The organism is Streptomyces sp. KMM 9044, from assembly GCF_024701375.2.
In the GTDB taxonomy this organism is placed as follows: domain Bacteria; phylum Actinomycetota; class Actinomycetes; order Streptomycetales; family Streptomycetaceae; genus Streptomyces.
Map to the genome: position 1 here is coordinate 4,420,069 of NZ_CP113910.1, position 57,671 is coordinate 4,477,739.

The 57,671-nt window shown below is 70.4% G+C and carries 44 protein-coding genes and 8 pseudogenes (2 of these 52 only partly in view); 29 read left to right on the plus strand and 23 right to left on the minus strand.

Annotated elements, in window-relative coordinates; genetic code table 11:
- Positions 1-79, minus strand: the 5' portion of a protein-coding gene (locus tag HUV60_RS19975) for a GNAT family N-acetyltransferase (RefSeq protein ID WP_257848622.1). Its footprint begins 374 nt before the window's first position; 79 of the gene's 453 nt are visible here — the first part of the coding sequence; it begins with the start codon at positions 77-79; its stop codon lies off the left edge, out of view.
- A gap of 248 nt (positions 80-327) precedes the next feature.
- Between HUV60_RS19975 and HUV60_RS19980 the strand changes: the two genes are divergently transcribed.
- Positions 328-1,095, plus strand: a complete 768-nt coding sequence (locus HUV60_RS19980; RefSeq protein ID WP_257848623.1) for a response regulator transcription factor — start codon at positions 328-330, stop codon at positions 1,093-1,095.
- Here the strand turns inward: HUV60_RS19980 and HUV60_RS19985 are convergent.
- Positions 1,054-1,551: a MarR family winged helix-turn-helix transcriptional regulator gene (locus tag HUV60_RS19985; protein WP_257848624.1), complete on the minus strand. Its 498-nt coding sequence runs from the start codon at positions 1,549-1,551 to the stop codon at positions 1,054-1,056. The two genes, HUV60_RS19980 and HUV60_RS19985, sit on opposite strands and share 42 nt — an antisense overlap.
- A 130-nt stretch (positions 1,552-1,681) precedes the next feature.
- On the opposite strand from HUV60_RS19985, the pseudogene HUV60_RS19990 reads away from it, so the two are divergent.
- A pseudogene (locus HUV60_RS19990) lies at positions 1,682-2,115 on the plus strand (methyltransferase domain-containing protein); the annotation flags it as partial.
- Between the two features lie 28 nt (positions 2,116-2,143).
- On the opposite strand, the gene HUV60_RS19995 reads toward HUV60_RS19990, so the two are convergent.
- Complete coding sequence (locus HUV60_RS19995; protein ID WP_257848625.1) at positions 2,144-2,821, minus strand: TetR/AcrR family transcriptional regulator; 678 nt, start codon at positions 2,819-2,821, stop codon at positions 2,144-2,146.
- Positions 2,818-3,855, minus strand: coding sequence for an acyl-CoA desaturase (locus tag HUV60_RS20000; RefSeq protein WP_257848626.1), 1,038 nt, complete (start codon positions 3,853-3,855; stop codon positions 2,818-2,820). Before HUV60_RS20000 ends, HUV60_RS19995 begins: the two co-directional genes overlap by 4 nt.
- 293 nt (positions 3,856-4,148) lie before the next feature.
- Here HUV60_RS20000 and ppc point away from each other — a divergent pair, with 293 nt between their 5' ends.
- Positions 4,149-6,890 (plus strand): phosphoenolpyruvate carboxylase, encoded by a 2,742-nt coding sequence (gene ppc, locus HUV60_RS20005; protein WP_257848627.1) that lies wholly within the window; start codon positions 4,149-4,151, stop codon positions 6,888-6,890.
- Between the two features lie 82 nt (positions 6,891-6,972).
- On the opposite strand, the gene HUV60_RS20010 is transcribed toward ppc, so the two are convergent.
- From HUV60_RS20010 to HUV60_RS20020, 3 genes are all read right to left on the minus strand, one after another.
- The gene (locus tag HUV60_RS20010) at positions 6,973-7,461 is read right to left on the minus strand and encodes a hypothetical protein (protein WP_257848628.1); all 489 of its coding nucleotides are present in this window, start codon (positions 7,459-7,461) and stop codon (positions 6,973-6,975) included.
- A 65-nt stretch (positions 7,462-7,526) separates the two neighbouring features.
- Positions 7,527-8,186: a DUF4276 family protein gene (locus HUV60_RS20015; protein ID WP_257848629.1), complete on the minus strand. Its 660-nt coding sequence runs from the start codon at positions 8,184-8,186 to the stop codon at positions 7,527-7,529.
- 2 nt (positions 8,187-8,188) lie between these two features.
- Complete coding sequence (locus HUV60_RS20020; RefSeq protein ID WP_256082546.1) at positions 8,189-9,289, minus strand: AAA family ATPase; 1,101 nt, start codon at positions 9,287-9,289, stop codon at positions 8,189-8,191.
- A 225-nt stretch (positions 9,290-9,514) separates the two neighbouring features.
- Here HUV60_RS20020 and HUV60_RS33975 point away from each other — a divergent pair.
- A pseudogene (locus tag HUV60_RS33975) lies at positions 9,515-9,856 on the plus strand (NERD domain-containing protein); the annotation flags it as partial.
- Between the two features lie 1,315 nt (positions 9,857-11,171).
- Positions 11,172-11,807, plus strand: a complete 636-nt coding sequence (locus HUV60_RS20030) for a protein kinase domain-containing protein (RefSeq protein ID WP_257850171.1) — start codon at positions 11,172-11,174, stop codon at positions 11,805-11,807.
- 9 nt (positions 11,808-11,816) lie between these two features.
- On the opposite strand, the gene HUV60_RS20035 is transcribed toward HUV60_RS20030, so the two are convergent.
- Both HUV60_RS20035 and HUV60_RS20040 read right to left on the minus strand, forming a co-directional pair.
- Positions 11,817-13,352, minus strand: a complete 1,536-nt coding sequence (locus HUV60_RS20035) for an ISKra4 family transposase (protein ID WP_257848170.1) — start codon at positions 13,350-13,352, stop codon at positions 11,817-11,819.
- 48 nt (positions 13,353-13,400) lie between these two features.
- Positions 13,401-13,832 (minus strand): hypothetical protein, encoded by a 432-nt coding sequence (locus HUV60_RS20040; protein WP_257848631.1) that lies wholly within the window; start codon positions 13,830-13,832, stop codon positions 13,401-13,403.
- A 10-nt stretch (positions 13,833-13,842) separates the two neighbouring features.
- Here HUV60_RS20040 and HUV60_RS20045 point away from each other — a divergent pair, with 10 nt between their 5' ends.
- Positions 13,843-14,331, plus strand: coding sequence for a hypothetical protein (locus HUV60_RS20045; RefSeq protein ID WP_257848632.1), 489 nt, complete (start codon positions 13,843-13,845; stop codon positions 14,329-14,331).
- A 50-nt stretch (positions 14,332-14,381) separates the two neighbouring features.
- On the opposite strand, the gene HUV60_RS20050 is transcribed toward HUV60_RS20045, so the two are convergent.
- Both HUV60_RS20050 and HUV60_RS33595 read right to left on the minus strand, forming a co-directional pair.
- Positions 14,382-14,594, minus strand: a complete 213-nt coding sequence (locus tag HUV60_RS20050; protein ID WP_370626676.1) for a hypothetical protein — start codon at positions 14,592-14,594, stop codon at positions 14,382-14,384.
- A gap of 68 nt (positions 14,595-14,662) precedes the next feature.
- Entirely contained in the window at positions 14,663-15,010 is a 348-nt protein-coding gene (locus HUV60_RS33595; protein WP_331462007.1) for a hypothetical protein, read from the minus strand.
- Between the two features lie 134 nt (positions 15,011-15,144).
- Between HUV60_RS33595 and HUV60_RS20060 the strand changes: the two are divergent.
- Positions 15,145-15,897: pseudogene (locus tag HUV60_RS20060) on the plus strand (helix-turn-helix domain-containing protein); the annotation flags it as partial.
- On the opposite strand, the pseudogene HUV60_RS33980 reads toward HUV60_RS20060, so the two are convergent.
- Positions 15,898-16,080, minus strand: a pseudogene (locus tag HUV60_RS33980) (hypothetical protein); the annotation flags it as partial. It abuts the pseudogene before it with no gap.
- Here HUV60_RS33980 and HUV60_RS20065 point away from each other — a divergent pair.
- From HUV60_RS20065 to HUV60_RS20080, 4 genes and pseudogenes are all read left to right on the plus strand, one after another.
- Positions 16,002-16,199 carry a DUF397 domain-containing protein gene (locus HUV60_RS20065; RefSeq protein WP_443047534.1) on the plus strand — a complete coding sequence of 66 codons (198 nt, stop codon included), beginning with the start codon at positions 16,002-16,004 and terminating at the stop codon, positions 16,197-16,199. The pseudogene HUV60_RS33980 and the gene HUV60_RS20065 overlap by 79 nt on opposite strands.
- Before the next feature lie 41 nt (positions 16,200-16,240).
- A pseudogene (locus tag HUV60_RS20070) lies at positions 16,241-22,091 on the plus strand (RHS repeat-associated core domain-containing protein); the annotation flags it as partial.
- A 550-nt stretch (positions 22,092-22,641) separates the two neighbouring features.
- Positions 22,642-22,869, plus strand: coding sequence for a hypothetical protein (locus tag HUV60_RS20075; RefSeq protein ID WP_257848635.1), 228 nt, complete (start codon positions 22,642-22,644; stop codon positions 22,867-22,869).
- A 54-nt stretch (positions 22,870-22,923) separates the two neighbouring features.
- Entirely contained in the window at positions 22,924-23,466 is a 543-nt protein-coding gene (locus HUV60_RS20080; RefSeq protein ID WP_257848636.1) for an HNH endonuclease family protein, read from the plus strand.
- Between the two features lie 140 nt (positions 23,467-23,606).
- On the opposite strand, the gene HUV60_RS20085 is transcribed toward HUV60_RS20080, so the two are convergent.
- Positions 23,607-23,771 carry a hypothetical protein gene (locus HUV60_RS20085; protein WP_257848637.1) on the minus strand — a complete coding sequence of 55 codons (165 nt, stop codon included), beginning with the start codon at positions 23,769-23,771 and terminating at the stop codon, positions 23,607-23,609.
- 221 nt (positions 23,772-23,992) lie between these two features.
- Between HUV60_RS20085 and HUV60_RS20090 the strand changes: the two genes are divergently transcribed.
- From HUV60_RS20090 to HUV60_RS20100, 3 genes and pseudogenes are all read left to right on the plus strand, one after another.
- Entirely contained in the window at positions 23,993-24,301 is a 309-nt protein-coding gene (locus tag HUV60_RS20090; RefSeq protein ID WP_257848638.1) for a transposase, read from the plus strand.
- 18 nt (positions 24,302-24,319) lie between these two features.
- Positions 24,320-24,625, plus strand: a complete 306-nt coding sequence (locus HUV60_RS20095) for a transposase (RefSeq protein ID WP_257847782.1) — start codon at positions 24,320-24,322, stop codon at positions 24,623-24,625.
- A 14-nt stretch (positions 24,626-24,639) separates the two neighbouring features.
- A pseudogene (locus tag HUV60_RS20100) lies at positions 24,640-25,515 on the plus strand (IS3 family transposase); the annotation flags it as partial.
- Positions 25,516-25,775: 260 nt separating this feature from the next.
- Here the strand turns inward: HUV60_RS20100 and HUV60_RS20105 are convergent.
- Entirely contained in the window at positions 25,776-26,072 is a 297-nt protein-coding gene (locus tag HUV60_RS20105; RefSeq protein ID WP_257848639.1) for a hypothetical protein, read from the minus strand.
- Between the two features lie 61 nt (positions 26,073-26,133).
- Here HUV60_RS20105 and HUV60_RS20110 point away from each other — a divergent pair, with 61 nt between their 5' ends.
- From HUV60_RS20110 to HUV60_RS20125, 4 genes are read left to right on the plus strand one after another with little or no spacing between them, the layout of a single operon-like run.
- A complete protein-coding gene (locus HUV60_RS20110) occupies positions 26,134-27,258 on the plus strand; it encodes a hypothetical protein (protein WP_257848640.1) in 1,125 nt (374 codons plus the stop codon).
- Positions 27,255-30,227: a BREX-2 system phosphatase PglZ gene (gene pglZ / locus HUV60_RS20115; protein WP_257848641.1), complete on the plus strand. Its 2,973-nt coding sequence runs from the start codon at positions 27,255-27,257 to the stop codon at positions 30,225-30,227. The genes HUV60_RS20110 and pglZ overlap by 4 nt, the downstream gene beginning before the upstream one ends.
- Positions 30,224-31,543 carry a BREX system ATP-binding protein BrxD gene (gene brxD / locus HUV60_RS20120; RefSeq protein ID WP_257848642.1) on the plus strand — a complete coding sequence of 440 codons (1,320 nt, stop codon included), beginning with the start codon at positions 30,224-30,226 and terminating at the stop codon, positions 31,541-31,543. The genes pglZ and brxD overlap by 4 nt, the downstream gene beginning before the upstream one ends.
- Before the next feature lie 7 nt (positions 31,544-31,550).
- Complete coding sequence (locus HUV60_RS20125; RefSeq protein WP_269441210.1) at positions 31,551-33,692, plus strand: DEAD/DEAH box helicase; 2,142 nt, start codon at positions 31,551-31,553, stop codon at positions 33,690-33,692.
- Positions 33,693-33,921: 229 nt separating this feature from the next.
- Here HUV60_RS20125 and pth read toward each other — a convergent pair whose 3' ends face one another.
- The 4 genes from pth to glmU all read right to left on the minus strand — a co-directional run bounded on the left by pth (position 33,922) and on the right by glmU (position 38,068).
- Positions 33,922-34,524, minus strand: a complete 603-nt coding sequence (gene pth, locus HUV60_RS20130) for an aminoacyl-tRNA hydrolase (RefSeq protein ID WP_257850173.1) — start codon at positions 34,522-34,524, stop codon at positions 33,922-33,924.
- 134 nt (positions 34,525-34,658) lie between these two features.
- Positions 34,659-35,246 carry a 50S ribosomal protein L25/general stress protein Ctc gene (locus tag HUV60_RS20135; RefSeq protein WP_257848644.1) on the minus strand — a complete coding sequence of 196 codons (588 nt, stop codon included), beginning with the start codon at positions 35,244-35,246 and terminating at the stop codon, positions 34,659-34,661.
- A gap of 239 nt (positions 35,247-35,485) precedes the next feature.
- Entirely contained in the window at positions 35,486-36,466 is a 981-nt protein-coding gene (locus HUV60_RS20140) for a ribose-phosphate diphosphokinase (protein WP_042171761.1), read from the minus strand.
- 153 nt (positions 36,467-36,619) lie between these two features.
- A complete protein-coding gene (gene glmU / locus HUV60_RS20145; protein WP_257848645.1) occupies positions 36,620-38,068 on the minus strand; it encodes a bifunctional UDP-N-acetylglucosamine diphosphorylase/glucosamine-1-phosphate N-acetyltransferase GlmU in 1,449 nt (482 codons plus the stop codon).
- 581 nt (positions 38,069-38,649) lie between these two features.
- On the opposite strand from glmU, the gene HUV60_RS20150 reads away from it, so the two are divergent.
- On the plus strand, positions 38,650-39,969 hold the full coding sequence (locus HUV60_RS20150) for a sensor histidine kinase (protein WP_257848647.1): 1,320 nt from the start codon (positions 38,650-38,652) through the stop codon (positions 39,967-39,969).
- Positions 39,970-40,063: 94 nt separating this feature from the next.
- On the opposite strand, the gene HUV60_RS20155 is transcribed toward HUV60_RS20150, so the two are convergent.
- Together HUV60_RS20155 and HUV60_RS20160 are read right to left on the minus strand one after the other, a co-directional pair.
- Positions 40,064-40,597 carry an SUKH-3 domain-containing protein gene (locus tag HUV60_RS20155; RefSeq protein WP_257848648.1) on the minus strand — a complete coding sequence of 178 codons (534 nt, stop codon included), beginning with the start codon at positions 40,595-40,597 and terminating at the stop codon, positions 40,064-40,066.
- A gap of 104 nt (positions 40,598-40,701) precedes the next feature.
- Positions 40,702-41,238, minus strand: a complete 537-nt coding sequence (locus HUV60_RS20160; RefSeq protein ID WP_257848649.1) for a YwqJ-related putative deaminase — start codon at positions 41,236-41,238, stop codon at positions 40,702-40,704.
- Between the two features lie 354 nt (positions 41,239-41,592).
- On the opposite strand from HUV60_RS20160, the gene HUV60_RS20165 reads away from it, so the two are divergent.
- The 4 genes from HUV60_RS20165 to HUV60_RS20180 all read left to right on the plus strand — a co-directional run bounded on the left by HUV60_RS20165 (position 41,593) and on the right by HUV60_RS20180 (position 48,999).
- Positions 41,593-42,579: an SMI1/KNR4 family protein gene (locus HUV60_RS20165; protein WP_257848650.1), complete on the plus strand. Its 987-nt coding sequence runs from the start codon at positions 41,593-41,595 to the stop codon at positions 42,577-42,579.
- 9 nt (positions 42,580-42,588) lie between these two features.
- Complete coding sequence (locus HUV60_RS20170) at positions 42,589-45,111, plus strand: SUKH-4 family immunity protein (protein WP_269441211.1); 2,523 nt, start codon at positions 42,589-42,591, stop codon at positions 45,109-45,111.
- A gap of 523 nt (positions 45,112-45,634) precedes the next feature.
- Entirely contained in the window at positions 45,635-46,423 is a 789-nt protein-coding gene (locus HUV60_RS20175) for an ABC transporter ATP-binding protein (protein WP_257848652.1), read from the plus strand.
- Positions 46,420-48,999, plus strand: coding sequence for an ABC transporter permease (locus HUV60_RS20180; protein WP_257848653.1), 2,580 nt, complete (start codon positions 46,420-46,422; stop codon positions 48,997-48,999). Before HUV60_RS20175 ends, HUV60_RS20180 begins: the two co-directional genes overlap by 4 nt.
- 153 nt (positions 49,000-49,152) lie before the next feature.
- On the opposite strand, the gene HUV60_RS20185 is transcribed toward HUV60_RS20180, so the two are convergent.
- Together HUV60_RS20185 and HUV60_RS20190 are read right to left on the minus strand one after the other, a co-directional pair.
- A complete protein-coding gene (locus tag HUV60_RS20185) occupies positions 49,153-49,662 on the minus strand; it encodes a hypothetical protein (RefSeq protein ID WP_257848654.1) in 510 nt (169 codons plus the stop codon).
- Between the two features lie 381 nt (positions 49,663-50,043).
- Positions 50,044-50,829: a class I SAM-dependent methyltransferase gene (locus HUV60_RS20190; protein WP_257850174.1), complete on the minus strand. Its 786-nt coding sequence runs from the start codon at positions 50,827-50,829 to the stop codon at positions 50,044-50,046.
- 210 nt (positions 50,830-51,039) lie between these two features.
- On the opposite strand from HUV60_RS20190, the gene mfd reads away from it, so the two are divergent.
- The gene (gene mfd, locus HUV60_RS20195) at positions 51,040-54,642 is read left to right on the plus strand and encodes a transcription-repair coupling factor (RefSeq protein ID WP_257848655.1); all 3,603 of its coding nucleotides are present in this window, start codon (positions 51,040-51,042) and stop codon (positions 54,640-54,642) included.
- A 167-nt stretch (positions 54,643-54,809) separates the two neighbouring features.
- On the opposite strand, the gene HUV60_RS20200 is transcribed toward mfd, so the two are convergent.
- Positions 54,810-55,001 (minus strand): antitoxin, encoded by a 192-nt coding sequence (locus tag HUV60_RS20200; protein ID WP_257848656.1) that lies wholly within the window; start codon positions 54,999-55,001, stop codon positions 54,810-54,812.
- Positions 55,002-55,247: 246 nt separating this feature from the next.
- Here HUV60_RS20200 and HUV60_RS20205 point away from each other — a divergent pair, with 246 nt between their 5' ends.
- The 5 genes and pseudogenes from HUV60_RS20205 to HUV60_RS20225 all read left to right on the plus strand — a co-directional run.
- Positions 55,248-55,976: an HNH endonuclease family protein gene (locus HUV60_RS20205; RefSeq protein WP_443047535.1), complete on the plus strand. Its 729-nt coding sequence runs from the start codon at positions 55,248-55,250 to the stop codon at positions 55,974-55,976.
- Between the two features lie 135 nt (positions 55,977-56,111).
- Positions 56,112-56,312: pseudogene (locus HUV60_RS20210) on the plus strand (DUF6183 family protein); the annotation flags it as partial.
- Positions 56,313-56,368: 56 nt separating this feature from the next.
- Positions 56,369-56,548 (plus strand): annotated as a pseudogene (locus HUV60_RS20215) (HNH endonuclease); the annotation flags it as partial.
- 227 nt (positions 56,549-56,775) lie between these two features.
- Positions 56,776-57,432, plus strand: coding sequence for a hypothetical protein (locus HUV60_RS20220; protein ID WP_257848657.1), 657 nt, complete (start codon positions 56,776-56,778; stop codon positions 57,430-57,432).
- A 38-nt stretch (positions 57,433-57,470) separates the two neighbouring features.
- On the plus strand, positions 57,471-57,671 hold the 5' portion of the coding sequence (locus HUV60_RS20225) for a serine/threonine-protein kinase (protein WP_257850176.1). 1,296 nt of this gene lie beyond the right edge of the window; 201 of the gene's 1,497 nt are visible here — the first part of the coding sequence; its start codon is at positions 57,471-57,473; its stop codon lies off the right edge, out of view.

Genomic DNA, 57,671 nt, shown 5'->3' on the forward strand with positions numbered 1-57,671 from the left:
TGTCCCGCAGTCGACTGCGGAGCAGATCACGTCGGGCCTTGTCGACTTCTGTCTCCAGACGAAACATGCGGCTCACCATAAACGCGCAGGGGCGCAAGTTCTGCAAAGAGCCTTCCGCTCCCGGCCCCCGTCCGTACTCTGATGGGCAACGCCGGTGGGGTCGGCGCCGTTCAGGGGCGGGACACCCGGGTACGCGATCCGGGGCGGGGCGGTGGGGACGTGCGGCGGCGGCCGGGCGGTTCCCGGCGGCCCGCCCCGGTGCTGGTGTCGTCCTCCGACGCCAGAGGTAGTCCCCTGCTCTGCGGAGAGCACGGGGGAGGGGGTTTCATGCAACGTGTCCGAGTCCTGGTCGTCGACGACCACCGCATCTTCGCCGAGTCGCTCGCCGCGGCCCTGGCCGCCGAGCCGGACGTCGAGGTGTCCGCGGCGGGCAGCGGCCCGGCCGCACTGCGCTGCCTGGAACGGGCCGCCGGCGAGGGGCGGCGGTTCGACGTCCTGCTCGTCGACGCCGACCTGGGGGGCAGGGTACCGGCCGGCCGGTCCGCCGTACCCGTCCAGGCGGGCGACGAGGACGGCCTGGTCGACGGGATGTCCCTGGTCACCGGGGTGCGTTCGGTCCACCCGCAGGTACGGATCGTCGTGCTCGCCGAGAAGGACGATCCGCGCCGCGCGGCGCTCGCCCTCCAGGCCGGCGCCGGCGGCTGGGTCGCCAAGGACTGCTCGCTGAGCCGGCTGCTCACCGTCGTCCGGGGCGTGCTGCGCGACGAGACGCATCTGCCGCCCGCCCTGCTCACCGGTGTGCTGCGTGAACTCACCGCAGCCCGCAAGCACCGCACCGAGAGCGAGCGGCTTGTGGAGTCCCTGACCCCGCGCGAGCGGGAGGTGCTGCGGTGCATGGTCGCGGGCCTGGGGCGCAAGGCCGTCGCCGAGCGCCTGTACCTGTCCCCGCACACCGTCCGGACGCACATGCAGAACGTGCTCGGCAAACTGGGCGTGCACTCCACCCTGGCCGCCGTCGCCCTCGCCCGGCGGGCGGGTGTCGGGCCCGCCGACCTAACCGGGGATGTTGTCGAACGGGGCGGTCAGCTGGCGTAGCAGGCCCGCCAGTTCGGCGCGTTGGGCGCTGGGGAGTTCGGCGAGGATCGCCCGCTCCTGCGCCAGCAGTCCGGCCAGTGCCTGGTCGCCGCGGTCGCGGCCCTCGTCCGTGAGGCGGACCAGGACCCCGCGCCGGTCGCTGGGGTCGGGCAGGCGCTCCACCAGACCCTTCGTGGTCAGGCGGTCGATACGGTTGGTCATCGTGCCCGAGGTGACCAGCGTCTGCGTGAGGAGCTGCCCCGGCGAGAGCTGGTAGGGGGCGCCCGCGCGGCGCAGCGCGGTCAGGACGTCGAACTCCCAGGGCTCCAGACCGTGCTCGGCGAAGGCCAGTCTGCGAGCCCGGTCCAGGTGCCGGGCGAGCCTGCTCACCCGGCTGAGCACCTCGAGCGGTTCCACGTCGAGGTCCGGGCGCTCCCGGCGCCATGCTGCGACCAGCCGATCGACCTCGTCCTCCATGGCGATCAGTGTAATGGTTGTGTCGATGTGAAGTCTCTTGATGTCAAACTTCTTGATGTCGAGTTAGGGTGTGGAGGGTGTGGGTACCTGTCCGCAGGCTGCCCCGAGTGCGAGGAGGCGCTCCGCGCCCGTGGCCACCGGCCCCCTCTGGGACCCCGCCCCGTACCTGCGGCGTACCGGTCACCGTGCCCGCCCCTTCCTCGACCTCCTCGACCTCCTCGCCCGTGTCCCCGCACTCCCCGGCGATCCGCCCCGCACCGCCGACCTCGGCTGCGGCACCGGCCACGTCACCGCGCTGCTCGCCGAGCGCCGGCCGCTCGCCCGCGTCGCCGGCTACGACCACTCGCCCGAGATGCTCGGTACGGCGGATGCCGGCCACGCGGGCCCCACCCCCGGCGGCGGCCGGATCGGCTTCGCCCGCGCCGACGTCCGCACCTGGGCGCCCGGGCCGGGCCGTACGACCTGATCGTCAGCAACGCAGCCCTGCACCGGATCCCCGGACACGCGGACCGGTTCGCGGACTGGATGGCGGGTCTCGCGCCCGGCGGCACCCTCGCCTTCCGTGATTCCCCGGAGCGGCTGCATGAATGTCCTAGTTCTTCCGGTGCCCGATCAGCCGGGGCTTCTGCTTCAGGCCGTCCAGGCCGTGCCAGGCCAGGTTGACCAGGTGCGCGGCCACCTCCGCCTTCTTCGGCTTGCGGACGTCCAGCCACCACTGGCCGGTCAGCGCCACCATCCCGACCAGCGCCTGTGCGTACAGCGGAGCCAGCTTCGAATCGAAGCCGCGGTTCTTGAACTCGCGGCCCAGGATGTCCTCCACCTGCGTGGCGATGTCCGAGATGAGGGAGGCGAAGGTGCCGGTCGACTGCGGGATCGGGGAGTCACGGACCAGGATGCGGAACCCGTCCGTGTACTCCTCGATGTAGTCCAGCAGGGCGAACGCCGCCTGCTCGCACAGCTCCCGCGGATGACCCGCGGTCAGCGAACCCGTCACCATGTCCAGCAGACGCCGCATCTCGCGGTCCACCACCACCGCGTACAGGCCCTCCTTGCCGCCGAAGTGCTCGTACACCACGGGCTTGGAGACCCCGGCCTTCGCCGCGATCTCCTCCACCGACGTGCCCTCGAAGCCCTTCTCGGCGAACAGGGTGCGGCCGATCTCCAGCAGTTGCTGACGGCGCTCCGCGCCGGTCATCCGGGTGCGGCGGGCACGCCGCGGCCTGTCATTGCTCGGGGTGCTGCTGGAGTCGGTCGCCACGGCGACCATCATGCCGCCTCGGCCGACTCCCGCCCGCGCCGGGAGCCGTCTTCCCCGGTGTCACGACGCGAATCGATACGCGAGCGTGACGGCCAGCGCACGTCGTACGCCCAGCCCAGCTTCTCGGACCAGCGGATCAGCCGGGCACTCGAATCGATCTGTCCCCGCTCCACACCGTGCCGCGCGGACGTCGGATCGGCGTGGTGCAGGTTGTGCCACGACTCGCCGCAGGACAGTACCGCCAGCCACCACACGTTGCCCGAACGGTCCCGCGACCTGAACGGCCGCTTGCCCACCGCATGGCAGATCGAGTTGATCGACCACGTCACATGGTGCAACAACGCCACCCGGACGAGTGACCCCCAGAAGAAGCCCGTGAACGCACCCCACCAGGACATCGTCACCAGACCGCCGATCAGCGCCGGCAGCGCCAGCGACACCCCCGCCCACAGCAGGAACTGGCGGGAGATCGCGCGCAGCGTCCGGTCCCTGATCAGATCCGGCGCGTACTTGTCCTGCGGAGTCTGCTCCTCGTCGAACATCCAGCCGAGATGAGCCCACCACAGGCCCTTCATCAGCGCCGGCAGCGACTCCCCGTACCGCCACGGCGAGTGCGGGTCGCCCTCCGCGTCCGAGAACTTGTGGTGCTTGCGGTGGTCCGCCACCCACCGCACCAGCGGTCCCTCCACCGCCATCGAACCCGCCACCGCCAGCGCGATCTTCAGCGGCCGCTTCGCCTTGAACGAACCATGCGTGAAATGACGGTGGAAACCGACGGTGATGCCGTGGCAGCCGAGGAAGTAGAAGAACACCAGCAGCCCGAGATCCAGCCAGCTCACCCCCCAGCCCCAGGCCAGCGGTACCGCCGCCAGCACCGCCAGGAACGGAACGATGATGAAGGCCAGCAGCGTGATCTGCTCGATCGAACGCTTGCGCTCCCCGCCCAGTGTGGCGGAAGGGACGGCTGCGGAACCGGCGCCGGCTCCGGGGCCGGAGGCGAGCGGCTCCTTCGAGGCTTCGTCAATGACGTCAGGACGTGAGGTCATACGTGTCCCCTGTGGGATATGAGGGCTGAGGGTGGTGCCGGGCCCCTGGAACCGAGCGGCACTTCCTACGGGACCGTAACCTACGGCATCGTAAGTATGGCAGTGCGCGGCCCGGCGGCAAGAGCCCACGAGCCTGCGCGTTCCGGCCGCCGCCTATCCTGGAAACCGGTCGGACAGCGCGGTCCGCTCTGAGTACCTACTTCCCGGATGTCCGGCCCGTATGCGGCGCCAGCCGCCCGGAGACGCCGTCCGGGCCCTCCAGACCAGCTTCAACACTGCAAGGAGCCGCACCTGTGAGCAGTGCCGACGACCAGGCCGTGTCCACGGCGACCACGAGCAGCGAACTGCGGGCCGACATCCGCCGACTGGGTGACCTCCTCGGAGAGACCCTCGTCCGCCAGGACGGCCCCGAACTCCTCGACCTCGTCGAGAAGGTCCGCCGACTGACCCGCGAGGACGGCGAGGCCGCAGCCGAACTGCTGCGCGGCACCGAACTCGACACCGCCGCCAAGCTGGTCCGCGCCTTCTCCACCTACTTCCACCTGGCGAACGTCACCGAGCAGGTGCACCGCGGCCGCGAACTGCGCGCCCGCCGCGCCACCGAAGGCGGACTGCTCGCCCGCACCGCCGACCGCCTCAAGGACGCCGATCCCGAGCATCTGAGCGAAACCGCGCGGCACCTCAACGTCCGCCCGGTCTTCACCGCCCACCCCACCGAGGCCGCACGCCGCTCCGTCCTCAACAAGCTGCGCCGCATCGCCGCCCTCCTCGACACCCCCGTCATCGAGAGCGACCGGCGCCGCCTCGACACCCGCCTGGCCGAGAACATCGACCTCGTCTGGCAGACCGACGAACTGCGCGTCGTCCGTCCCGAACCCGCCGACGAGGCCCGCAACGCCGTCTACTACCTCGACGAACTCCACGCCGGCGCCGTCGGCGACGTCCTCGAGGACCTCACCGCCGAACTCGCACGCGTCGGCGTCACCCTCCCCGACGACACCCGCCCCCTCACCTTCGGCACCTGGATCGGTGGCGACCGCGACGGCAACCCCAACGTCACCCCCCAGGTCACCTGGGACGTCCTCATCCTCCAGCACGAACACGGCATCAACGACGCCCTGGAGATGATCGACGAACTCCGCGGATTCCTCTCCAGCTCCATCCGCTACGCCGGTGCCACCGAGGAACTGCTGACCTCCCTGCAGGCCGACCTCGACAACCTCCCCGAGATCAGCCCCCGCTACAAGCGCCTCAACGCCGAGGAGCCCTACCGGCTCAAGGCCACCTGCATCCGCCAGAAGCTCGAGAACACCAAGCAGCGCCTCGCGCAGGACACCCCCCACCAGCCCGGCCGTGACTACCTCGGCACCGGCCAGCTCCTCGCCGACCTGCGGATCATCCAGGCCTCCCTGCGCGAACACCGCGGCGGCCTCTTCGCCGACGGCCGCCTCGCCCGCACCATCCGTACCCTCGCCGCCTTCGGCCTCCAGCTCGCCACCCTCGACCTGCGCGAACACGCCGACGCCCACCACCACGCCCTCGGCCAGCTGTTCGACCGGCTCGGCGAGGAATCCTGGCGCTACACCGACATGCCCCGCGAGTACCGCACCAAGCTCCTCGCCAGGGAACTCCGCTCGCGCAGGCCCCTCGCCCCCACCCCCGCACCCGTCGACGCGGCCGGCGAGAAGACCCTCGGTGTCTTCCAGACCGCCAAGCGCGCCCTCGAGATCTTCGGTCCCGAAGTCATCGAGTCCTACATCATCTCCATGTGCCAGGGCGCCGACGACGTCTTCGCCGCCGCCCTCCTCGCACGGGAGGCCGGACTGATCGACCTCCACGCCGGCTGGGCGAAGGTCGGCATCGTCCCCCTCCTGGAGACGACGGACGAACTCAAGGCCGCCGACACCATCCTCGAGGACATGCTCTCCGACCCGTCCTACCGGCGCCTCGTCGCGCTGCGGGACGACGTCCAGGAAGTGATGCTCGGCTACTCCGACTCCTCCAAGTTCGGCGGTATCACCACCAGCCAGTGGGAGATCCACCGCGCCCAGCGCCGGCTGCGCGACGTCGCCCACCGCTACGGCGTACGCCTGCGCCTCTTCCACGGCCGCGGCGGCACCGTCGGCCGCGGCGGCGGCCCCACCCACGACGCCATCCTCGCCCAGCCCTGGGGCACCCTCGAAGGCGAGATCAAGGTCACCGAACAGGGCGAGGTCATCTCCGACAAGTACCTCATCCCGGCACTCGCCCGGGAGAACCTGGAGCTGTCCGTCGCCGCCACCCTCCAGGCGTCCGCCCTGCACACCGCACCCCGCCAGTCCGACGAGGCACTCGCCCGCTGGGACGCCGCCATGGACGTCGTCTCCGACGCCGCCCACGACGCCTACCGCAAGCTCGTCGAGGACCCCGACCTGCCGACGTACTTCCTGGCCTCCACGCCGGTCGACCAGCTCGCCGACCTGCACCTGGGCTCACGGCCCTCCCGCCGCCCCGGCTCCGGCGTCTCGCTCGACGGACTGCGCGCCATCCCCTGGGTGTTCGGCTGGACCCAGTCCCGCCAGATCGTCCCCGGCTGGTACGGCGTCGGCTCCGGCCTCAAGGCCCTGCGCGAGGCCGGCCTCGACACCGTGCTCGACGAGATGCACGAGCAGTGGCACTTCTTCCGCAACTTCATCTCCAACGTCGAGATGACCCTCGCCAAGACCGACCTCAGGATCGCCCAGCACTACGTCGACACCCTCGTCCCCGACGAGCTGGGCCACGTCTTCGACGCGATCAGGGCCGAGCACGAGCTCACCGTCGCCGAAGTCCTCCGCGTCACCGGCGAGCCCGGACTCCTGGACGGCACACCGGCCCTCAAGCAGACCCTCACCATCCGCGACGCCTACCTCGACCCCATCTCCTACCTCCAGGTCGCCCTCCTCAAGCGCCAGCGCGACGCGGCCGCCGCCGGTGACCCGGCCGACCCGCTGCTCGCCCGCGCCCTGCTGCTGACCGTCAACGGTGTGGCGGCGGGCCTGCGCAACACCGGCTGACCCCGGCGACACGACACAGCCGACAAGGCGGCACGACGGAGGTGCCCCCGGGCCGTACGGCCCGGGGGCACCTCCGTGTTCCTCACACCACCAGGAACGCCGCCGTCACCAGTGACACCCCCGACAACCCCATCACCCACGCCACCCGCGTCCGCAGCAACCCGCCCGCCACCACCACCGACGCCAGCATCAGCGCCCCGCCCAGCGGCACCCACGCGTGGAGAACCCCCGCGGAACCGGAACGGACCACCTCGTTGCCGTCCGGCTTCACGACGACGGTGTACGTCCGCCCCTCCGCCACGGCCGCGTTGTTCTCCAGAACGACCTCGGCCCGCGGCTGCGACCCCGGCGACGACGGCGTGTACGCCCCCGTACAGGTCCGCCCACCGCAGGACGTCACCGCGACCGTGCCCTGCTCGCGCCCCTTCGTCAGCATCGCGTACTGCGCCGTACCCCACGACCCCCACACACCCGCGACCAGGATCAGCACGGCGACCGTGCCCATCACCGCGAACCGGCCGAAGCGCAGCGCGGCGGACGGACCCCGGGAGGACGAGACGGCAGAAGGCATGGCCGAGATCCTTGGCCATGCCCTTGCGGTCGGTCAACTCCGTGCGGGGTCCGCACACGCGCACATCAGCGCGGCGTGAGGGCCAGCAACTTCGCGATCCACTCGTCGAAATGGGGACAGGCGGCTCGCAGAGCGGCCAGACCCAGGTCCATCACCGCCACCGGGCCGTCCTGTGTTTTCACATACCTCGGGTACAGCTTGAGGATCCGCTTGGAGGGAGCTGTCTCGGGCTTGTCGTTCACCTTCTCGGGTCCCCCGGCCTTGTCGGCCTGGCGCTTGAGCTCATGGGCCAGAGCCGGGTCGTCGGCCCAGTCCCCGAGCTGTTCCGCCGCCGCGAAGACCCAGGTCTCCGTCTCGTGCAGGACGACATGGGGAAGAAAACGAGGATGGCCGACGTGTTCCGCGAGGCGCCGCTCGACATGCGTCACCTTGCCCACGGGCGAGCCGCCCGGCCGGTCCGACATCCCCGGACTGTCCTGAGGGAGGCCGTAGTAATCAAGAAGCGTGGTGACCGCTGCCCAATGAGTGCCGGCCAGTAACTTGCGCAGGTCTCTCTCGATCTTCGCCCACTTGCTGACCCCGCCCTTGCCCGCTGCACCGCCCGCCGGCATCCGGGTCATCAGGATGGTCGGCACCAGGCAGATGCCGTACTCCGCCAGTTCGGGCGCGAGGAAGTCGTTGACCATGTTCTCCTCGGTCTGACCCTCGCACAGCACCCCCACCATGATCATTCCGGGCGGCCCCGCAACGGCAGTTCCGGCGAGGGCCTGCCACCGAGTACGTTCTTCTCCCACAGCTCCCCGAGGGAGTAGTCCTCCAGCCATCCCTGGAGTTCCTCGGGATCCGGACGCCGTAGCTCCGTCGCTCCGTCCTCGCGCTCCACCACCACGATGTCGTCGAGTGAGAACTGGTTCAGCAGGGTCACGGACTGTGTGGCGATCACAATCTGACTGCGTACGGCGGCCGACCGGAGCATGTCCGCCAGCTGGACGATTGCGTAGGGGTGCAGCCCGAGTTCCGGCTCGTCGAGTGTGAAGAGGGCCGGCGGGTCGGGCTGGAGGAGCAGGACGCACAGGCAGATGTAGCGCAAGGTGCCGTCCGAGAGCGCCTCCGCGGGAAACACTGCGTCGACCCCCTCCTGCATCCAGCGCAGGCGGATCCTCCCGCCCGGCTCCTCCTTCAGCAGGAAGTCCCGGAAGAACGGCGCCACGGACTTGATGGCCCGCACAATGCGCCGATAGGACTTGGGTTCACCCTCGCGCAGCCGCAACAGGAAGGCCGCAAGGTTCGCCGCGTCCGGGCGCAGCGCCTCGTTGTCCGCCTCGTACCCGAACTGCTTGACCGGCGCCTCACGACTGGTGTCCTGGAAGTGGAAGACACGGCAGCCGGCGAGGATGTGCCGCACCGGGCCCGCCAGGCGGGAGAGCTGCTCCTCCTCCTTCTGCCGCAGCAGTGATTCGCGGTGTCCACGGCCGAAGCTCTCCTCCATCGGGAGACCGGGACCCGGCTCGTGGAAGTGCCCCTTCTCCTCGGCGAAGACGAAGTTGTCGTTCGCCGCAGGGACGAGGTGCGCCTCATACCGATACGGGGGAGCACAGACCTTGAGCCGGATGCCTTTCCCGGTGCCGCGTCCCGCGAACTGCAGGGCCTGGGCGCCACCGTGGATGCCCGCCTGGAGCGCCAGGTCGCCGTCCGCCATCCACCCCAGCAGTTCGAGTGCGCCGACGACGTTGCTCTTGCCCGCACCGTTGGCACCGACCAGTACGGTCACGCCCTCGCCCAGCTTCAGCGTGCTGGATCGGATGGAGGCGTATCCCTCTACGGTCACCTCTGAGAGCTTGTACGACGGCATGGCCCCAACCCTAGGTCAGGGCCCCGGGCGGATGAGGGGCAGAGCGCCAACAGATGATCTGTTGCGGTCGTTCGTCCACAGCCGACCGGGGCATACTTCTGGCCCGTCGGGCATGGTCGATAGGCTGGACCACCTGCTGTGATCCGGCCACCGGCAGGGAAACAGACGAGACAGCGAGATACGGAAAGGGGCGTCGCGGTCATGCGAGACGGCAGGTGGACCACTGTCACCGAGTCGCAGTTCCAGCACGAGCGCAGCGGACTGCTGTATCTCAAGGAGAGGCTCCCGGACACCGAGCCCTACCGCGCCTGGTCGAACTTCACCTTCACCGCCCACAGCGGCCACGTCCGCGAGGTCGACCTGCTGGTCGCCGCTCCGGCCGGTCTCTTCCTGGTGGAACTGAAGAACTGGCAGGGCACGGTCACCTCCTCGGGAGCGAGCTGGGTGCAGACCCTCCCCGGCGACCGCACCCGCCTCCACCGCAACCCCCGCCACCTCGCCAACCAGAAGGCGAAGGAGCTCAAGGGCCTGCTCAGGGACGCCCTGCGGAAGACCGACCCCCGGCGTCACGTCCCCTACATCCAGGAACTGATCTTCTTCACCGACCCCGGTCTGCGCATCCGGCTCGCGCCCAGCGACCTGGCGGGCGTCTTCGGCAAAGCCGGGCACAGCGGGCTGGGCGACGTCCTCGCCGAACTCCAGCGTCCCGCGCGTGACGTCAAGTCGGGCGTCGACCGCGAGTTCTCCCGCGGGCTGGGCAAGCTCCTGGCCGAGGTCGGCATCGGCCGTTCCGATGCCGAGTTCCACGTCGGCACCTACCGCCTGGACCGCACCCCTTTCGACACCGGGCCGAACTGGGCCGACTACCTCGGCCGTCACGACTCCCTGAGCAAGACCCGCCGCGTACGCATCTACCTGCGCGAACGCGGAGCGGACCGGCAGGCCCGCGAGTCCATCAGCCACACCGCCGAGCGCGAGGCACGCGCACTGGAAGGCCTCAGACACCCGGGCCTGGTCGCCCTGGAGAACTTCGACGAGAACGGCCACAGCGCCGGCCCCGCCCTGCTGTACGCCTACGACCCGCGCACGCTCCGCCTGGACGACTACCTCCTCCAGTACGGCGCGAAGCTGGACGCCCAGGCACGGGCCGCCCTCCTGCGCCGCCTGGCCGAGACCGTCCACTACGCGCACCGCCACCTCCTCTTCCACCGCGCCCTGCACGCCCGCGCCGTCCACGTGCTGCCCGGCCCGCGCACCGGAACCGGCAGCGACGAGGACCGCTGGCTCAACCCGGTTCTCCAGATCGCCGAATGGCAGACGGCGGTCCGCCATCCCCGCCCCCAGGGTGTCGCGGGAGGCTCCGGCTCCTCCCTGAGCAGCGGACACGAGATCATCCCGTCGAACAACCTCGCCGCGTACGTCTCCGAGGCCGCCGACCCCTATCTCGCCCCCGAGGTGACCGCGAAGTCCCCGGACCCCACCGCCCTCGACGTCTTCGGGCTGGGCGTACTCGGCTATCTGATCTTCACCGGCAAACCCTCCGCGAGCAGCCAGGCGGAACTGGGCGCCAGGCTCGAACAGGGACGCGGGCTCGTGCCCTCCGCCGTGGCCGACGGCCTGACCAAGGACGTCGACCAGATCATCCTGGACGCCACGGCCTTCGACCCGCACCGCCGCGGAGTTCCTGGAGTGGCTCGACGTCGTCGAACAGGGACTCAGGCCCGCGAGGCCCGAGCCGCAACCGACCCCGGAAACCCCGGGCGAGGAGGGCGACCCGCTGGAGGCCGCCCCGGGCGACGTCGTCGGCCGCCGCTTCCGCATCAAGCGCAGCCTGGGCCAGGGCTCCACCTCCCGCGCCCTGCTCGCCGAGGACCTCGAACGCGACAAGGCGCCGGTCGTCCTCAAGATCGCCCGCAAGGACAAGTACGCCGAGGCGCTGCGCCGCGAGGCCGACGTCCTGTCCAAGCTGCGCAACGACTCCAAGGTCATCCACCCGGCCCTGTCCGAGCCGATCCGCATCGGCCCGCGCACCGTCCTCGTCCTCGACCACGCCGGCGACCGCACCGTCGCCCGCCAGCTGCGCGAGCGGGGCCCGCTCCTCACCGACCAGCTGGAGACCTACTCCACCTACCTCTTCGCCGCCGTCGACTTCCTCGACGGCGAAGGCGTGTGGCACCGCGACCTCAAGCCCGACAACATCGCCATCCGGGTCCGCCCCAACGGCACCCGGCAACTGGTCCTCTTCGACTTCTCCCTCGCCGGCCTCGACGTGGACGCCGTCCGGGCCGGCACCGAGGGCTACCTCGACCCGTTCGTCGAGAACATCACCCGGGGCCGATACGACGCCCATGCCGAGTGGTACGCCCTGGCCGTCACCCTCCACGAGATGGCCTCCGGGGAACTGCCCCAGTGGGGCGACGGCTCCGTCCTCGCGCGCCAGACCGACCCCAAGAAGTGGCCCCACCCCAGGATGGGTGTGGCTCTGTCTGAGTGAGATCCCGAGTCAGGCTTGAAGTGCGTATATGTGCTGGTCGGGTAAGGGATGGAGTCGTTCGTGCTCCTTCCGCGTGTGGAAGATCCAGTAGTCGGGGAAGTCGCCGTTGCTGATGACGGCGCGGAGGGTGAGGACGGCTTCGGCGCCGGGGACGGTCCACCTGCTGCCGGTGATGTCGAGTCTGTCGGCGACCAGATGGCGGGCTGCTCCTTCGACGGCGCCGCTGGCGATCGGCCAGCCGGCGGCCAGGGCCTGGTCGTAGTGGACGAAGTCGGCGTTGTTGTCCAGGTATCGGCAGGCTTTGTCCGCGGCGGCGCGCTGGTCGTCGCTGAGGTGGTGGCGGTCGGCTTCGGCGCGGATGTCGTGGGCGGCGCCGGGGGCGTCGCCGGCCAGGATCCGGGCGGCCTTGCTGCCGACCCAGTCCTCGGTGGCGGGATCGGTGGCGGTGTGGAAACAGCGAGCGGCTGCCCACAGCTTCTCGATCACGTGGACGATGTCGAGGACGATGTGGATCGTGACATTGCGGCGGGCGGCCTCGGCCTGGATCAGCTCCCGCTGGTGGGTGGCGCCGTCGATCAGTACGACCCAGGTCCGCCTGTGCTCGGGGTCGCGGGCTTCGGCCTGGTCGAACGCGGCGGCGATGACGGTTTCGGCGTCCTCGCGGACGGAGGCGGTGAGCCATTTCGCCCGCGCGGTGGGTCCTTTGCGGACGGTGCGGTGGCCGGTGCGGCCGCCGGGCGGGGCGATGACGTCGTGCGGGCGGCGGACGGCAGGCTCGGCGTCGTGGACGACGGCGAGGGTGGCCATCCTTTTGCGGCAGGACTTCTCCCCGGCCGCGAGCCGGGTGCGGAAGGTGCGCCGGGCCCTGGCGGCGGCCTTCGCGGTGGCCTCGCGCAGGTGGCCCGGGCGCATCACGATTCCCTTCTGGTCGACACTGAGCACCAGCAGCGTCCCGGCCGGGGCCGGCGCGGGGGTGCGGGCCGTATAGAACGCGGCGACGTCCACGGCCGCGGCCCGCACCAGATCCTCCACCTGGCGTTTGCCCACCACCCGGCCCCCGCAGCCGCGGTCGATCGCTTCCAGCGCGGTGTCGTAGGAACTACGGACCGCTTCGAGGACCGCGAGGCGGCGCAGTCCCAGACTGTGCCGGCCGTGGGGCAGGCCCAGCATGGCGTCGGCGGGGTAGAGGTTGGTCATGCCCGCGCCGCGCAGGGCGCACCGGGTCACGGTCACCGGCCCCAGCACGGTGGCCAGTTGCCGCCGGTGGCCCTTCTCCAGCCGGCTCCGGCCGCCGGCGAGCGCAGCCCGCTCCCGCGGACCGAGGGCGGACAGGTGGTCCTCTTCGTGGCGGGCCCGCCACTGGAGATGGGCCTGCAGGAGCAGTCGCCCCAGCTCCCGGGAGCCCGCTTCGACGTCGGCCTCCACCTGTTCATGCGTCGCGGTGAGTGCTTCAGGGCCGGAGAGGCGGGTGGTCAGCAAAGTGAGGGAAGAAAACACGCGGGCAAAGGGGTCAGCCGCCGCGGCCGTTTCATACGCTGCGTTCATCGGGCTCTCGTCCTCGGACAGTGGCGAATTCGGTTGGCACCATCGACGCTAGGGACGAGAGCCCGGCCCCACACCGGCGCGACGCCGCCCGTCGGCCGCGGCTTCCCGCTCCGGCGCACCCGCTCCCGCCCTCCGCGCGCCGCCCCACGCGAACAGGCCCGGCTCGTCCTCGGCCAGCCAGCCCCGCTCCACCAGCCGTTTCAGCTTCGAACGGAACCCCTCCACCTTGTTCTTGTCCGTCGACAACCCCAGCGCGGCGCACAGATGATGCGCCCGCATCGGATGCACCGCGTCCTGCAACACCTCGACGACGTCCCGGTACGAGCGCGGCAGCACATCCGCCTCAAGCCCCGGCTCCCACTGCGGCACCAGCCGCACCCCGACCGGCGATCCCGCCCCGCTCCCCTCCACCGGCACTTCCCCCGCGGCCTCGTCCACGGACACCCTCACCGCCCCGTCGCCGGACAGGATCTCCGTCATCGTCTCCCGGGTGATCTCCAGCCGGGACAGCCTCTCCTCCCGGTCAGCAACTCGCCTGGTCAACTCTGCGATCTGGGAGCGCAGTTCGGCGATTTCCTCCCGCGCGGCAGCCTCCCGCCGATCGAGCTCCTCCAGCCACGACACCATCGCCGCCTCCAAGACCACGTCTCAGGACACGACGATCCGCCGTCCGCGCACGAACGGCAACGGCGCACGGCATCACCAGCTCACTGAAGAAGAGCCGCACCCCCCCAGGATCGCCTCCGAGGCCTTCGACTCGGCCCTCCGGGACGGCCTCACCGAGTTCTTCGAGTGTGCCCTGCACCGCGACCACCGCAAGCGGTTCCCCGACCTGAAGGAGATGCAGCGCGCCTGGCAGCGCGTCTTCGCCGGGCCGCGGCTGGACGACGTGACCGTGTCGATCGAGGACCGCGAGGAGTGGATCACCCTCAATCACGCGTGGGTCGTCAACGACCCGGGGGAGGAGCAGGCGGCCTGACGCGTGGCCGGCCGCCTGCTCGTCCTCTCCCGCTTCTCCGCTTTCCCCGCTCAGATTCGCCCCGCCGGGTCCGGCGGGAGGGCCCGGCTCTGGGCATTGGCGGCGGCCACGGAGGCGTGCAGCCGCTCGGCGGGGGAGGCGGGTCGGACCTGTGCCGGGTCCGCGTCCCACTCCCGGCCGCCGCCGACCGGCCGTAGCTGGAGGTAGGGGCCGACGTGGTCCATGACGATCCCGGCCCGGCCTGTGTACTCCTCGATGACGATCGTTCCGGCGGGTGGTGAGGGCGGGGTGGTTGTGTGCGGGTTCGGGAGGGGGCCGGGTGGGGGTGCGGTCACCGGTTCGTGCCGCTGTCGGTTCGGTTGTCGTCAGCGCTGCTCGGGCGAGCCGTTGCCTTGAGCACGTCTGCCGCGTTGGTGAGCACGGCGGTCAGGCGATGGGCCGTGGACAGATTCACCCGGCCCAGCTCCAGGAGCGGACGGTGCACGGTGGACGTCGTGCAGGACGCCAACTCCGGCCCGAGAGACGGCAGGATGATGCCATGCAGGGCGAGGGCGGCGCTGAGCTCGTCGGAGACGGCGAGCGCGGAGGCGAGGGGGTTGTCCGGGAACGGATAGGCGAACGGGACGGTCGGGTTCGTGCGTTCGGTTCGGGTGGGGGAGGGGTGATTGCTGCTGTTCATGCTCACAGCATGCTCTTGTGGGACTACGCTCGGTAGAGGTCGCGTGCCAGCAACGCGGTTGCGGGCAGTGAGCGGCACTTGGCCCCGCGGAACCGGCGGGCGCGCACAGAGAACATCGCAAGGGGGCACCGCCGATGGCAGGCCGACAGAACCGCAACCAGGACCTGGACCCGTACGCTTCGCCGCGAACCTTCTTCGGCAGCGAACTCCGGCGGGTCCGAGAGGCCGCCGGCCTCTCGCAGGACCAGCTCGGTGAGCGGGTGTTCTGCTCGGGTACGTACATCGGCCAGTTCGAGTCTGCGACGAGGCGTCCGCAGCCGGACCTGTCCCGGCTCCTCGACGACGTCCTGGGCACCGGCGAGCACTTCCAGCGACTGTGCGAACTGGCCCGCAAGTCCAAGCACGCCGACTACTTCGCGGACGCGGCGGAGCTGGAGACACGGGCCAAGACGATCAGCGAGTACGCGCCGATGCTGGTGCCGGGGTTGTTGCAGACGGAGGGGTACGCGCGGGCGTTGACGCGGGCCACGCTGCCTTACGCGTCAGAGGATGAGGTGGAGGGGTACGTACGCGCCCGAGTCGAGCGTCAACGGATTTTGGACGATTCCGCAGGACCTCTGCTGTGGGAGATCGTTCACGAGGCAGCCCTGCGTGTGCCAGTTGGAGGAACGGACGTCATGGCTGAGCAGTTGGCCTGGCTTGCGAAGCTCGCTGGTACCCGTGGCGTGTTGATCCAGGTCCATCCATACGAGGCGGGGCCTCACACCTTCATGATGGGGGTGGTGTCTCTCATGACCTTCAGGGGCGCACCACCCGTTGCCTACGTAGAGGGCCCACACAGTGGCCAACTCATTGACGACCTGGCACTGGTTGAGCGATACCAAACGTCATACGATCTGGCCAGGGCCGCCGCATTGCCGCCGGGGGCGTCTCTCACTTTGATCGAATCGGTGGCGGAGGACTTGTCGAAACCATGACCACCCCGCTCGACCTGAGTAACGCGGTATGGCGCAAGTCGTCATACACCAACGGTGAAGGGGGCAACTGCGTCGAGATCGCAGAAGGCTTCCCTGGCTTGATGCCTGTCCGTGACAGCAAGCGCCCTCAAGGGCCAGCCATCCTCTTCGAGGTCGAGGGCTGGGCGTCCTTCGTGTCAGCTGTCAAGAAGGGGATGGTCGGTCCTCACTGACTCATGCCTCACAGTCCGCGCCAGCCCCGTCACTCACCTGATTGGCCGTCACGTTGCTGGAAGGGACCTATGCGGCAGCTGCCGCCCCCTCGCAAGCCTCTGACGCGCCGCAGCAGAAGGCGGCAGCCACGCAAGCCGCCGACATCCCGTCCGCCCGGGTGGCCGCCCGACTGTCCGGGAAGCGGGTCGAGGCGCTGTCCGAGCGCACCGAGACCTCCACGACGTGGGTGAACAAGAACGGCTCGCTCACCACCGAACTCACCGCCGGACCCATCCGGTTCGAGGACGGCGCCACCGGAAAGTGGCGCGAAGTCGACCTCGACCTGGAGCGGAGCACGGACGGCACGGTCGAACCCAAGGCTCACCCGCGCGGCCTGCAGATGGCGGGCAAGTCCGGCACGCCGGCGGCCTCGCTGAAGGCCGCGCGCGAGGCCAAGGCCACCGACCTGGTCACCCTCGGCGAGGGCGACCGGCAGATCACCCTGCAGTGGAAGGGCGGGCTGCCCAAGCCCGAACTTGACGGAACCCGGGCGGTCTACCCCGAGGCCCTGCCCGACGCGGACGTCGTCATCGAGGCCACCCGCACCGGCTTCGAGCAGTTCGTCGAGATCAAGAAGCGCCCCGCTTCCAATGACTACTCCTACACACTGCCGCTGAAGGCCAAGGGCCTGAAGGCCAAGCAACTTGGCGACGGCAGCGTCCAGTTCACCGACAAAAAGGGCAAGAAGCAGGCAGTGATGCCCGCGCCGGTGATGTGGGACTCCACCGTCGACAAGAGATCCGGTGAACACACCCACCAGGCCCGGGTCGGCATGAAGGTGGTACAGAAAGGTTCCTCCGTCGACCTGGTGATCACCCCGGACGCGGAGTTCCTCGCCGACCCGGAGACGAAGTACCCGGTGACGGTCGACCCCTCGACCTCCTCGCTGGGCAACGTCTTCGACACCTACGTCCAGCAGGGCACGACCGTCGACTGGTCCACCGACGTCGAACTGGACTTCGGCAACCCGGGGACCACGAACGCCGACGGCACCCCCCCGCACTGCGCAGTCCTTCATCACCTGGAACACCACCCCCGTCCAGGACGCCCTCGTCCTGGACGCCAAGCTGAGCCTGTGGAACTTCCACTCCGGCAACAACGCCGACTGCAAGGCGTACCCGTGGGAGGTGTGGTCCTCGCCCGCGGCATCCACCTCCAGCCGGTGGACCAACCGGCCGGTCATGACGGCGAAGAAGGCCACCTCCACCGAGACCCGCGGCAACACCTCGTGCACCAGCCAGCCCGACGGCTGGATCAACGCCGACGTGACCACGCTGGCGCAGGAGTGGGCCTCGGCCAAGGCCACCCGCGGCCATATGGGCATCCGCGCCACCGACGAGTCGGTTGCGGCGCAGTGGAAGCGCGTCAACTCCGCCAACGCTGCCACGAACCCACCGAAGCTGGTGGTCACCTACAACTACCGGCCGCGTACCGGCACCAAGCAGGAGGCCGGCCCGCCGTACTTCTCCTACAGCGGCGAGTACGTGGTCAACACCACTACGCCGATGCTGCGGGACACGTTCATCGACGCCGACGGTGACAAGGTCAACGGCACCTTCCAGATCTTCGACAACGCCACCAACACCCAGGTCGGCGACGTCATCGTCTCCAAGTACGTGCCCTCCGGGCAGGTCGCCTCGGTGACCGTCCCAACCGGGGTCCTGACCGACGGCAAGACGTACAAGTTCCGCACCAGCCCGTACGACGGCACGCACTACAACGCCGGCTGGTCAGCGTGGAAGACGTTTGCCGTTGACACCAAGGCGCCCTCCGCGCCCTCGAAGGTCACCTCGACGGACTACCCGTCGAACGCCTGGGTCAAGGGCGCCGGCCAGGCGGGCACCTTCACCGCCACCCCGCCCTCCGGCAGCGACCACCACTGGCTGGAGTGGTCGCTGGACGGCGTCGCCTGGACCAAGGTCACCACCAGCGGCTCCAGTGCCGCCAAGGCCATCTCCATCACTCCGCCGAAGGACGGCACCCACACCCTGCAGGTGCGCGCTGCGGACAAGGCGGACAACAAGTCTGAAGCGATCGAGTACACCTTCCACGCCGGTCCCGGCGGCTTCCTCCAGCCCTCCGGCGGCGAGCGCACTACCCGCCGCCTGCCGCTGGTCGCCGAAGCCGACGCGAGCAAGTACGACAAGGTCTCCTTCTCCTGGCGCCGCTCCGAGGCCGACGGCTGGGTGAAGATCCCCGTCGGGGACGTCACCGCCAACGGCAACGCCCTCACCGCCTGGCCCGTGGCGCTGACCAACGGTAAGAACGCACAGCTGGTGTGGAACGCCACCAGCACCGTCGACCCCGACGGCTCGGTGCAGATCAAGGCCGACTTCACCGGCCCCAACAGTGCCTCGGGCAGCACTGAGCCGCTGACCGTCGTCGTCGACCGCAGCGCCGATGGCGCCGCCACGCAGGAGATCGGTCCCGGCTCCGTGAACCTGCTCACGGGCACCTATTCGATCGATGAGGCGGACACCTCCTACTACGGCATAGGAGTGAACCGCACCGCCTCCTCCCGCACGCCCGACGCAGGGGCAAAGCAGGAGGGCCAAGCGGCGATCTTCGGCAAGGAGTGGGTAGCCGGCACGACAGCGGAACTGACCGACTCTGACTACTCCCATCTGAAGCAGATCTCCGCCACCGCCGTAGCCGTCGTCACTGCCGACGACAGCGAAATCCACTTCACCGCCAACGCGGCCAAGACCGGCTGGGTTCCCGAGCCCGGCGCGGAGCACCTCACCCTCAAGGGCAGCACCACTGGGTCCTTCACACTCACCGACAATCAAGGCGTGGTGACGGAGTTCGCCAAGCCCGACACCGACGCCACCACCTGGCAGGTCTCCAGCACTCTGCTGGACGGGCTGTCCAACTCCACGACCACAGTGGTCTCCGAGGCGGTGACGGTGAGCGGGGCGAAGCTGGCTCGTCCCAAGCGGATCATCGCCCCAACCTCGGCGGTGTCCGCGGCGACCTATAACACGACTCCGACCACCAAGGGCTGCCGGGTGCTGGAGTTTGTCTACGCCACCTCCACCACGGCCACGCTCGACTCCTTTGGCGACTACGCGGGACAGGTCAAGGAGGTCCTGCTCTATGCCACTGGCAAGGGAGGTTCCTCTGCGACCGCGAGGGCCGTGGCCACCTACCGCTATGACGCCGAAGGCCGTCTGCGCCAGGCGTGGAACCCCCGCCTGGCGCAGTCGACGCAAACTCAGTACGCGTACGACGCAGCGGGCCGTGTCACGTCCTACAGAATGTCCACCGACCAGCCGTGGACCTTCACCTATGGCAAAGCTGGTTCGGCCGCGGCCGCCGGTGAGGGCATGCTGCTCAAGGCGAACCGTCCGGCACTGAAGCAGGGCACCACGAACACGGTCGAGGGGACCGCGGCCACCACCGTCGTCTACGACGTCCCGCTCACCGGCACCGCGGCCCCCTACAAGATGGGTGCCTCGGACGTGAAGGCGTGGAGCCAGACCGACGCACCGACCGATGCCACCGCCGTGTTCCCGGCCGACGCCACGCCGACCTCGCATTCGGGCAGTGACCTCACCAGCGGCTCCTACGCACGCGCCAAGATCCATTACCTGGGCGTCTCCGGCCGCGAGGTCAACTCCGCGTCTCCAGGTGGACACATCACGACCACGGAGTACGACCGGGCGGGTAACACGGTGCGCGAACTGACCGCGGCCAACCGGGCCGTCGCCCTGGGGCTTGCCACTGCCGACAAGGCGGCCCAGGCGGACCTCGGCATCGCCCAGCTCACCAGCGCTGAACGCGCGGACCTGCTCGCCACGCGGACCGTCTATAACGACACCGGCACGCGCGAGCTGGAGAGGTTCGGATCGCTGCACCGGATCAACCTCACCACAGACCTGAAGTCTGGTACGACTACCCTCGTTTCGGCCGACTCCTCGGTCACCGCCCGCACCTGAACGGTCAACGAGTACGACGAAGACCGTCCCACAGACGGCACCGCCAAGATCAAGGATCAGATCACCGAGACGACGGTCGGCGCCCAGGTCCGGGAGCACCCCACCGTCCACGGCGAGACCCGGGTCACGCGGACCGTTCACGACTGGGCCAAGGGACAGCCGGTCAAGACGATCCAGGACCCGAACGGGCTGGCTCTGACCACGGTGAGGGGATATGACACCCAGGGACGGATTACCAAAGAACAGCTGCCTGGGGCCAGCGGCACCGATGCCGCGACCCAGGTGACCACCTACTGGTCCGCCGCCGGCAGCGGCACCTGCGCCGGCCGCCCGGAGTGGGCCGACCTGCTCTGCTCCACCGGCCCGGCCGGGGCCATCACCGGCGGCGGCAGCAATCCCACCCAACTGCCCACTAACACCTATGAGTACGACTCGTGGGGCAACACCACGGTGGAGATCGCCACCGCCAACGGCGTCACCCGGACCAGCAGCACCACATACGACGGTGCCGGCCGCCCGACCACCGCAATCGTGACCGGCGGCACGGGGCAGGCTGTCCCGACCACCACCATCGACTACGACAGCACCACCGGCCGCGCGCTGACGAGCAGCTCGACCACAGCCGGCACCATCACCAAGACGTACGACACCCTCGGCCGCCAGATCTCCTACACGGATGCCGACGGCGGGACCACCAGGGCCGAGTACGACCTGCTCGACCGCCCCGTCAAGACTACGGACAATTCACCGTCGACCGTCACATACGCGTACGACACGGCGGTTGAGCCGCGGGGCCTGGCGACCAAAGCCACGGACTCGGTCGCGGGCGCCTTCCAGGCCACGTACGACGCGGATGGAATCCCGAGCACCGAGAAACTGCCCGGCGGATACAGCCTGAACGTGGGGAGGAACCCCGCGGGCGAGATCACCGAACGCGCCTACACGCGTGACTCAGACGGCACGCTGGTGTACTCCGACACGGTCACCTCGTCGGTGCACGGCCAGGCCACCTCGCACGCCGGGTGGTCGGACCAGACGCACCGCTACGACGCAGTCGGCCGACTGGCCGAGGTCCAGGACACGTCGGCGACGATCTGCACCCGGCGGTCCTACACCTTCGACGCACGCGCAAACCGCAAGTCGCTGACCACGGCCACCAGCGCGCCGGGCATGGACTGCCCGACCAGCGGCGGCACAACCGTGGCCAGCACCTACGACAGCGGCGACCGCCTCGTAGACAGCGGCTACACCTACGACGCCTTCGGCCGCACCACGGCCCTGCCCGGAGAGGGCACAATCGGCTATTACGCTAACGACCTCGTCTACCAGCAGACCGCCGACGGCAGGCGGCAGACGTGGCAGCTGGACGCGAACCTGCGTCTGCGGTCGTGGACGACGGAGTCGGGCAGCGGCAGCACCTGGACCCAGACCGGGTCCAAGGTGAACCACTACGGCGGTGACGACGACGCACCACGCTGGATCGTCGAGAACACGACCACCGGAGAGATCAGCCGCAACGTCGACTCGCTCTCCGGCGACCTCGGCGCCATCACTGGCCAGACCGGCGGGACTGTGCTGCAACTCAGCACCATCCACGGCGATGTCGCCCTCCAGCTCCCGCTGGACACGTCCCAGGCTCCGATGGCACTGGACAGCGACGAGTACGGCAAACCCAGGACCGGCCAGTCCCCCACCCGCTACAACTGGCTCGGCACCAAGCAGCGCTCCAGCGAGACGGTCACCGGCCTCAGCCTCATGGGCGTCCGGCTCTACAACCCCGCGACCGGACGCTTTCTGTCGACCGACCCGGTCTTTGGAGGCAACGCCAACGCGTACGAATACTGCGTGGGCGACCCCGTCAACTGCTACGACCTCAACGGAACCTTCCGCTACAGCTACTGGAAGAACCCGTGGTGGTCGCCCATCCAGTATGGGTGTGGCTCCTTTGGAGGGACGGCCCTAGCTGCGTGAACTGCGGCTTGAGGCACGCCCGAGTGATCGACTCGACCACGACAGCGGGTCACGCGGTGACCGGCACCCTCCGCGCTGTCGATCTTGATGCGACGCGCGGGCGTGACCTGCTGGTTCCGAAAGGATCTCCACGACCGGCAGTCGAGCCCAACCGGCAAATGCCCAGCTCAGCCTGTCCCTCCAAAGGAGCCACACCCATCCAGTATTACTGGGTGCAAGTCAAGTTCACACGCAGAGAGACGGGGCGGCTGGCCGCGGGAGCGGCAGCAGCTGCCGGTTTGCTCGGTATCGTGAAGGACTATGTCCCCGGCAACTGGAAGCATGCCGTCAACGCCGCGCGCTACTACTCTTGGTACGTTGCCACTTCGGCTGGCTACATCTACAGCTTCACCAAGAGCTGCGCCGTCCTGCGGGGAGGCTGGGCCAGGAGCAGATGGGGAGGAAGGCCCTATCCTATACCCCCCACGGTCTGGAGGACTTAGGTGCTGACTCCGTGAACCCTGAAGAGCAACCGATGATGACGACCTCTGGTCGTCTGATGGCCGCGGCTGAAGCACTCGCATGTGTGACCCTGGCCGGGATGTGCATCGCCATGGCCCTGACAGGGGACCACCTCGCCTGGCTATTCGGCTTCGGAAGCCTGAGCTTTGCATGGGACCTGTGGCGCAGGCTCGGTAAGGCGAAGGCCAACTCGAACCCGATGGGTCAGCACGACCGCTGACGCGTCCCTATCAGGACAGAGGGTCTGCCGTGGGCACCACGGCAGACCCTCTGTGTGAGGGCAACCGTCGACGCTCGGAGGGATGGTGACTGGGTCGACGCCGGCAAGGACGGCTGCAGCACCCGCAACGAAGTCCTCCTCGAAGAGGCCGTCAACGCGCCCGAACAGTCCGGGCGCTGCACGCTGACCGGCGGCACCTGGTACAGCCCCTACGACGACACCTACGTCAACGGCGCCCGCGGCCTCGACATCGACCACCTCGTCCCCTTGGCCGAAGCCTGGGACTCCGGCGCCGGCACCTGGACGGCAGCCGAGCGCGAGGCCTACGCCAACGACCTCGACGACCAGCGGGCCCTCATCGCCGTCACCGCCCGCTCCAACCGGTCCAAGGCCGATCAGGATCCCGCCACCTGGCAGCCCCCGGCCGAGACCTACCGCTGCCAGTACTACACCGACTGGGTCACCATCAAGACCCGGTGGCAACTCGCCATCGACCCCGCCGAACAGACCGCCCTCGAGGAGCTCGCCGACGCCTGCCCGAACACACCCGTCACCGTAGAAACCGCACGCTCACAGCACAGCGCCGCCGGTACGTGACTTCGCGGGCATGATCGCCATTTACTTTCTCGGTCGTGCGCTCTGGGCCACCGACGACCACCCTGTGCCCGACACCGGCGAGGGAACCGGGTGGTCGGAGTTCCATGAGCCCGAGGCCAGCGCCTGACCCCGCGCTCCCCTCAGTCCGGGGTGCGGTGTTCGTCGTTCAGGTGGACCATGGCGAAGCCGCTTTCTTCGGGGTGGCGGGCCAGCCGCGCCATCACCCACGCGGTCCGGGCGTCCATCCCCTCACCGAAGTCGGCGGCCAGACGCCGCGCCTGCCACGTCGTGCGCGGGGCGAGCACCCATCGGCGAGCGGGAACCGGCCCCGGCCGGTGCCGACAATCGTCTGGCCAGCTCCGTCGGGGGAGTCCTCACTAGCTGTTTCTCAACCGTCGGGTGTTCGATGGCGTCCCGTACGGTGTCCTGGATCAGGTGACGGAGTCCGGGAGTGGGCATGAGGACGGGGCCCTGTTCATAGCGTGTCGGTTGTCTAAGCCAGCCACGCGAGGAACAAAGCCCCGTCATGCAGAACGCTACCGTCGTCCTGTCCGATCGTCCGTTGCCCGACCTGCGGTTCGCCGCGGAGTGTGACTGCCTCGCTCACTTGTACGGCAATGCCGGGGACCGGCCGCTGCGGGCCCGCGTCTACGCGACCGATCTGACGGACGAGGAATGGCAGATCGTCCGGCGGGTGATGCCTGTGCCGGGCTGGCTATGTGGCCGCGGGGGCAACCCGGAGGGTTTCTGCCACCGCGAAATGATCGATGCGGTGCGGTACTTCGTCGACAACGGCATTGAGGTGCCCCGGAGTTTCCGGACAGGGACCCAATAGGGTTGTTCTGTCAAGGAAATGAGGAAGTTCGAAGTGGCGCCACCCAGCAAGTACACCCCGGAGTTTCGTGAGGAAGCCGTCCAGATGGCACTCCGGTCCAGCAAGACCATCTCGGAGACGGCCCGCGAGCTCGAATTGAACTCGGAGACACTCCGGGGCTGGGTGAAGAAACACCAGAAACGGAACGAGCCAGCTGCCGGTGCACCGTTGACGCTCGATGAGCGGGCGCGCTTGAAGGAACAGGACCGGCGCATCCGTGAACTGGAGGCGGAAGTCTCCTTCTTGAAAAAAGCCGCAGCGTACTTCGCGAAGGATCCCCGGTAGCGAGCAAGTACGAGTTCATCGAAACGATGCGGCTCGGCACAGCGGAGTGCGCGTATTCCGTCGAGTTCATGTGTGAACGGCTCGGCGTGTCCAAGTCTGGCTATTACGAATGGCGGAACCGTCCCAATTCTGCGACGGTCCAGCGGCGCGAGGAACTGAAACTGCTCATCAAGAAGGCATTCGACATGTCCGACAGCACCTACGGCTACCGGCGCATCCACGCCCAGCTCGCCCGCTGGGGCCACACCGCCGGCCTGGAGCTGATCCGTATGCTGATGCGTGAACTGGGCCTGGTGCCCTGCCAGCCGAAGCCGAAGCGGTGGTCGCTCACCAAGGCCGCCGCGGGCGCCGTGCCGGATCTCGTCGGCCGCAACTTCACCGCCGACGCCCCCGGCGAGAAACTCGTCGGCGACATCACTTACATCAAGACCGGAGAAGGGTGGCTGTATCTCGCGACCGTCATCGACTGCTGCACGAAGGAAGTCATCGGCTACGCGATGGACGACCACTATCAAACTCCCCTCATATCCCAGGCAATTCGCAACGCGGCACGGAACAGGAAACTCGCCGACGGCGCGATATTTCACTCCGATCGCGGGTCGAACTACATGTCAGCAGAGTTCGCGGCGACGCTGAAGCGGTTCAGGCTCCGCAGATCTTCCGGGCGTACCGGGGTCTGCTTCGACAACGCCATGGCAGAATCGTTCTTCGGGGCCTTGAAGAACGAGCGGGTTTCCCGCGTGACTTACCTGCCCCGAGAGGCCGCCCGACAGGACATCACTCGATACATCGAACTCTGGTACAATCACAAGCGCCTCCACTCGGCTGTTGGTTACCGCCCGCCGCGAGAAGTCCACGCCGAATACACGGAGTTGCACATAGCCGCGTGAAATAGACGGTCAGCTCACTGTCCGGAAAACGCGAGGCCCCTCAGCTTTCGGTGAGATTGGATCATCGCAAGTCGGATGAATGCTTTTCGATGTCAATCATAACCCTCTGTATCAAATCCCGCTTTCTAACGAGGGCGCCAAGAGGCTGATTGACTTTTGGCGCCTCCACGAAGAGCTGGGAGATGGTGGAACTGGTATTGTTCATGACTTCAGGGATCCTGATTGGGGCACACGTTTCCTGGTACGGCAGCCGCACTTCGTTACTTGACCTGCGGGTATGGGTTCTCGATGGGGCGTCGGAGGCGGGTTCTGCGGTGATGCCGGCGAGCTCTGGCGCGGTGCCGGTCGCGCCAGTTCTGCCAGCGGATCCGGTGCTCGAGCGTGGCCTGACGGGGATTCAGGGCGCCGAGCAGGTTCTTGATCGCGGCGACGGTCAGCGGGACGTGTCCGGGGTCGACGGGTGGGATGTCGTCGGGGTGGGTCGGCGGCCTGGCCTGGGTGTCGGTCCGGGGCCGGGCCCCGGCGGCGGTGACCGAGCACACCGCAAGGGCGATCATGACCAAAACGGTGTGGCGGCGGATCGCCCCGTAGAGTCAGAAGGGCCTGAAGCTGGGCACCATGTTCGAGGCCCGCTTCCAGCTCGGCCGGCACTGGGAGGAACACTTCGGGCAGAAGGCAGGCACCGCCTACGACGACCAGGACATCCCCGTCCCCACCCTCCTCGACTGGATCGACAAGCCGCTCCCGTACGGTCTCGAGCCCACTCTCGCCAACCTGGTGCTGTGCGCCTACGCCGAGCGCACCGACCGGGTGTGGACCTACCACGACAGGCCCGTCGAGGTCGCCGACCCCACCGCCCTCAAAACCGTCTACCGCCTGCGGGCCCAGGAACGCCCCACCGAGGAGGCGTGGAACGAGGCAGTCGAACGCGCGGCACTCGTCTTCGGCGAAGCCCCGCTGTCGCCGATGCGCCGGGCCCGCATCATCGCCGAGTTCAGCGACCGCGTCCGGGCGCGCGCCGCACAGCTGCGCACCGCGGCCCGGAAACTCGTCGACGAGCTGGAGACGCACGCCGGTTACCTCGGCCTGGACACCGACGACGACGAGGGCCGCCTCGGCACCGCGCGCCGGGCGGCCGTCCTCGTGGACGACCTCGCCGAGGCCGACCGGCACGACCCGCTCTCCGTCGTCACCCTCCTCGCCGGTGCCGACACCGGCGACCGGGCCGGACAGGAGCGGATCGGCACGTCCCTGTCCAGTGCGCCCGCCGTCATCAGCGCGCTGGCAGGGGTCCCCTGGTCCAGCGTCTACGACATGGCCCGTGACGTGCGCGAACCGTACGCCACCGAGACCCGTGCCGTACTCGACTCCCTGCACGGCACCGCACGGGCGGACGAGAACACGGCCGTCCTCGGCACCGCCCTGGAGAAGGCGACCAGGGAGCTCACCGCGATCCTGCGCCGCGCCAACGCCGCACAGACCCCGCCGCCCGCACCCCCCGCCACCCCGCAGCCCGGCCCCGCGCCGGTGCCCGCCCCCAAGCGGTTCCCCCTGGACGACCACGGCACCCCGGGCCGCAACGGCAACGGTGCGTCCGCCACCGTCCCCGAGCAGCCGTACGGACAGTACGAAGCGGAAGCCGTGGACGCCGTCGACCGGCTGCAGGCGGAACTCGCAGACGTGGCCGAGACCCACCCGCATGTCCGTATCCAGGTCACGTGGCAGGTGATCGACCAGCCGTGAGCACGAACAGCACCACCGCCCCGCCGCCCGGTCCCAGCACCGGGCGGTCCCGGCCCAGGCCCGCCCACCCCGCCGCGGTCGTCCAGGTCCTGGAAGCCCGTTCCTTCACGGAGGGCGAGCCCCGCATCGTCCTCATCCGTGCCGAACCGCACTGGAACGGGCCCCGCCTGCTGCCGCTCGGCGGCGGCCGGACCGCACACATCGCCACCGCCGTCTCACCGCTGGCCGTGCTGGACACGCTCGCCGCATGGGACCGGAGCGACACCGGTGAGCGGGACGTACTCGCCGTCCTCACCGACGTGGAAGAAGCCGGCCTCGGCCCCGGTCTCCTCGCCCGGGTCTACCGCAACCGCGTCTACCCCATAGAGTCCTGGGCCGTCGTCCGCCGCCTCTTCTGCGCCGTGGACCTCGACCCCCGCCTGACTGCCGAGAACTGGGCCGCCGAAGCCCTCATCGATGCCGCAGGGCAGGAGAGCTGGCCCAAGACCCCGGGCACGATCCTCTCCCGCGACACCGCCCTGTCCAGGCTCGCCGCCGGGCGGCTCTCCACCGCCGCCCATCGCCTCGACCCCGACCGGCTCGACCTGCACGCCCTATTGGCCTGGTCTCTCGCCCCCGGCGCGGTCGAACGCGTCGCCTCGCTGCGCGACCAGGAACGACGCGGACTCGCATCCTGGCTCGCCGACCCCGACCGGGTGGGCCTTCGGTCACACCAGGCGCTCACCGCCCTGTTCGCGCTCTTCGAGGCGGGCAACGGTGCGGACGCGGTGCCCATGGGATTGGTGTGCGCCGCTCTCTGGGGCGAGAAGGCGCCCAGAGGCGTGGACCGTGCCCGTGGCCGCGCGGAACTGAAGTTCGACGGCCGGCGACTCGACGACGACAGCTTCGCCGCCTTCGGCGCCGAGACCGAGGACTACGTCCGGGTCCTGCTGACCGCCCGCTCCGCGGACGTGACCGAGGACGAACCGGTGCTTCCGGGGCCCGACCCCCGCGCCCTCATGGCCCGCGCCGACGCCCTCATCCGCGACATGGGAGCAGAAGACGCGGCCGCCGCCAGCGACCTGCTCGAAACCGGGCAGCGGGCGCGCTACGGAGCCGTCGCCCGTGCCCTCACCGCCTGCGTCCCCTCCAGTCCGGGCAAGGGGCCGGCCGAGCGGCGCATCCGCGACCTGAAACACACCGTCGAGCACCTGACCGGCCACGAGCTGTCCCGGCTCGCGAGCCACCGCGCGACGATGACCCGGATCCGCATGGCGCAGCGGCTCGTCCACTGGCTCGCCCAGCCCTCGGCCACCGCGTTCACCACCGCGGCCGGGGCGGTGCAGCAGCACATCACCACGTACGGATGGGTCGACCTCGCCCACGGCTGGATCACCGACGGCGACCACACCCACCCGGAACTGCCCGGCGCCCTCGCCGCACTGAGCACCGCCGTACAGGCCCGACGGCACACCCTCGACGAGGCGTTCGCCACCCGCCTCGCCGAGGAGACCCGCAGCGGCGCCGCACCGCGCGACGCCCTCGTCGTGGAGGACTTCGCCCGCCGCGTCCTCGCCCCGGTCGTCAAACCCGCCCGCCCGTCGAGCGCCGGAAACCCGCCACTCCTCCTCGTCGTCCTCGACGGGGCGAGCGCCGCCGTGGCCGCCGCCCTCGCCGAACAACTGCGCACCCGGTCCTGGGCGGAGTACGACCCCGTGGCCGACACCGCGGGAGACCGGCGACGGCGCGGCATGCTCGCCGCACTGCCCACGATCACCCGCGCCTCCCGCGGCTCCCTCTTCGCCGGCGAACTCACCGAGATCGACCAGCAGGAGGAACGCAGACGCTTCGCGGCACACCGTTTCTGGGGCGGAGCCGACGTCCGGCTCTTCCACAAGGCCGGCCTTCGGGGAGACGCGGGACACGCCCTCGGCAGTGAACTCGCCGAGGCACTCGCCGACCCCGACACCCACGTCGCCGTCGTCGTCAACACCATCGACGACCGCCTCGGCGAGGACCGGGCGACGTCCCACTGGCAGCTGAACGAACTTCTCGGCATGGAGCAACTGCTGGCCCAGGCCCGCACCACCGGCCGCGCCCTGGTCGTCACCGCCGATCACGGACACGTCATCGACCACGGCACCGACAAGGAGAACGTCCCCGACGCCCTCTCCGCACGGCACCGCAGAGGCACCACACCCGCGGGCCGCGGCGAAACCGTCCTCACCGGACGGCGCGTCGTCGCCGAAGGACAACGCATCACCGCCCTGTGGGACACCGGGCTGCGCTACGGAAACCGGCAGGCCGGCTACCACGGCGGTGTCGCCCTTGCCGAAGCCGCCATCCCGGTGCTGGCCTTCGTCCCCCACGGCGCATCCGTGCCCAAGGGGTGGAGGGAACTCGGCCCCCAGCGGCCCTCCTGGTGGTCCCTGAAAGAGGACACCGTTCCCGGCGTACCGGCCCCGTCCCCGCAGACACCGGCCGTCACACCGTCGGCCAGGCGCACCCCCACGGCCGCCGATCTGCGGAAGAAAGCGGAAGAGCAGCAGGTCGCCGAGCACGAAACCGGTCAGGGAGCGCTGCTGTCCTTCGACGAGATCAGCACGGCCGAGCCGACCGGGACGGCCGCACCGCCTCCCCCACCCGCCCCCGCCTCGGCCGCCGAACAGCTCACCGCGGCACTGCACGCATCCGACATCATGAGCGCCCAACTCGGCTCACTGCCGCGTCCCGAGGAATTCGACACCGTCGCACAGGCCGTCCAGGCCCTCGTCGACGCCCACGGAATCCTGCCGATCACCGTGGTCGCGGAACGGGCCGGGAAACGCGCCACGCGCGCCGCGGGCTTCGCCGCCACACTGCAACGCGTACTCAACTACGACCAGGCGGAGGTCCTCACCCTCACCGACAACGGACGCTCCCTCCGGCTCGACGTACCGTTGCTGCGACGGCAGTTCCGCCTCGACACGACGGGCGGAGCACGGACGTGACACCCCAGGGCATCAGCCCCGAACGCCGCATGCGACTGATCGACGCCCTGCGCCGGGGCGCCGTACCCGAGACCGGGCTCGGGGTCCTCGCGGTCGGCCTCGGCCGGTTCGAGACCGCCGTCGACGCGGAACTCGACGCGGTCGCCACCGGGTCGGCCGTCTTCAAGGCCGTACGGGGTGAATACGGCTCGGGCAAGACCTTCTTCACCCGCTGGCTCGCCGAACGCGCCAAGCAACGTAACTTCGCCGTCGCCGAAGTACAGGTCTCCGAGAACGAGACCCCCCTGCACAAACTGGAGACGGTGTACCGGCGGCTCACCGAACGCCTCGCCACCAGCACCTTCCCGCCCAGCGCCTTCCGACTGGTCGTCGATGCCTGGTTCTACGCCCTGGAGGAGGACGCACTCGCCGCCGGCGCCACCGACGACGAACTGCCACAGGCCGTGGACGGCCTTCTCACCGCCCGCCTCGCCGAGGTATCCCGCGTCGCACCGGCCTTCGCCACCGCCCTGCGCGGCTACCGGCGCGCCCAGGACGCGGGCGACGACGCCACCGCCGACTCCGTCCTCGCCTGGCTCGGCGGGCAGCCCCACGTCGCCGCGGCGGCCCGCAGAAGTGCGGGCGTCCGAGGCGACCTGGACCACTTTGGAGCACTCGGCTTCCTCCAGGGCCTGCTGACCGTCCTCAAGGACTCCGGCCACCCCGGGCTGCTCCTGGTCCTCGACGAGGTCGAGACCCTGCAGCGAGTCCGCTCGGACGCCCGGGACAAGGCACTCAACGCACTGCGCCAGCTCATCGACGAGGTGCACTCCGGACGGTTCCCCGGTCTTTACCTCTTCATCACCGGCACCCCCGCCTTCTTCGAGGGACCGCAGGGCGTCCAGCGACTGGCGCCGCTCGCGCAGCGCCTGGCCACCGACTTCACCACCGACGCCCGGTTCGACAACCCGCGCGCCGTGCAGCTCAGGCTCCCCGGCTTCACCGTGGAATCCCTGACCGAACTCGGCGGCAGGGTCCGGGACATCCATGCCTCGGGAACCGAAGGAAAAACAGCCGAACGGGTACGGAGCGTCGTTGACGACTCCTACGTGACCGACCTCGCGCGCGCCGTGGCAGGAAGCCTCGGCGGCAGAGTCGGCATCGCACCGAGGCTCTTCCTCAAGAAGCTCGTGGGCGACGTCCTCGACCGCGTGGAACAGTTCGAGGACTTCGATCCGCGCAAACACTACGCGCTCACGGTCACGGGCACCGAGCTCACCGGCACCGAGAGGAACGCCGCGGCAGGCTCGGCCGACGACATCGAACTCCCTCTGTGAGGTGCCCGTGAACGCCGGCGACACCCCGGACGCGGTCGACCGGCTTCACCCCGTCGTCCTGCACCACATCGCCAACACCCTCGGCTGGCCCGATCTGCGGCCCCTCCAGAAGGCCGCCGTCCATCCGCTCATGGACGGCACGGACACGCTGCTCCTCGCCCCCACCGCCGGCGGCAAGACCGAAGCCGCAGCCTTCCCACTGCTGTCGAAAATGGCCCGGGCACGGTGGACGGGGACCTCGATCCTCTACGTGTGTCCGCTCAAGGCACTGCTCAACAACCTGCTGCCGCGCCTGGAGAGCTACACCTCCTGGCTCGGACGCTCCGCGGCTCTCTGGCACGGCGACGTCTCACAGACCCGACGCAAACGCATTCTGTGGGAGCGGCCCGACATCCTGCTGACCACGCCGGAATCGCTGGAAGCGATGCTGGTCAGCGCACACGTCGATCACCGTGTCTTCTTCTCGGGACTGCGGGCGGTCGTCGTGGACGAGGTCCATGCCTTCGCGGGCGACGACCGGGGCTGGCACCTCCTCGCCGTGCTGGAGCGCCTGGAGCGGGTCGCCGGCTGCCCGGTGCAGCGGATCGGCCTCTCCGCGACTGTGGGCAACCCCCCGCAGCTCCTGGCCTGGCTGCAGGGTTCCGGTGCCGGGAAACGGCCCTCACAGGTGGTCGACGTCAGCCGCTCCGCCCCGGCGGCCGCTCTCCCGCCGCCCGGAGACATCCAGCTCGACTACGTGGGCTCCCTGGAGAACGCCGCCGCCGTCATCGCCGCACTCCATCGAGGAGAGAAACGCCTGGTCTTCTGCGAGACTCGACGGCACGTCGAGAAGCTCGGCGAATGCCTGCGCGCCAAGGGCGTGACCACGTTCCTCTCGCACGCCTCCCTCGCGGCCGACGAGCGCCGACGCGCCGAGGAAGCGTTCGGTGAGGCGCGCGACTGCGTCATCGTCTCCACCAGCACCCTCGAACTCGGCATCGACGTGGGCGACCTCGACCGCGTCGTCCAGATCGACGCCCCGTCCACCGTGGCGTCCTTCCTCCAACGCCTGGGCCGGACCGGCAGACGGCCGGGATCCACCCGCAACTGCCTCTTCCTCACCCTCGACGAGGACGGCCTGCTCACCGCCGCGGCCTTGCTCCTGCAGTGGTCACGGGGCTGGGTCGAACCAGTGGTGGCCCCACCCGAACCCCGGCACATCGTCGCCCAGCAGGTACTCGCCCTCTGTCTGCAGGAGAAGACCGTCGGGGAACACCTCTGGCAGGAATGGTGGGGCGGACTGGGCCCCTTCGGGCCCCCGGCCGAACCGATCGTGAAACATCTGATCGGCGAGGGCTACTTGGAACGAGACGGCGGCATGCTGTTCATCGGTCCCGAAGCGGAGCAGCGCTTCGGCTACCGCCACTTCATGGACCTGACGGCGGTGTTCACCGCGGCACCGGAGTTCACCGTGCTCTTCGGCCGTAAGGAGATCGGATCGACCGACCCGGCCCTGCTGACCGAGAAAGTGGCCGGACCACGACGCCTCCTGCTGGCGGGACGCAGCTGGCAGGTCACCTACATCGACTGGTCCAGGCGCCGGTGCTTCGTCGAGCCCGTGGAGAGCGGAGGCAAGGCGCGGTGGGCCGGAGCGGGCTTCGCCCGGGGAGCCTCGTACGCACTCACACGCGGCGTTCGCGAAGTCCTGCTCGGCACCGATCCGCCCGTGACCCTGACACGCCGCGCGCACGACGCCCTGGCCGCAGCCCGCGAAAACGCCGTGGAACGCGTGCACCCGGGCGGAACCGTCGTCGTCCGTGGCGGTCGCGACACCGGCGTGCGCTGGTGGACCTGGGCCGGACAACGGGCGAACGCCACGCTCGCGGCCACTCTCAGCGAGATCGCCGACCCCCTCCAATACCCCACGGACGCCTGCATCCGCCTCCGGGAAGACCTGACAGCCACCGAATGGAAGCAGGCCAAGGCCCGGGCGGCGCAGCAGCTCAGCCTGCCCTCCGTGGATCCGCGTGCAGTGCGGGGGCTGAAGTTCGGCGCCGCCCTGCCGGAACGCCTCGCCACCGCCACGCTGGCCGTCCGCCTGGCGGATGCGGACAGGGCCGCCTCGGTCCTCGGGGAACCGGCCCGGTTCCCGGCGGCCCCGCCCTCCTGATCCACGGGCCTGCGCAGGCGGCAGGTCTCAGGAGTTGTACGTACCCTGCGCCCGCTCCAGACCGTCGATCACCAGACACTCCACCGCGTCCGCGCCGGAACGCCTCGCCACCGCCACGCTGGCCGTCCGCCTGGCGGATGCGGACAGGGCCGCCTCGGTCCTCGGGGAACCGGCCCGGTTCCCGGCGGCCCCGCCCTCCTGATCCACGGGCCTGCGCAGGCGGCAGGTCTCAGGAGTTGTACGTACCCTGCGCCCGCTCCAGACCGTCGATCACCAGACACTCCACCGCGTCCGCCGCCCGGTCCACGAAGTAGTCCAGCTCCTTGCGCTCCGCCGACGAGAAGTCCCGCAGCACGTAGTCCGCCACCGGCATCCGCCCCGGCGGACGCCCGATCCCGAACCGCACCCGGTGGTAGTCCGCACCGAACGCCTTCGTCATCGACTTCAGCCCGTTGTGGCCGTTGTCGCCGCCCCCCAGCTTCAGCCGCAGCGTCCCGTACTCGATGTCCAGCTCGTCGTGGACCGCCACCACCTGCGCCACCGGCACCTTGTAGAACTCCCGCAGCGCGTTCACCGGCCCGCCCGACAGATTCATGAACGACGTCGGCTTCGCCAGGATCACCCGCCGGTTCGCCGGCCCCGGCGGCCCGATCCGGCCCTCCACGACCTGCGCCTGCGCCTTTCCGGCCCGCTTGAAGCGGCCCGAGATCCGCTCCGCCAGCAGGTCCGCCACCATGAACCCCACGTTGTGCCGGTTCCCGGCGTACTCCGGCCCCGGATTGCCCAGCCCCGCAACCAGCCAGACAGCCGCCGCATCGGTCGTCACGTCGATGTCTCCTTCGTCCCGCGTCCGCGTCCGCGTCTCGTCCTCGGTCCCGTCCCCGTGCGCGCGTCGGCCGCTGCCCCCGGCACGGGGACAGCGGCCGACGCGCAGTGGAGACCGCGTAGCGAAGACTACGAGGAGGATCAGGCCTCGGCGGCCTCGTCCCCGTCACCCTCCGCGGACTCCTCGGCCTGCGCGGACAGGACCTGCAGCACCACGGTGTCCTCGTCCACCGCCAGCGTCGTACCGGCCGGCAGCTTCACGTCCTTGGCGAGCACCGCGTCACCGGCCGTCAGGCCCTCGATCGAGATGGTCACGCCCTCCGGGATGTGCGTCGCCTCGGTCTCGACCGGCAGCGCGGACAGGACGTGCTCCAGCAGGTTGCCGCCCGGTGCCAGCTCACCCTCGGTGTTCACGAAGATCTCGACGGTGACCTTCTCGCCGCTCTTCACCTTCAGCAGGTCGACGTGCTCCAGGAAACCCTTGATCGCGTCACGCTGCACGGCCTTCGGGATCGCCAGCTGGCTGCCCTCACCGTCGACGGCCAGATTGATCAGCACGTTCGGCGTACGCAGCGCCAGCAGCAGCTCGTGGCCCGGCAGCGTCACGTGCAGCGGCTCGAGGCCACGCTCGTACACCACGCCCGGAACCTTGCCCTCACGACGGATACGACGCGCCGCACCCTTGCCGAACTCGCGCCGCGTCTCCGCGTGCAGCTTCACCTCGGACATGCTCACCACTCCTCGAAGTCAGAAACCGTTGGGGATACCCCCGCTCCGTGGAGCTTGGGGAAGGTCACCCGGCCACGAACGGCCTGCTACGAAGAGCGCGTCGATAACGGACCGCCGTACTCCGCCCCTCACGAAGCGGTACGGCCTCCCTCGCCGAGCAACTGGAGCAGTCTACTCGGAGAGGGGGGCCCTACCCAAAACGATCAGCCGGGGCGCCGGCGGAACCCGGAGCGGAACCCTTACCGCTCGTCGAACAGGCTCGTCACCGAACCGTCCTCGAACACCTCGCGCACCGCACTCGCGATCGTCGGCGCGATCGACAGCACCGTGATCTTGTCCAGGTCGCCGCTCAGCTCACCCGGCGTCGGCAGCGTGTCCGTGAACACGAACTCGCTCACCCGCGAGTTCTTCAGCCGGTCCGCCGCCGGACCCGACAGCACGCCGTGCGTCGCCGTCACGATCACGTCCTCCGCACCGTGCGCGAACAACGCGTCCGCCGCGGCGCAGATCGTGCCACCCGTGTCGATCATGTCGTCCACCAGGACGCACACGCGGCCCTTCACCTCGCCGACCACCTCGTGGACCGTGACCTGATTCGCCACGTCCTTGTCCCGCCGCTTGTGCACGATCGCCAGCGGCGCACCCAGACGGTCGCACCAGCGGTCCGCCACCCGCACGCGCCCCGCGTCCGGCGACACCACCGTCAGCTTCTCCCGGTCCACCTTCGTGCCCACGTAGTCCGCCAGCAGCGGCAGCGCGAACAGGTGATCCACCGGACCGTCGAAGAAGCCCTGGATCTGGTCCGTGTGCAGATCCACCGTCAGTACCCGGGTCGCCCCCGCGGTCTTCATCAGGTCCGCGATCAGGCGCGCCGAGATCGGTTCACGCCCACGGTGCTTCTTGTCCTGCCGCGCGTAACCGTAGAACGGCACGATGACGGTGATCGACCTTGCCGACGCACGCTTCAACGCGTCGATCATGATCAACTGCTCCATGATCCACTTGTTGATCGGCGCCGTGTGGCTCTGGATCAGGAAACAGTCCGCCCCACGGGCCGACTCCTCGTACCGCACATAGATCTCGCCGTTGGCGAAGTCGAAGGCCCTCGTCGGCACCACCCCGACACCCAGTACGCGGGCGACCTCCTCGGCAAGCTCGGGGTGGGCGCGGCCGGAGAAGAACATCATCTTCTTCTGGCCGGTCGTCTTGATCCCGGTCACAGCACTATCTCCTCAGAGGTGTCGCAGAAACTCGCGGCTCGACGGCGAGAGATCCCCCGGACCGCTCAGGCGGCACACGAAAGGTCATCTCACCTGATGGGGTGCGGATGTGCACTTATCACGATACGACGACTCTGGCGCACCGCTTTCCGGTCAATCCTGCCCGGCCGACTCCCGGGCAGCCTCCTCCGCGGCCCTCGCGGCAGCGCTCCCCGGACGCTTGCGAGCCACCCAGCCCTCGATGTTCCGCTGTTGGCCCCGGGCCACAGCCAGCGAGCCGGGCGGTACGTCCTTCGTGATCGCAGAGCCGGCGGCAGTGTAAGCACCGTCCCCGACGGTGACAGGTGCCACGAACATGTTGTCCGCCCCGGTCCGGCAGTGCGACCCGACCGTCGTGTGATATTTGTCCTGCCCGTCGTAGTTCACGAACACGCTCGCCGCACCGATGTTCGAGAAATCGCCGATCGTCGCGTCCCCCACGTACGACAGATGCGGAATCTTCGTCCCCTCGCCGATCGACGCGTTCTTCGTCTCCACGTACGTGCCGATCTTTCCCTTGCGGCCCAGCCGCGTCCCCGGACGCAGGTACGCGAACGGACCCACCGAAGCCTCCGGGCCGACCTCCGCACCCGACGCCACCGTGTTGTCCACCCTCGCGCCGGCCCCCACCCGGGTGTCCGTCAGCCGTGCGTTCGGCCCCACCTCGCACCCCTCGGCGAGATGCGTCGCGCCGTGCAGCTGCGTCCCCGGGTGCACCACCACGTCCCGCCCGAACGTCACCGTGACGTCCACCCACGTCGTGGCGGGGTCGACGACCGTGACCCCGGAGAGCATGGCAGCGGTCAGCAGCCGGTCGTTGAGGATCCGCCGCGCCTGGGACAACTGCACCCGGTTGTTGATTCCCGCGATCTCCCGGTGGTCGCCCGCCACCGACGCACCCACCCGGTGCCCCGCCCCACGCAGAATCCCCAGCACGTCCGTCAGGTACTCCTCACCCTGACTGTTGTCCGTCCGCACCCTCTTCAACGCATCCGCCAACAACACGCCGTCGAACGCGAACACACCCGAATTGATCTCCCGGATCGCCCGCTGCTCCTCGGACGCGTCCTTGTGCTCCACGATCGCCGTCACCGCACCCGAGGCCGCGTCCCGCACGATCCGCCCGTACCCCGTCGCGTCGGGCACCTCGGCCGTCAGCACCGTCACCGCGTTCCCGTCCGCGGAATGCGTGGCCGACAGCCGCCGCAACGTCTCACCGGTCAGCAGCGGAGTGTCACCGCAGACCACCACCACGGTCCCGTCCACGGAGCCGCCCAGCTCCTCCAGCCCCCTCCGCACCGCGTGCCCGGTGCCGTTCTGCTCCGCCTGGACGGCGGCACGTACGTCGGGGGCGACCTCGGCGAGGTGCGCGATCACCTGCTCGCGTGCGTGCCCCACGACGACGACCAGGTTCTCCGGCTCCAGCTCACCGGAGGCGGCCAGCACGTGACCCACCAGGGAACGGCCGCAGATGTCGTGCAGGACCTTCGGAGTGGCCGACTTCATACGGGTGCCCTCGCCCGCTGCGAGAACGACGACGGCTGCCGGGCGATTGGCGCTCACAAGGATGCCCTTCGGCTGTAAGGGGGAGGGGGGACATCCGCAGGATACCGGGGTGGGTGTGGGGGGACATGGGTGCGGGCCCCGACCTGGAGGTCGGGGCCCGCACGCGAGGAGCTCCCCCATCAGGATTTGAACCTGAACTTAAGGGACCAAAACCCTCAGTGCTGCCTGGTTACACCATGGGGGACGGAGCTCGAGCCGACCGGACATCCGGTGGGGCTGTCGAGTCGGCACCCAACACTATGCCGTACCAAGAGCCTTCGATGCGACGGTACGGGTCGGCACCCTTGAGGACTTCGGTCACGAGGCGCCCCTGACGGGGCCGCCCGCGTTCTCGCGTGCCGCCTCGGAACGGGGCCGCCCAAGTGCCGTCGGGGCCTTCGGGGCGGGTGCGCCCGCCCGGTGCGTGTGCCGCAGGCGTACCATTCGGGCGGAATGTGGGCTTCCGGGTCGAACGGCGTACGGTTCGGTAGTTCGGGGGATTTCGGGGTGTATCGCATCTGAACGGTCACGGGATGTGGCGGGGGCCAGTCGGGGAAAGTCCCCGGAAATCCGGCACCGGGCGCCTTTAGGGTGGAGGCATGACCACGACGGGGGAAGACCATGTGACGGCCCGTGGAGGGCCGTGGTGGTGGGGCAGACGGCGTAGTGCCGTGCTGGATGTGAGCCTTGCGGTGGTGTCCGCGCTGGAGTGCGGGCTGGAGGGGATTCCGTTCGCGCGGGACGCGGGGATTCCGGTGGCCGTGGGGGTGCTGTTCGGGTTGCTGGCGGGGTCGGTGCTGGTGGTGCGGCGGCACTGGCCGATCGCCGTGGTGCTGGTGGTGATCGCCATCACGCCGGCACAGATGGGCTTTCTGATGGGCCTGGTGGGTCTGTACACGCTGGCGGCGTCGGAGTTGCCGCGCCGGATCACCGTGTCGCTGGCGGGGATGTCGCTGGTGGGGACGTTCATCGCGACGTTGGTGCGGGTGCGCCAGGACATGGCGCGGGGGGAGTTGGAGCTGGGGGACTGGTTCGTTCCGTTCGCGTCGATCACGACGTCGGTGGGGCTGACCGCGCCGCCGGTGCTGCTGGGGCTGTACGTGGGGGCGCGGCGGCGGTTGATGGAGAGTCTGCGGGAGCGGGCGGACAGTCTGGAGCGGGAGCTTCAGTTGCTGGCGGAGCGGGCCGAGGAGCGGGCCGAGTGGGCGCGCAACGAGGAGCGGACGCGGATCGCGCGGGAGATGCATGACGTGGTCGCGCATCGGGTGAGTCTGATGGTGGTGCATGCGGCGGCGTTGCAGGCGGTGGCGCGGAAGGATCCGGAGAAGGCGGTGAAGAACGCCGCGTTGGTGGGGGACATGGGCCGGCAGGCGTTGACGGAGCTGCGGGAGATGCTCGGGGTGCTGCGCTCCGGCGGGGACGGTGCGCAGCGGGGCGCGGGGGTCTCGGTGCCGTTGGCGGCGGTGGGCGTGGCGGCGGCCGCGGCGGCGTCGCGGGCGGTGAGTGAGGAGCGGCCCGGTGGGGGTGAGGGGCCGAGTCTCTCGGAGATAGACGAGCTGGTGGGGCAGTCGGCGGCTGCGGGGATGGTGGTGGCCCTGCGGGTGGAGGGGGAGGGCCGGTCGTACGCGGGGGAGGTGGAGTCGACGGCGTACCGGGTGGTGCAGGAGGCGCTGACGAATGTGCACAAGCACGCGCCGGGGGCGAAGACGTATGTGCGGCTGGCGCATCGGGTGTCGGAGATCGCGATGCAGGTGGAGAACGGGCCGCCGCCGCAGGCGGGGTCGTCGGCGCGGTTGCCGTCGGGTGGGAACGGTCTGGTGGGGATGAAGGAGCGGGTGTCGGCGCTGGGTGGGGTGTTCGTCTCGGGGCCGACGGAGGCGGGGGGTTTCCGGGTGTCGGCGGTGATTCCGGCGTCGTAGGGCGGGCGACGTCCGGGACCGGCGTCCGGCAACGGCGACTGGTGCCCGGCAGCCGGCGAACGGCGGCCGGGTGTCCGGCGGGCGGGGTGGCCGGTCAGCCTGTGGTGAGGCGGGTGGGTTCGGTGCCGGAGACGAGGGTGGTGAGGCCCTGGTCGATGTGGTGGCCGAGGTACCAGTCGCCGGTGTGGTCGAGGGCGTAGACGCGGCCTTCGGTGTCGATGGCGACGAGGGTGTGGGTGTCGGGGTCGGCGCCGACGGGGCAGACGTCGGTGTCGAGTGCGCGGCCGAGGTCGCCGAGTGTGCGGGCCATGTGGAGGCCGTGGAGGGGATCGAGGTGGAGGGTGGAGGGGGCGAGTTGGCGGCCGGGGCCGGTGGGGGTGATGTGGAGTCCGCCGAATTCTGCCCAGGCCTCGACGGCGGCGGGGAAGACCGTGTGGCGGTGTCCTGCGGGCGAGGTGTGGTCGCGCAGGGTGTCGGCCCAGATTTCGGCTTGTCTGATGTCCCAGTGTCCTGGTTGCCAGCCGGCGGTGCGCAGGGCGGTGGCGACGGCGTCGGGGAAGCGGTGTGAGATTCCCCCCGGTTCGGGTGGGGCCGGGTGGTTGGGGGAGGGGGCGTGGTCGGTGCGCATCTGCCGTTCGTCCGTCGTGGTGGTGGTGCGGCCGGTGGGGCGTGGGGGCCGGCCGGGGTGGTGGGTGCGTGTGTCAGGGGTGGGTACGGATCGGGCGTGCGGAATCACTCACCGGGTGGGTTCATCCGGGGGGCGACGATGCGGACGCCGAAGTGGGCGGTGAGCGCGCTGCAGGCGCGGCAGGGGGCGGCGTAACTGCCGTGCAGGGGGTCGCCGTCCTCGCGGATGTGGCGGGCGGTGAGTTTGGCGTGTCTGAGTGCTTTGCGCGCTTCGCCGTTGGTCATGGGTTTGCGTGCGGCGCGCTTGCTGCGTGCGGTGTCGGCGGCGGTGAGGTGCCGGGAGAGGAGGATCGTCTCGGCGCAGCGGCCGGCGAAGCGGTCGCGTTGGCCGCTGGTGAGGGTGTCGAGGAAGTCTTGGACGAGGGGGTGCAGTTCGGGGGGTGTGTCGGCGCGGGCGGCGGTGCCGGTGAGGGTGGCGCCGCGGATGGAGAGGGCGGCGGCGATGGTGGGCAGGATGCCGTCGCGGCGGTGGAGGAGGAGGGGGGTGCGGGCGGCGTCGGTGCTGCTCCAGCCGATGCGGGGGTCGCCGCTGCGCGGGTCGGCGGAGTGTTCTGCCGGTGCCCCAGTTTGAGTCATGTTCATGATCGCCTTCCCCTCCCGTACATCCCCCGGCAGCTCACAGCGTGCCAAATGGCGTGGCTGATGGGGAAGCTGGGGCGGGGCGACACGCCCAGGTTTGGGCGAGCTGTCACCGGAGGGTGACGTTTGGTCACGGAAGCGGACGGGTGGACGGCCGGTGCCCGGTGACCGGTGCCGTCGTACCGCATAGGCTGTTGGTGTCGCGATTCCTGCGGTGATCCGTGCGGACGGCGCGCGGGGCGCCGGTGGGAGTGGTGGCGGCAAGCAGTCGAGACAGACGTGACAGTCGAATACGTTCCGTGACGGCACGCTGGTGGTCGGTGCGGGTCGTACAGAGTGCCGCAGGGGGCAACCGCCATGACGACAGGTCGGCTCGGACAGAGAGCCGTGCCGCCGAATGCGGCCTACGCCGGACAGGTCGTGCACTTCCCGGATCCGGTGCGGGCGGCCCGTCACCCGAGAGGGGTACGGGTGGACGAGCGTGGGTACCCCGATTTCTCGCCGTACGCGCGTGCGATGGCGGAGATCGCGGAGCCTCCGGAGGGTTTCGGTGTCGACGAGCTGCGGCTGACGGACTACGTGTCGGCGAACGCGGCGCTGGCGGCGACCGGTCACGAGCTGTGGGGCACGGTGCCCGCGGTGGCGACGCCGCACGGCTGGACGTGGCATCACGCGGTGGCGTCACGGCGGCTGGAACTGGTGCCGGTCGAGGTGAAGGCGCTGCTGCGGCACCACGGTGGTGTGGTGACGTCGGGCGTGGACCAGGAGAAGCGAGGCACGCGGCCGCTGCAGGAGACGCGTCCGGCGCATTTCCGGCTGCCGAAGTCGGGGCTCGGGGTGACCGAGGCGCAGGTGCTGAACGTCGAGGAGGATCTCGGCTACCGGCTGCCCGGCGCGTACCGGTCGTTCCTGAAGGCGGCGGGCGGTTGCGCGCCGGTGGGCACGGCACTGGACGCCGAACTGGGCCTGCTGGTCGACCAGCCGTTCTTCACGGTGCGGGACGAGGCCGCGGTCAACGACCTGGTGTACATCAACAAGTGTCTGCGCGATCACCTGACCAAGGACTACCTGGCCGTCGGGTTCGTCCAGGGAGGTCTGCTGGCGGTGAAGGTGCGGGGCGACCGGGTCGGTTCGGTGTGGTTCTGCGCCTACGACGACGCGCGGGACGTGGATCCGTCGTGGCCGCCGGCGGAGCGGGTGGAGCGGCTGCTGCTGCCGTGCGGGGACGACTTCGACGCGTTCCTGGCCCGTCTGGCGGGATCGCCGCCGGAGCTGGAGACGGTGGCGAATCTGATGGTGGACGGCGGCTTCGCGCAGGTCGTTCCGGTTGCTGCGGGGGAGTGAGGTCCGGCGATGGTGACGTTCGCGCAGGCGCAGGAGCGTGCGGAGGAGTGGGTCAACGGGGAGGTGCCGTCGTACCAGCACCGTGAGGTGCGGGTGCGGGAGTTCGGCCTCGGGTTCGTGGTGTGGGCGGAGGACCGCGAGGACGGGCCGCGTTCGGACGGTGGTGGTCAGCGGCTGGTGATCGCCCGGGACAGCGGTGAGGCGACGCTGTGGCCCGCGCTGGCGGTGGGCGAGGTGATCCGCCGGTACGAGGAGGAGTACGCCCGTACGGACGAGACGGACGGGCCGGCACCGGCGGCTCCGGCACGGGTGGACCTGAACCAGACGTCGTTCCTGCTGAGTCCGCCGGAGTGGCTGCAGGAGGCGGCGGACCGGCGGGGGGAGACGTCGGGCGGTTCGGCGGGTACGGCCGGGTCCGGGGCCGCCGCCGGTACTGCGGCGCCGGGTGCGCCGGTGGCGCCCGGGAGCGGTGCCGCAGCACCGGCGGCGGCGGACCGGCTGGGGATCCCGGACCGGCGGGGGGAGACGTCGGGCGGTTCGGCGGGTACGGCCGGGTCCGGGGCCGCCGCCGGTACTGCGGCGCCGGGTGCGCCGGGTGCGCCGGTGGCGCCCGGGAGCGGTGCCGCCTGGCCCGCTGCCGGTGGGGGCGACTCCCCGGCGGGGGCCGGTGCGGGCACTCCGGCCGGGGCGACGCCGTGGGCCGGTACGGACACGAACGCCGACGCCGGTGAGGACGGTTCGGTGCCGCTGCCGGTCACCGTGTTCGCGCCGCCGCTGAGCCAGTCCGACGACGGGACGCTGCCGCCCCCGGCGTCGGCGTCGGACGCTCCCACGGCGCTGATGTCGGGAGGCAGCCGGCTGCCGCCGACGGCGCTGACGCCGGCGTTGCAGGACGCGGACGCGCAGACTCCGCCGGACGCGGGGACAGCTGCACCGGGTGCGCCGGCGCAGAACGCCGCGGACATAGCCGACGCCGCGACCCGTGGGGCGGCGCCCCCGCGCCGCCCCACGGGCCCGCCGCCGCCTCCGCCGGGCGCCCCGGGGATGCCGGGTGTGCGGCCGGGGGGTACGCCTCCGCCGTCGCCCCCCTCGGGTGCCGGCGCGCCGGGTGGTCCGGCGGGCGGGTACGTGCCGACGCAGATGGTGTCGTCCTCGGGGTCCCACGGCCTCGGCGGTTTCGACGGCCGGGGAGGGCCGGCGGGCCCGGGCGGTCCGCAGCCGTCCGGGGCCTCGACGCCTGCCCCGGGTGCCCCGGGCACGCCGCCCGGCGGTGTCCATCACGCCGCGACGATGTTCGCCGACCCCGGCCGGCCGGGTGCCGGTACCCCCCCGCCTCCCGGCCCGCCCGGCGCTCCGGGTGCTCCCGTGCATCACGCGGAGACGGTGCTGGCGGGGCCCCCGGTCGGTGGGCCCGGTACACCTCCTCCGCCGTCGGTCCCCGGCGGTCCGGGTGTGCCGCCGCCTCCCGCCCCGCCGGGGATGCCGGGTGCGGTGCCGCCGGGTGTGTCCGGGCCAGGCCGGCCGCCGGCGTACGGCTATCCGTCGCAGCCGGTCGGGCAGCCGACGGTCGGTCCCGGCTATCAGGCCGTGCTGCGCTACCGCGCGCAGGACGGTTCCGAGCAGCAGCTGATCCGGCGTTCGGCGCCGGGCACGCCGCATCCGGAGTGGCAGGTCTTCCACGAGCTGCGGGCGATGAACGTGCCTCCGGGCCAGGTGCTGGAGCTGCACACGGAGCTGGAGTCGTGCGAGCTGCCGGGCGCCTACTGTGCGCGGATGATCAGGGAGCAGTGGCCGCAGGCACGGATCACGAACATCGCGCCGTACGGCACGGATCATGCGAGCCGGCAGCAGGGAATGCAGCAACTGCTCGTCCATCAGGGTGAATTGCACCAGGTGGCGGACGGGCCCGCCCGGCCGGCTCCGGTGCGCGCGCCGCTGCCCCCGGTGCAGCCTGCGCCGCCGCTTCCGCCGGAGGCCATCGGGCAGGAGCTGGCGGGGGCGTTCGGGCCGGGGGTGTTCCGGTTCGAGCAGCAGGCGGTGTCCCGGCAGGGTGTGCCGCCGGTGGTGGCGCACACGCTGGTGGCGGCCGGGCTGCCGCTGGACATGGGCCCGTTCTTCTGGGCGCAGGCCCAGCCGGGCCGTCCGGTGCCGACGCTGGCGGAGCTGGCCGCGGAGCGGGGGGTGCAGCCGGCGTCGGACGCGGGCTCGTACCTCGTCGTGGGCAGCGACTTCGGCAAGGCGATCTGTGTCCAGTACGGCACGGCGAACATCGTCGCGGTGCCGGTGGAGGCGGGCCCGGGGGGCGCGCCCGTGCCGCCGCAGTTCGTGAACACGGGGCTGCCGGAGTTCGCACGCTGTCTGGCGTTGCTGGGGCGGATGTGGCGGCTGCGGTTCGGGCTGAACCAGGAGCAGGCGGGCCGCTGGACCGTCGACTTCCAGACGCAGCTGGCGGCGCTGGATCCCGCGGCGCTCGGTTCGCCGGAGAGCTGGTGGTCGGTGCTGCTGGAGCAGATGTGGGACGGGCTGCTCTGAGCCGTCGTTCCCGTCCCCGCCGCTGAGGCGGAGGGCGAGGTGGGAGGCCGGGGCCGGCCGGATACGCGTATCCGGCCGGCCCCGGCCTCTGTCCGTGTGCCCCGGCTCCGTGGCCGCCTCCCTCATCCCCGTTCACCGGTCCGGTACTTGACCCTGACGTTGCGGGAGGGGGAAGGATGACCGGGACCTCAGGAGGAGGTACCCCGAGAAGTACTCCGCCTGCCGGTGGAGAGCCCCTAGGGGTACCTCCGTACTACGGCTCGGGGAGGGCTCGTACCGGCGGAGGACGAGACGGGGCGGGGTCGGTCCTTAACCTGGCTTTACGCCGCTGGGGGTGGCGGGGCACACCACCGGAGGGTGGGGTTTTCCCCAGAGGAAGACTGCGCCGGGCACCAGGGCGCTCAGGCTTCCCCGCCGCCAGACTGCATCACGTCGAACGAACACGCACGGAGCGGCCGTCGGGCATGACGGCGGTCGCGCGGGCACCGTTTTCCCACTTGCTGAGCGATACAGGAGACTTACCGTGACATCGGCTGTGACCATTCCCAAGCCCGGAGGAACTGGTGGGCGTACGGCCGTTGCCGCGCGGGCGCGGCAGGTCGTGAAGGCGTACGGGTCCGGGGAAACCCGTGTCGTCGCCCTGGACCACGTGGACGTGGACATCGCCCGCGGCCGGTTCACCGCGATCATGGGTCCGTCGGGGTCCGGCAAGTCCACGCTGATGCACTGTCTGGCCGGGCTCGACACGGTGACCAGCGGGCAGATCCACCTGGACGAGACGGAGATCACCGGGCTGAAGGACAAGAAGCTGACGCGGCTGCGCCGGGACCGGATCGGGTTCATCTTCCAGGCGTTCAACCTGCTGCCGACGCTGAACGCGATCGAGAACATCACGCTTCCCATGGACATCGCCGGCCGCAAGCCGGACCGGCCGTGGCTGGACCGGGTGGTGGAGACCGTCGGACTGTCCGACCGGCTGAAGCACCGGCCCACCCAGCTCTCCGGCGGGCAGCAGCAACGGGTGGCGGTGGCGCGGGCCCTGGCCGCCCGGCCGGAGATCATCTTCGGTGACGAGCCGACCGGAAACCTCGACTCGCGTGCGGGTGCCGAGGTCCTCGGCTTCCTGCGCCGCTCGGTCGACGACCTGGGCCAGACCATCGTGATGGTCACGCACGACCCGGTCGCCGCCTCCTACGCGGACCGGGTGCTGTATCTCGCCGACGGCCGCATCGTCGACGAGATGCACAAGCCGACGGCCGAGCAGGTCCTGGACCGCATGAAGGACTTCGACGCCCGGGGGCGTACGTCATGACTGTCCTGAAGACCTCGATGCGCAACTTCCTCGCACACAAGGGGCGGATGGCGCTGTCGGCGGTGGCGGTGCTGCTGTCGGTGGCGTTCGTGTCCGGGACGCTGGTGTTCACGGACACGATGTCGACGACGTTCGACAAGCTGTTCGCGGCCACGGCGTCGGACGTCACGGTCAGCGCCAAGGACGCCTCCGACGGCGGCGAGACCACCTCCGACACCGGCAAGCCGCCGGTCATCCCCGAGTCCGTGCTCGCCCGGGTGCGGGACGTGGACGGGGTGAAGTCGGCCGAGGGGGCGTTGCACTCCACCGCGCTGACCGTCGTCGACGGCGACAGGGAGAGCCTCTCGCCCACCAGCGGCGGCCCGACCATCGTCGGCAGCTGGACCGCCAACGACGCCCGCACCATGAAGATCACCTCCGGTGCGGCGCCCGAGGGCCCCGACCAGGTCATGGTGGACGCCGACACCGCCGACAAGCACCGCCTGGAGCTCGGTGACGAGATCAGTGTCATCAGCGTGGTCGGCACGCACGCCGCGAAGATCTCCGGCATCACCGACTTCACCGTCACCAACCCCGGTGCCGCGATCTTCTTCCTGGACACGAAGACCGCCCAGCAGGCCCTGATCGGTGAGAGCGGCGTCTTCACCAACGTCAACGCCACGGCCGCCGACGGTGTCAGCGACGACCGGCTGAAGAAGAACGTCGTGGCCGCTCTGGGCGGCGACTACAAGGTGCTGACCGCCGAGGAGAGCGTGGAGGCCGGCCAGCAGGACGTCGAGGGCTTCATGAGCGTCATGAAGTACGCGATGCTCGGCTTCGCCGGGATCGCGTTCCTCGTCGGCATCTTCCTGATCATCAACACGTTCTCCATGCTGGTCGCCCAGCGCACCCGGGAGATCGGCCTGATGCGGGCCATCGGCTCCTCCCGCAAGCAGGTCAACCGTTCGGTGCTGATCGAGGCGCTGCTCCTGGGCGTCGTCGGGTCGCTGCTCGGGGTGGCCGCGGGCGTCGGGCTCGCGGTCGGGCTGATGAAGCTCATGGGCGCGGTCGGCATGGAGCTGTCCACCGACGACCTCACGGTCGCCTGGACGACCCCGGTGGTCGGGCTGCTCCTCGGTGTCGTCGTCACCGTTCTGGCCGCCTACCTGCCCGCGCGGCGGGCCGGGAAGATCTCCCCGATGGCCGCCCTGCGTGACGCGGGTGCCCCCGCGGACGCCAGGGCCGGCTGGATCAGGGGTGGCGTCGGCACGCTCCTGACCGCGGTCGGCGCGCTCGCGCTGTACCTCGCCTCGGCGGCGGACAAGGCCACCGAGGGCTCGATGTGGCTCGGCCTGGGGGTGGTGCTCTCGCTGGTCGGGTTCGTGCTCGTCGGCCCGCTGCTCGCCGGCGGTGTGGTCCGGGTGCTGGGCGTCGTCGTGCTGCGGGTCTTCGGTCCCGTGGGGCGGATGGCCGAGCGCAACGCCCTGCGCAACCCGCGCCGCACCGGCGCCACCGGTGCCGCGCTGATGATCGGGCTGGCCCTGGTGGCGTGCCTGTCGGTGGTCGGCTCGTCCATGGTGGCCTCCGCCACCGACGAGCTCGACAGGATCGTCGGCACGGACTTCATCATCCAGCCCGACAGCGGTCAGCTGCTCACCCCGCAGGCGGTGAAGGCGGTGCAGGAGACCCCGGGGCTGGAGCGCGTCACCGAGTACAAGTGGACCGAGGCGGACTTCACCACGCCCGACGGAAAGCGGCTCGAGGACACCGCGATCACCGCGGCCGACCCGACGTACGCCACCGACCTGCGGGTGGAGACGGTGGAGGGGAAGCTCTCCGACGCCTACCGGCCCGACTCGATGTCCGTCCACGAGAAGTTCGCCGAGGACCACGGCATCGGCCTCGGCTCGACGATCGACGTCACGTTCAGGGACGGGGAGACCGGCACGCTGACCGTCCGGGCGATCACCAGCAGTGAGGCCGTGGTCGACGCGGGTGCGATGTACACGTCGATCGAGACCCTCGCGAGGTACGTCCCGGCCGACCGGATGCCGCTGGACATACTGCTCTTCGCCACGGCGAAGGAGGGACAGCAGGAGGCCGCGTACACGGCGCTGAAGGACTCGCTGCACGACTACCCGCAGTACACCGTGCGCGACCGGACCGACTACAAGGAAGCGCTCAAGGACCAGATCGGCCAGCTGCTGAACATGATCTACGGCCTGCTGGCCCTGGCGATCGTCGTCGCGATCCTGGGTGTGGTGAACACCCTGGCCCTGTCGGTGGTCGAGCGGACGAGGGAGATCGGCCTGATGCGGGCCATCGGCCTCTCGCGCCGCCAGCTGCGCCGCATGATCCGCCTGGAGTCGGTCGTCATCGCCCTTTTCGGTGCCCTGCTGGGCCTGGGGCTCGGCATGGGCTGGGGCGCCACCGCCCAGCAGCTCCTCGCGCTGGAGGGCCTGAAGGTCCTCGAGATCCCGTGGCCGACGATCACCGGTGTGTTCATCGGCTCGGCGTTCGTGGGGCTGTTCGCGGCTCTGGTCCCGGCGTTCCGGGCGGGCCGGATGAACGTCCTGAACGCGATCGCCACGGAGTAGCCGCGGCCGCGACCGGCCACCGCACACGGGGGTTGCGGGGGAACGCCCGGTGCCGGGGAGCCCAGGAGGGCCACCGGCGCCGGGTGGCTTCGCGCGTGCGGGAGCCGGGGGCGCCCGGGGGCCACGTGACGGCGACGGCGTCCGGCCCCGGTCCTACGCGCCGGCGCACACCTCGCACGGGATGGCCGCCCCGTCGGTGCCGGCGGGAAAGTAGGCGGGATTGAACGTCTCCCGTACGAAGACCAGCGGTCCGGCCGCGTCGCACCTCACGTACGTCTTCGACGCGCAGGCCTCGTCCGGTGCCTCGGGCCAGGCGGCACGGCCGACGTGGAGCAGCCGCCGCTCCGGCCGGCCGCCCCGGCCTGCCAGCGCGTACCCCAGGGGCCGCGGGGCCGGCATCGCCGCGTCCCCGTCCCCGTCCGCGTCGCGGCCGGCCGCGACGACCACGACGCTGGCGGAGACGGGCACACCGGTGGGCGTGACCAGCCGGGTCCGGCGCAGCAGGCACGGCCGGCCCGCCTCGAGACCCAGCGTCGCCCGGGGGGCGGAGTCGTCGAGGGCGTGCGTGGACAGCCGGGCGGTGTGGGTGATCCGGACGTGCAGGGGTGCCTTCACCACCGCTTCGAGCAGGACGGTCGTCAGGCCGTCGCTCGCCAGGAGCATGCGCGTGCGGGCCGAGGCGAACTCGGCGATGCTCCGGTCGGGACCGGGCGCGGGACCGGGGGGCGGAGTCGTCGAGGGCGTGCGTGGACAGCCGGGCGGTGTGGGTGATCCGGACGTGCAGGGGTGCCTTCACCACCGCTTCGAGCAGGACGGTCGTCAGGCCGTCGCTCGCCAGGAGCATGCGCGTGCGGGCCGAGGCGAACTCGGCGATGCTCCGGTCGGGACCGGGCGCGGGAGCATGCGCGGGACCGGGGGTGGAGCGTGAGGAGGAGCTGTGGCCATCTGATACGCGGCCTGCTTTCGCTGGATGCGGAAGGACTCGTTCCGGAGCGCGGTGGAGCACAGGGGAGCGCGGGAGGGGTGCGCGGGAGCGGTGCGGGCCTACCGGGCGGCCTCGTGCGGTCTGCGGCCCCATGCCGTCAGCATCGCGATGAACATCTCCCGGGTCGAGGGCCGGCGCACGTGGGCGATGGCCTCGTCCAGTGTGGCCATGGGCACCTCGTCGGCCAGCAGGTGGATCTCGCACTGCTCGCGCGTGTGCGCGACGAAGGTGCCGAACCCCGGATTCATCCCGATGATCGGATGGTGTGCGAGCAGACCGACCTTGGCCAGTCCGAGGTCCGTGAGGATCCGCGGGTACCGGGAGGCGAAGTGGAGGTCGCTGCCGATCACGTTCGCCATCATAAGGAAGTGTCCCGTCATCACCTTCCGGTAGGCGGGGTGGTGGTACTGCTCGGGATGCAGGGCGACACCGTCGGTGAGGTCCAGCAGCCCGCCCGGCCGCACCCAGGACAGCATGCGGGGCAGCAGTTCCTCCCGCTGCCGCAGGTGCCTCACCAGCAGCCTGGCGTGGACGAGGTCGAACTCGCCCGGAGGGAAGCCGGTGTCGTTGACGTCGGCGTGCACGACATCGAGGTGCGACCGCTTCCGCGTCAGGAACGTGCTGTCGCGGTCGAGCGCGGTGACCGGCCCGTGGACGGTCCGGCTCAGCCAGGAGTTGACGGTACCGGTTCCCGCTCCGACGTCGAGGCAGCGCCAGCCGGGCTCGACCCCGAGGTCGTGCAGGGTTTGGAAGGAGACAGGGTCCAGGGCCCGGGTGAGCCCGCCCAGACGTGCCCGTTCGTTGTCGCGTGCCGAGGAGAGGAGCACATCGCCGTAACTTTCCATAGTCACGACCGGGTCGACGATCTACCGGTTGTGACGACACGGGCGGCTCGACGAGGGCCGCTCGCCTGCCGTCCGTCGTCCGCCCGCAGCCGGACGGGCCCGGCACGCGCCGCGGGCCGGGCTCGGTCGTCGTACGCTGGAGACCCCCGGCCCGCGGCGCGTGCCGGGCCCGTCGTGTTGCACACCTCTCCGTAAGGGAAGCCGCTCCGAATGAGCCTGCACGGTCTGTTGGACGCCGTCGTCAAGGACACCGCCCTCGCGGAAGCGATCTCGGCGGCTGCCGACGGCAACCGCATGCACGTCGACCTGGTCGGCCCCTCCGCCGCCCGTCCGTTCGCGGTCGCCGCCCTCGCCCGGGAGACCGGCCGTACGGTGCTGGCCGTGACGGCGACCGGCCGGGAGGCCGAGGACCTGGCGGCGGCCCTGCGCTCCATGCTCCCGCCCGAGGAGGTCGTGGAGTACCCGTCCTGGGAGACGCTGCCGCACGAGCGGCTGAGCCCGCGCAGCGACACCGTGGGACGCCGGCTGGCCGTGCTGCGCCGGCTGGCGCACCCCCGCGCCGACGACCCGGAGACGGGCCCGGTGTCGGTCGTCGTCGCGCCCGTACGGTCCGTGCTCCAGCCACAGGTCAAGGGTCTGGGCGAGCTGGAGCCGGTCGCGCTGCGGACCGGAGGGAGCGCCGATCTGAACGAGACGGTCGAGGCGCTCGCCGCCGCCGCGTACGCGCGCGTGGAGCTGGTCGAGAAGCGCGGCGAGTTCGCCGTACGCGGCGGCATCCTCGACGTGTTCCCGCCCACCGAGGAACACCCCCTCCGGGTGGAGTTCTGGGGCGACGACATCGAGGAGATCCGTTACTTCAAGGTCGCCGACCAGCGCTCCCTGGAGGTGGCCGAGCACGGCCTGTGGGCCCCGCCCTGCCGTGAGCTGCTGCTCACCGAGGACGTACGGGAGCGTGCGCGGGTGCTGGCCGAGCGGCACCCGGAGCTGGGCGAGCTGCTCGGGAAGATCGCCGAGGGGATCGCGGTGGAGGGCATGGAGTCCCTCGCGCCGGTTCTGGTCGACGACATGGAACTGCTCCTCGACGTCCTGCCCGAGGGCAGCATGGGCGTCGTGTGCGACCCGGAGCGGGTGCGCACCCGCGCCTCGGACCTGGTGGCGACCTCGCAGGAGTTCCTGCAGGCGTCCTGGGCGGCCACCGCAGGGGGCGGCGAGGCGCCGATCGACGTCGGCGCGGCCTCCCTGCGGTCCATCGCGGACATCCGTGAACGGGCCCGCGAGCTGGAGATGATGTGGTGGTCGGTGTCGCCGTTCGCCGCCGACGAGTCGTTCGCGTCCGACGGCGGCAGTGCCGGGGCCGGCGGCGGGGCGGAGGGCTCGGACACCCTCAAGCTCGGCATGCGCGCCCCGGAGGCCTACCGGGGCGACACCGCGCGGGCGCTCGCCGACACCAAGAGCTGGCTGGCCGACGGCTGGCGCACGGTGTTCGTCACCGAGGGCCACGGCCCGGCAGCCCGCACCGTGGAGGTGCTGGGCGGCGAGGGCATCCCGGCCCGCCTGGCCGGGGCGGCCGACGGGAAGGCGGGGACGGGCGAGCTCGGCGAGATCGCCCCGGCCGTCGTCCACGTCGCCTGCGGTTCCATCGACAACGGCTTCGTCGACCCGGTGCTCGGACTGGCCGTGCTCACCGAGACCGACCTGTCCGGCCAGAAGGCGTCCGGCCGTGAGGGCGCCCGGATGCCGGCCCGGCGCCGCAAGACCATCGACCCGCTCACCCTGGAGCCGGGCGACCACATCGTCCACGAGCAGCACGGCGTCGGCCGCTACATCGAGATGGTGCAGCGCACCGTGCAGGGCGCGACCCGCGAGTACCTGGTGGTGGAGTACGCCCCCGCCAAGCGCGGCCAGCCCGGCGACCGCCTCTACATTCCCACCGACCAGCTGGAGCAGATCACCAAGTACGTCGGCGGCGAGGCGCCCACCCTGCACCGTCTCGGCGGCGCCGACTGGACCAAGACGAAGGCCCGCGCCAAGAAGGCCGTCAAGGAGATCGCCGCCGACCTGATCAAGCTGTACAGCGCGCGCATGGCAGCCCCCGGGCACGCCTTCGGCGGGGACACGCCCTGGCAGCGCGAGCTGGAGGACGCCTTCCCGTACGCGGAGACGCCCGACCAGCTCACCACCATCGCCGAGGTCAAGGAGGACATGGAGAAGACGGTCCCCATGGACCGGCTGATCTGCGGCGACGTCGGCTACGGCAAGACGGAGATCGCGGTGCGGGCCGCGTTCAAGGCGGTGCAGGACGGCAAGCAGGTCGCCGTCCTCGTCCCCACGACGCTGCTGGTGCAGCAGCACTTCGGGACCTTCGGCGACCGGTACGCGCAGTTCCCGGTGAACGTGCGGGCGCTGTCCCGGTTCCAGAGCGACACGGAGGCGAAGGCGGTCCTCGAGGGGCTGAAGGACGGCTCGGTGGACGTCGTCATCGGCACCCACCGGCTGTTCTCCTCGGAGACGAAGTTCAAGGACCTGGGCCTGGTCATCGTCGACGAGGAGCAGCGGTTCGGCGTCGAGCACAAGGAGCAGCTGAAGAAGCTGCGCGCCAACGTCGACGTGCTGACCATGTCCGCCACCCCGATCCCGCGCACCCTGGAGATGGCGGTCACCGGCATCCGTGAGATGTCGACGATCACCACGCCGCCGGAGGAGCGCCACCCGGTGCTCACTTTCGTCGGCCCGTACGACCAGCGGCAGATCGGCGCGGCCGTCCGCCGTGAACTGCTGCGCGAGGGGCAGGTCTTCTACATCCACAACCGGGTCGAGTCGATCGACCGCGCGGCGGCCCGGCTGCGCGAGATCGTGCCCGAGGCGCGCATCGCGACCGCCCACGGACAGATGTCGGAGTCGGCGCTGGAGCAGGTCGTCGTCGACTTCTGGGAGAGGAAGTTCGACGTGCTGGTGTCGACGACGATCGTCGAGTCCGGCATCGACATCTCCAACGCCAACACCCTGATCGTGGAACGCGGCGACAACTTCGGCCTGAGCCAGCTGCACCAGCTGCGCGGCCGGGTCGGCCGCGGGCGGGACCGCGGTTACGCGTACTTCCTGTACCCGCCGGAGAAGCCGCTGACGGAGACCGCGCACGAGCGCCTCGCGACGATCGCCCAGCACACCGAGATGGGCGCGGGCATGTACGTGGCGATGAAGGACCTGGAGATCCGCGGCGCCGGAAACCTGCTCGGCGGCGAGCAGTCGGGCCACATCGCGGGCGTCGGCTTCGACCTGTACGTCCGGATGGTCGGCGAGGCCGTCGCGGACTACCGGCGCCAGCTGGAGACCGGCGGGATCCAGGAGGAGCCGCCGCTCGAGGTCAAGATCGAGCTGCCCGTCGACGCGCACGTCCCGCACGACTACGCGCCCGGCGAGCGGCTGCGTCTGCAGGCGTACCGGGCGATCGCCGCCGCCGACAAGGAGGAGGACGTCACGGCGGTGCGCGAGGAACTCGTCGACCGCTACGGCACGTTGCCGGAGCCGGTGGAGAACCTGCTGCTGGTGGCGGGGCTGCGCATGCTCGCCCGCGCGTGCGGTGTCGGCGAGATCGTCCTGCAGGGCAACAACATCCGTTTCGCGCCGGTGGAGTTGCGGGAGTCCCAGGAACTCCGTCTCAAACGGCTCTACCCGGGCACGGTCATCAAACCGACCGCGCACCAGGTGCTGGTGCCCCGTCCGAAGACCGCGAAGGTGGGCGGGAAGCCGCTGGTCGGCCGGGAGCTGCTGGCGTGGGTCGGGGAGTTCCTGACGTCGGTCCTGGGGTCGTGACCGGCCCCGCCCCGTTCCGGGCCCCGGACACACGAAACGGCGGACACACGAAACGGCGGACCCGCGAAACCGCCCACGGGAAGGGGGTCCGTGGGCAGTTCCCGGTCCTGGGGCACGTCGGGTTCCGGTGACGTGAGGGCGGACGGCTGAGCGAGGAGACCCGGGGTCTACGCCTGGTCGTGGCGGCCCCGGTCGCGGTGCAGGCCGAACCGTTTCTCGGCCTGCCGCTGTCCGGCGTCGACCTGGCTCTCGTGCTTGCCGCCGGTCCTCTTGTTGATCTCCTTCTCCGCCGCGTCGGAGGCCTTCTTCGCCTTGTCCTGCACCGAGCGGTTGCTCTTGAACTTGTCGAGGATGCCCATCCGGAGCTCCTTCCCGGGTGACTCAGCACCGACCCTACGCGGAATCATCCCTTGATGCTCGATTTGCACCGATGTGGTCTGGACCTCTCTCTGGCTACGGTGGGACCAGGTGCGATCCGGCCGTTCGGGGACGGGTGCAGAGGGACAAAGGGGTGGTGCGCCGTGGGGCGGTACTCGACGACGTTCTCGGCGTGCGCGGCACGAGGCGGGACGCGGGGCGCGGCGGGACGCGCGGGAGTGGCGGCGCTGGCCGCCGTACTGCTCCTCGCCGGCTGCGAGGTCCTGGAGGAGGGGAGCGGTTCTCCCGCCGAGAGCGGCGGCGCGGCGCAGGCGCCGGACGGACGCGCCGTCAGCCCCCTGGACAACCCGGACGGCACCGAACCGGGCCTCACCCCGCTGACCGGGGAGGCGGACCGGGCCGACGGGCGTGCACTCATCGAGACGGTGCGAACCAAGGGGCGCGGGCCGAAGACGGGTTACGACCGCGACGAGTTCGGCTACGCCTGGAAGGACACGGCCGACGGAGTGCCGTTCGCCCGCAACGGTTGCGACACGCGGAACGACTTGCTGAAACTCCACGGGCGCAACGTCGAGTTCCGTACCGGTTCCGACTGCGTGGTCGTCTCGATGGACGTGTACGACCCGTACACGGGCAAGGACATCGCCTGGAAAAAGGCGAAAGCCGCCGAGGTCCAGATAGACCACGTGGTGCCGCTCTCGTACAGCTGGCAGATGGGCGCCTCCCGCTGGAGCAAGGAGAAGCGGCAGCGGCTGGCCAACGACGTGCTGAACCTCCTGCCGGTTTCGGGATCCGCGAACTCCGCCAAGAGTGACTCCGGGCCGGCGTCCTGGCTGCCGTCGAACAAGGCGATCCGGTGCTCTTACGTGGTGCGGTTCGCGCAGGTCGCGGAAAAATATGAGCTCCCAGTGACGGCCTCGGACAAGGAAATGATGCTCAAGCAGTGTGGGGACTGAGAGGGCTGCGATGACCTGGGGAAATGCCGTGGCTTCCGCGCTGCGGGACGCCTATGCTCCGTTGCCGTGGCTGATCGCGTACAGAAGATCGTGACGGAGCCGCCGGGCCTGAAGAGCGTCACCGACGTCTGGCAGGTGGCCGACCGGCGTCTGGCGCAAGGGGACGCTGCCTTCATCGCGGACCTCGGCATCGCGCTCGCCGGGGCGTACGGCTCCGAGCCCAGGCCGATCTGGCAGTACGGGAGCGTCTTCGACCACCTGCTCCGGCTGCTGGCCACCAATCCTGGCCCTGGGAACGTGGTTCAGGCGCTGCGGCTGGTCTCCTCGACGGAAGTCGCCCAAAGGGAGTTGGATCACTCCACGGCATCCTTGCTGGCGTCCGGTCACCCGGCCTCCCGGTCGACGGCGGCGCCAACTCCTCCAAGGGCGACTCGGGGCCCGCGGCCTGGCTGCCGCCCAGCAAACGGGTCCGGTACGCGTACGCGGTCCGCTTCGCCCAGGTCGCCGTCAAGTACGAGATGCCGGTGACCGCCGACGACAAGGAGATGATGCTGCGGCAGTGCGGCGGCTGACCGCCCTGACGGCAACGGCCGGCAACGGTCGGCAACGGTTCGGTACACACCGGGACCGGTTGTCCCCATCGGCCTATACGCTCGGACTTCCCGGCGCCTTCCGCTCGCGCGGTTTCGCCCACCCGTACCACCCGTACCACCCGTACCACGCGTGTCACTTGCGCGCTCGTACCCCTCGTACTACTCGCACCACTCGTCCCATCGGCTACACCGGTCCAGGAGCAGTCATGTACGGCCACGGCGCGGCGCCGCCCCAGCGCAGTACGGCAACGGTCATCTCCCTGCGCGTGCTGATCGCCGCCGCCGGCGTCCTGTCGTGCGGGCTGCTGGCCTGCGTGCCGCTGTTCCGGGTCGCGGTCCTGCGGGGCCGCCTCCCCGACTGGCTGATGGCCTGGGTGAGCCTGCCGCTCTCCCTCTTCCTGCTGATGGTGATCGGCTCGCTCCCGGAGTCGGACCCCCGGACCGATGTCGCCCTCTTCGGTCTCCTGCTCCTGGGCGCAGGCGCGGCCGTGTACTACCTGACCGTGGACATCCGCCACCACCAACGGCTGCTCCATTACGGGGTGCACGGCATCCCGTCGCCCCACGCCACGACGATGCACGCGCACGGCGGCGCCCCCGCCCCCTACGGCTACCCGCAGCCCACGCCGCCGTACACGCACACACCGGTGCCGCAGCCCCGGCCCAACATGCCCCCGCAGATGCCCCGGCCGCCCGTGCCGCACCACGACGGGGCCCCCACCCCGGTACCTCCGGCCCAGTCGCCGCAGCAGCCCGGGCCGGCCCGGATCGACCAGGTGCGCGCCGAACTCGACGAGCTCAGCGACTACCTGCGCAGAAGCGACGGCGGCCGGGGCGACGGCAACAAGCAGGGGGGCAGGTGAGGGTGACGGCGGGACGGGTCGTCGCCGGCCGCTACGAGCTGTCCACGCTCATCGGGCAGGGCGGCATGGGGCAGGTCTGGACGGCCTACGACAAGCGGCTGGACCGGCGGGTCGCGGTGAAGCTGCTGCGCCCGGACAAGGTGGCCGGCCAGGAGGCCGACGAACTGCGCCGCCGCTTCGTGCGTGAGTGCCGGGTGACCGCGCAGGTCGATCATCCCGGCCTGGTCACCGTGCACGAC

Bases quoted from the DNA above. Each gene is read 5' to 3' on its own strand.
- HUV60_RS19980 (WP_257848623.1), top strand. From the start codon at position 328: ATGCAACGTGTCCGAGTCCTGGTCGTCGACGACCACCGCATCTTCGCC.
- HUV60_RS19985 (WP_257848624.1), bottom strand. From the start codon at position 1,551: ATGGAGGACGAGGTCGATCGGCTGGTCGCAGCATGGCGCCGGGAGCGC.
- HUV60_RS19995 (WP_257848625.1), bottom strand. From the start codon at position 2,821: ATGATGGTCGCCGTGGCGACCGACTCCAGCAGCACCCCGAGCAATGAC.
- HUV60_RS20000 (WP_257848626.1), bottom strand. From the start codon at position 3,855: ATGACCTCACGTCCTGACGTCATTGACGAAGCCTCGAAGGAGCCGCTC.
- HUV60_RS20010 (WP_257848628.1), bottom strand. From the start codon at position 7,461: ATGCCTTCTGCCGTCTCGTCCTCCCGGGGTCCGTCCGCCGCGCTGCGC.
- HUV60_RS20015 (WP_257848629.1), bottom strand. From the start codon at position 8,186: ATGGTGGGGGTGCTGTGCGAGGGTCAGACCGAGGAGAACATGGTCAAC.
- HUV60_RS20035 (WP_257848170.1), bottom strand. From the start codon at position 13,352: ATGAACGCAGCGTATGAAACGGCCGCGGCGGCTGACCCCTTTGCCCGC.
- HUV60_RS20040 (WP_257848631.1), bottom strand. From the start codon at position 13,832: ATGACGGAGATCCTGTCCGGCGACGGGGCGGTGAGGGTGTCCGTGGAC.
- HUV60_RS33595 (WP_331462007.1), bottom strand. From the start codon at position 15,010: ATGAACAGCAGCAATCACCCCTCCCCCACCCGAACCGAACGCACGAAC.
- HUV60_RS20090 (WP_257848638.1), top strand. From the start codon at position 23,993: ATGCAGAACGCTACCGTCGTCCTGTCCGATCGTCCGTTGCCCGACCTG.
- HUV60_RS20095 (WP_257847782.1), top strand. From the start codon at position 24,320: ATGAGGAAGTTCGAAGTGGCGCCACCCAGCAAGTACACCCCGGAGTTT.
- HUV60_RS20105 (WP_257848639.1), bottom strand. From the start codon at position 26,072: ATGATCGCCCTTGCGGTGTGCTCGGTCACCGCCGCCGGGGCCCGGCCC.
- HUV60_RS20110 (WP_257848640.1), top strand. From the start codon at position 26,134: ATGTTCGAGGCCCGCTTCCAGCTCGGCCGGCACTGGGAGGAACACTTC.
- HUV60_RS20135 (WP_257848644.1), bottom strand. From the start codon at position 35,246: ATGTCCGAGGTGAAGCTGCACGCGGAGACGCGGCGCGAGTTCGGCAAG.
- HUV60_RS20150 (WP_257848647.1), top strand. From the start codon at position 38,650: ATGACCACGACGGGGGAAGACCATGTGACGGCCCGTGGAGGGCCGTGG.
- HUV60_RS20155 (WP_257848648.1), bottom strand. From the start codon at position 40,597: ATGCGCACCGACCACGCCCCCTCCCCCAACCACCCGGCCCCACCCGAA.
- HUV60_RS20160 (WP_257848649.1), bottom strand. From the start codon at position 41,238: ATGAACATGACTCAAACTGGGGCACCGGCAGAACACTCCGCCGACCCG.
- HUV60_RS20165 (WP_257848650.1), top strand. From the start codon at position 41,593: ATGACGACAGGTCGGCTCGGACAGAGAGCCGTGCCGCCGAATGCGGCC.
- HUV60_RS20170 (WP_269441211.1), top strand. From the start codon at position 42,589: ATGGTGACGTTCGCGCAGGCGCAGGAGCGTGCGGAGGAGTGGGTCAAC.
- HUV60_RS20180 (WP_257848653.1), top strand. From the start codon at position 46,420: ATGACTGTCCTGAAGACCTCGATGCGCAACTTCCTCGCACACAAGGGG.
- HUV60_RS20185 (WP_257848654.1), bottom strand. From the start codon at position 49,662: ATGCTCCTGGCGAGCGACGGCCTGACGACCGTCCTGCTCGAAGCGGTG.
- HUV60_RS20190 (WP_257850174.1), bottom strand. From the start codon at position 50,829: ATGGAAAGTTACGGCGATGTGCTCCTCTCCTCGGCACGCGACAACGAA.
- mfd (WP_257848655.1), top strand. From the start codon at position 51,040: ATGAGCCTGCACGGTCTGTTGGACGCCGTCGTCAAGGACACCGCCCTC.
- HUV60_RS20200 (WP_257848656.1), bottom strand. From the start codon at position 55,001: ATGGGCATCCTCGACAAGTTCAAGAGCAACCGCTCGGTGCAGGACAAG.
- HUV60_RS20220 (WP_257848657.1), top strand. From the start codon at position 56,776: ATGTACGGCCACGGCGCGGCGCCGCCCCAGCGCAGTACGGCAACGGTC.